The sequence below is a fragment of the Paenibacillus sp. FSL K6-1122 genome, assembly GCF_037977015.1.
Taxonomy (GTDB): domain Bacteria; phylum Bacillota; class Bacilli; order Paenibacillales; family Paenibacillaceae; genus Paenibacillus; species Paenibacillus amylolyticus.
The window spans coordinates 5,585,493-5,643,163 of sequence record NZ_CP150272.1; the positions used below are offsets into that span (position 1 = coordinate 5,585,493).

The window sequence follows — 57,671 nt, forward strand, 5'->3', positions numbered from 1 at the left end:
CCGAAGTAATCGTAATTGTCTTCGGCAGACCTGTTACAAGGTCACGTCCACGAATTTCCATCGTTTCTACTTGTTCCAATGGCATAGCTGATCCGATGTCCATCTTCAATTGCTCCGATGTACGCTCACCGATCATCAGATTGTATTGACGTTTGATGTACTGGATAACGGATTCATCCATCTCGTCACCTGCTACACGAACCGAACGGCTCGTTACAATACCACCAAGAGAGATAACAGCCACTTCCGTTGTACCACCACCGATATCGACAACCATACTACCCGTTGGTTCCCATACAGGCAGATCTGCACCGATTGCAGCAGCAAAAGGCTCTTCAATTGTATAGGCTTCACGTGCTCCAGCCTGTTTGGTTGCATCTTCAACCGCACGTTGTTCTACTGCCGTGATCCCGGATGGTACACATACCATCACGTTTGGATGACGCTGGAACATAGAGCGTTGTTTTTGCGCCTCACGGATGAAATATTTGATCATCGTTGCTGTTGTATCAAAATCGGCAATAACGCCATCTTTCATTGGACGAATGGCACGAATGTTACCTGGTGTACGTCCAATCATTTTTTTGGCGGCTTCACCTACTGCCTCGATGCTATTTGTATCTGTCCGTATAGCGACAACCGAAGGTTCTCGCACCACAATTCCTTTTCCTCGTACATAAACCAACGTATTTGCTGTCCCCAAGTCAATACCCAAATCTTTCGTAAAACCACCAAACATAACATAATCTCCTTTTCTGCCTCATATAGCCGCTCCATTCTGATCCAGAGCGTAATAATTTTATTCCCACGCAATACGTGGAGCTAATATTCGCATTTGTTTTTTTGCATTTGTAAAGTGAACCTATCTTTTACGGACAACGCCGTTAACATTCATAGGAAAACATCAACGCCAACCATTATATTATACTAAGCCCTTCTCCTTCAAACTTACGTACGTTCCATCTCCGATAATAATATGATCAAGCACGTCAATGCCAACAATAGCGCCTGCTTCAATCAGTCTCTTGGTTATTTGGATATCCTCCGGACTGGGCGTAGGATCACCACTCGGATGGTTGTGTGCGCACACAATCGATGCGCTGCTGCATTTGATGGCAGCCCGGAACACTTCACGTGGATGTACAATCGAAGCGTTAAGGCTGCCCATGGAGAGTGTTTCCTGGGCAATAATATGATTTTTGCTATTCAGAAAGAGACACACAAAATGTTCTTTTTGCAAATAACGCAATTGTTCCATCAGGATATCAGCTGCATCACGCGGTGTACGAATTGAAGTCGACTGTGTAAGTCTGCTTTTGGCAATCCGATGACCCAGCTCAATGCCAGCTTTTAATTGCACAGCCTTGGCATTGCCGATCCCTTTCATCGCGGTCAGTTCTTCCAGACTCAAATCCATCAACGAGCGAATGCCACCCGCTTCGGCCAGAATCCGCTGTGCCATATGCACCGCGGATTCCTGTCTTGTGCCTGTTCGAAGTAAAATTGCCAGCAATTCAGCATGGCTTAAGGCGCCCGCCCCGTATTCCATCATGCGTTCTCTCGGGCGTTCTTCCTGGGGGATGTCGCGCATCATGTATTGAGGCGACTCCATATGTTCCCTCTTTTCATTTCACAACATTTGGCTTCATTCATGTTCGTGGCAACACATGTACGCCGAACCCGTCCAACATATCACTTAGCAAAGATAGCGGCAAGCCAACCACATTAAAGTAACATCCTTCAATGCGGTCGATCAGTGAAGCACCAATGCCCTGAATGGCATATGATCCTGCCTTATCTGAAGGCTCACCTGTCTGCACATAAGCACGGATGGTCGCATCCGACAGCTCTTTCATCGTTACATCGGTCTGGCGGTAATGAACTAACGACTGTCCATTGCCCGCATCAATACAAGCGACACCCGTGAACACCCGATGTACGCGGCCCTGCAGCCTTGATAACATACGTTCAGCATCCGTTTCGTCTAAGGGTTTGCCTAGAATCTCACCATCCAGAACAACAACGGTGTCACTACCAACAATGATGGCTTCCTGCTCGCGGCCTTCAAGCCCGCGATACACGGCAAGCGCCTTGCGCAAAGCAAGTTCCTGTACCGTCTGTTCAGGTGTCCACTCTGGTGGTGTATCTTCATTGGCATGACTTGGTATTACATCAAACGCTAGGTGGAGTGATGCGATCAGTTCTTTGCGCCGAGGCGATGTGGAGGCCAGAATAATAGGGCGCTGTTGTGTGTTATCCAAAATGAACGGCTCCTTATGCCACGGCAACATCCTGTCCGGATCACGATAATAGATGTCACTGGTTTAATTTTTTTCGTCATAACTCGTCATTCTCCTACAGTCTGCGATACAGCCACACAGCGGCAATCATACCGATCAGACTCAGAAGGCTCATTTGAAATTGAAGTGAAATATCATAACTGATAATATCCAGATCAGCCTGTGGCGACCAACGTATGGTCGTGGCTTTCGTAAGAAAGGCTACTGCCTTTACAGGCTGCAGTGCCTTGGCGATCCACGCTCCGGCCATCCAGCCGAGCAGCAGAAACAGCAATAACATGCCGAAGTTTTTTTTCATCGGTAATCTTCCCTCGCCATTTTTTGACACCCACATTATTATACGGGGTTTTGTACGTCAATACAAACACAAATCCGGCAAGGGGAACTATTTCCAGTTCCTTGCCGGATGGGTATTTCCAAGCGTTGTTATGGGAAAGAGCATGTTACTGCTTTATCGCTTCGAGCCATTTTTTCTGCTGCAGTACATATTCCATCAGATCGGACTGCACGGACCACATGTGTACATCATCCGGGTTTTTGTTGTACTCCGCGATAGCCGTAATTGCACTGTTCATTGATTTCTCCATTCCACCAATAATAGGTTGTACATCTGCGGTCAGGCCAGGTGTAAGACTATTCAATCCCGTCAGCCAAGACTCGTGCTTATTTTGAATCGCGGTCATCGTTTCTGTAGAAACTGCTGCCGGAGCAGACTGTCCCAGCTGCTGAATGGACAAAGTAGATAATTGTTCCACCAGTGCAGAACTGTTCGTGAAGAATAGCTGCACATCCTCTTGTTTGCCACCGAATATAGCCGGATTGATCTCAGGGTTCACAATCTCCTTGACATACAGTTCAACTCCCTGGGCTTTTAGCCTGGAGCTAAGTAGCTTGGCCTCTTCACGATCAGCCGAAATGCCTGCATATACTCGATTGCCATCTTCAGGATCAGAACCTGCGGCTATCCCTGCCTGAGCGAGCTCAAGCTTGGCCTGCTCAGCACGTTCAGGAGAACTGAATACACCGTATTGAAGTGCATAATACGTGCTGCCAGTCGTAGCTGTCTGAAGTTGCTGTTCTGTACCTGCAGCCCCCTCCTGACCTGTCACAGTAGAAACTGCCTGATTGACGGGCAGAAGATCGCCTGGCTTCGCGGCTCCTTCTTTATTAAAAAATGAAAGAATAACCATACCAAAAAGCGCTCCGGTAACAAGTGCCCCAGTAACAGAACCAATCATTTTCCATCCCCTTGGAGGGCGATTGCGTTTATAGGAATAGTTCTCCGAATCTGCAAGCCAGTCGTGGCCTTGATCATCATGGGTATTGGACAGATCACGACGCTCTTCCTCTGGATTATCGGTATGATTAACATAACCGTAACCGGAACGGTTCCCAAAATAATGGGCCTCATCCAAGTTCAAGTTCGAATCATGACTCACCCGCTCGTCAGGTTCAGGTACAGCAGAGCTTGTCAGCACCGTCTCTCCCCAGTCTCCGGGGATATCCTCAGGCGTCCATGATGGGGTTGTATCCATCTTAGGCGTTAGCGGTTGATTATGCGGTAATTCTTCACTTAACGTCACCAATGGACTGGACGCGGATATCCTCTTGTTTTCAGGCTTGTCCGACTCATGATCCCCGAAGCGAAACGTCATTCTAGCATTGCTCACCCGTACCCTCTCCTTTGTCCCATTTATATAAGCTATATGCAGAGACTGGAGAATACATTCCATATAACGCAAAAAACGCCTGCTTCGTATCGAAGACAGGCGATTTCTGAATTGATCTATTTCAAACCTTTGGCAAGTGTATCGCCGACTTTCCAAATATCACCTGCGCCCATCGTAATCACAAGATCTCCTGGCTGCAGACGATGCTGCAGATCAGCTACCACTTCTTCTTTTGTAGGAAGGTAACGTGCAGAAGCATTACTGTTTTGAACGATCAGTTCAACCAGTCTGGCTGAGGTTACCCCTTCGATCTGTTTTTCGCCCGCAGGAGAATAGATATCCGTAATAAGCACCTCATCCGCTTCCGCAAAAGCACGACTGAACGCATCCAGCAGGAAGAACGTCCGCGTATAACGCTGTGGCTGGAATACCGCAATAATGCGTTTGCCCGTTGCTTTGGCGGCACTAATGGTAGCTTCAATCTCAGTCGGGTGATGAGCATAATCATCGATGATCAGCATATCGCGCGCCTCACCCAATACCTGGAATCTGCGTTTGGCTCCGTGGAATTGGATGATGGCTGCTACAATCTTCTCAAATGGAATGCCCGCTTCCAAACAGGTAATCACAGTAGCCATTGCATTATAAACGTTATGCTTACCCGGCACTGATAATTCCACCGTGCCCATAGCAGCACCCTGATGATTCATCGTAAAGGAAATACGGCGATCGCCCAGTACAATATCCGTTGCCGTATAATCTGCAGCACGATCAATACCATAGGTTGTAATCCGTGACTTGAGTTCTGGCAAAATCGCTTGAACATTCTCGTCGTCAGAACACACAATCGCTGTTCCTTCCGGACGAATCTGGCTCAGGAACTGCACATAAGCCCTTTTGAGCTCCTCAAAATCACTGTTGTAATTCTCCAGATGATCTGCCTCAATATTGGTTACAATACCGAGCCATGGATGGTACTGCAAAAATGAACCATCGCTCTCGTCCGCTTCAGCGACTACCCAGTCGCCTTGACCGGCCTTCGCGTTGGTACCCACATTCATGATTTCTCCGCCAATAATGTATGTCGGATCTGTATCACATTTATCCATAACAAGTGCAATCATGGATGAAGTGGTTGTTTTACCATGAGCCCCAGCTACAGCCACACCTTTACGTTCGTTCAACAAACGTGCAAGCATCTGGGAACGATGCAGAATCGGAATGTTCAGCTCTGCAGCTGCTACCCGTTCCACATTATCAGCAGGCGCTGCTGTAGAGTAGACAACAAGATCTGCTCCAGTGACGTGCTCTGCCGTATGTCCGATATATATTTTCGCTCCCTTGGCTGCCAACTTCTCGGTCAACTCCTGTGAAGCGACATCCGATCCGGTAACGGTGTATCCCATTTCCAACATAACTCTTGCGATGGCACTCATGCCATATCCGCCAATCCCTATAAAATGAACGTGTTCCGATGTATTTAACAAAACTTTCACCAACCTTTTTCAGAATCGGTTTGATGCAAAAGGGCTGCCCGCACATCTGCAATCAGGTACAGTGTGCCGGAGACCACCCCCAGATCTTCCGCTTCCGTCCGTGACTTCAATAGATCAAGTGCCTTTGCCCATTCGGGCTCGACGATGATTTCCAGTTCCTGCTTCGCAATGGCGGGACGTACCCGTTCGACAATCTGCAGCAATTCGGCTGCATCCATTTTGCGTCGGAAATCTGGCTCGGTCAGGATCAGCGTATCCACTAGTGGCAGTATATGCTGCAAATACGCTTCGTGATGCTTATTTGCCAACATACCCATCATCAAAATTAACTTGTTGTGCGGATAGACATCCATAATGCTCTTGGCCAGTGACTCTGCCCCTTCCGGATTATGTGCTCCATCGAGCACAATTCGGGGTTCATCGACGACTTTTTCGAATCTTCCTGCCCAGAAAGCATTCTCCAGTCCAAGTGCAATATCGTTGTCATCCAGCATAAATGCCATGTATTGTCTAAGCAATTCAAGCACCATAAGTGCGGCCGCTGCATTGTCACATTGATGTGAGCCCTGCATGCGTATGCGAACGTCCAGATCACGGAACGGGCCTGTAAAATGAAAAGATTGTCCGTTCTCATTGCTGTCCAGTCTATGATAAGAGAATTGATCTCCAGCCAAATACACGCTTGATTGAAGCTGCTGTGCTTTCTCCTGAATCACCTTCACAGCTTCGGGTTGAGTCGCGCAAGTCACAACGGGTACTCCCGGCTTGATAATACCTGCCTTTTCTCCAGCAATCTGCTCAATCGTATCTCCAAGTACATCCGTATGATCCATACCAATGTTCGTGATGACGGACACAACAGGTGCGACAATATTCGTTACGTCCATCCTTCCCCCTAGCCCCGTCTCCCATACCACAACGTCAGGGTAACACTCCTCTGCATAGTACAGAAGCGCCAGAGCCGTGGACACCTCAAACATCGTGGGTGATCCAAGCGGAGTGGAGGCCATTTCCATGACCAGTGGATGTAATCGGTTCGAGAGCTTAAGCAGGATTTCTTCAGGAATATCCTCACCGTTGTATTGAAAACGGTTTGTAAACTTGGTGATATAAGGCGACGTAAAGGTACCCACATCATATCCAGCCTGAAGAAGCACTGACGTCAAAAAAGCGCAAGTCGAACCTTTGCCGTTCGTTCCCGCGACATGAATAAATTTGAGACGTTGGTGTGGATTGCCTAACATGGACATCAGACTCTCGATTCGTTCCAATCCAGGTCGGATGCCAAAAGGAATAAGGCCATTGATCCAGTCCACGGCCTCGTTGTACGTAAGTAAAGGAGCTGCTGCATCTGTCCCGTCTAATTCCGTCATCTGATTCACCTTCGGTCCCGAGTTTGAGTGAAAAAAGCGGCCGGATGGCATAATGGCTCTCCATCCGACCCACATATATTAACCTTTAAGTTCCTTGATTCGTGCAATCACTTTATCCCGTTTATTGGAATAATCGGCTTGTTTGGCGCGCTCTTCCTCAATAACTTTGGCAGGAGCTTTGGCTACAAAGCCTTCGTTCGCCAGCTTTTTCTCTACACGGAGAACTTCGCCCTCAAGGTTCTCCAACTCTTTCTCCAAACGAGCCACTTCCTGCTCGATATCAATAAGACCTGCGAGCGGCAAGTATAGTTCTGCCCCCGTAATGATCGCAGTCATTGCCTTATCCGGTGAGTTTAAATCCAGCCCACTATCGAACTCGGACGTATTACAGAAACGTTTGATGTAGTGACTGTTACGTGCAATGATGCTGGACGTCTCCGCACTATTTGCTTTGACCATCAGCTCGATCTTTTTGCTCATCGGCACGTTCACTTCTGCACGAATGTTTCGCACTGCACGAATGGTATCCATGAGCAGGTTCATCTCGGCAACAGCCTCTGGGTTCTCAAGAGCAGGATCATATTCCGGCCATGATGCCAACGTAATGGTCTCACCTTCATGCGGCAGATGCTGCCAGATCTCTTCGGAGATGTATGGCATAAACGGATGAATCAGGCGCATGGTTTGATCCAGCACATAAGCAAGCACGGATTGTGTTTTCTTCTTGGCAACCGGATCTTCCCCATAGAAGGACAGCTTAGCAAACTCAATGTACCAGTCACACAGGTCATCCCAGATAAAGTTATACAACACACGACCCGTTTCCCCAAATTCATACGCTTCGATTAGACGCGTAATATCGCGGGAAGTTTCGTTCAGACGGTGCAAAATCCAATAATCCGCTGTACCAAGCTCTCCGCTGATGTCACGTTCCTCATAGGTGAATCCTTCCAGATTCATCAATGCAAAGCGCGAAGCATTCCAGATCTTGTTGGCAAAGTTACGAGCCTGCTCCACCCGTTCCCAACGGAAACGCAGATCCTGACCTGGCGTGCTGCTGGTTGAGATCATGTAACGCATCGCATCTGCGCCGTATTTCTCAATCACATCTAACGGATCTACACCGTTGCCTAATGATTTGGACATTTTGCGTCCATCTGCGTCACGAACAAGACCATGCATCAGCACATCCTTGAACGGAATCTCATCGGTGAATTCCAATGCAGTGAAGATCATACGTGCAACCCAGAAATATATGATGTCATACCCTGTCACAAGTACACTTGTCGGATAATAACGTTGCAGATCTTCCGTATCTTCCGGCCAGCCCAATGTGGAGAACGGCCATAAGCCGGAGCTAAACCAAGTATCGAGTACGTCTTCGTCCTGTCTGAGCTTGCGTCCAGCATTCTCTGGCAGTGTCGTCGGATCTTCAGCAGATACGATGATTTCACCCGTTTCTTCATCATACCAGGCAGGAATACGATGTCCCCACCACAGTTGACGGGAAATACACCAGTCACGAACGTTCTCGATCCAGTTCAGATAGGTTTTCTCAAAACGATCTGGAACGAAATTAACCCCTTCGCCGCTCTGTTGTTTCTTGATCGCTCTCTCTGCAAGTGGCTTCATCTCAACGAACCACTGTGTAGACAGATACGGCTCAACAACAGCTCCGGTACGCTCACTGTGTCCAACCTGATGCGTGTGATCCTCAATGTTGATCAATACGCCCTGCTCTTTCAAGTCAGCAACAATCTGCTTGCGGCAGTCACTGCGGTCCAGTCCCTGATACTTGCCTGCCTCAGCATTCATTGTGCCGCTCTCATCCATTACCGTAATCTGAGGCAGATCATGACGAAGACCTACTTCAAAGTCATTTGGATCATGCGCAGGCGTGATTTTAACTGCACCACTTCCAAACTCTTTATCCACATAATCATCAGCGATAATTGGAATTTCGCGTCCAATGATAGGCAGTACAAGTACTTTACCAATCATATCTGCATAACGCTCATCTTTCGGATGAACAGCAACCGCTGTATCACCCAGCATCGTTTCAGGACGCGTTGTTGCCACTGTAACGTAGCCACTTCCGTCTTTGAGCGGGTACCGCAGATGGTACAGGTGACCCTGAACCTCTTTATATTCAACCTCAATGTCGGACAGAGCTGTCCGGTTCACCGGGTCCCAGTTAATGATGCGTTTGCCTCGGTAAATAAGGCCTTTTTCATACAGTTGAACAAATACTTTGCGAACCGCTTGGGACAGACCTTCATCCAGCGTAAAACGTTCACGTGAGTAATCAAGCGACAATCCCATTTTGCCCCATTGTTGACGAATGGTAGTGGCATATTGATCTTTCCAGTCCCATACTTTCTCCAGAAACTTGTCACGTCCCAGATCATAACGAGTCAGACCTTCTTCACGCAGCTTCTGCTCCACTTTGGTTTGAGTAGCAATACCTGCATGGTCGGAACCCGGAAGCCACAGTGCGTCATAACCTTGCATCCGTTTGGTGCGGATCAGAATATCCTGCAGTGTAAAATCGAGCGCATGCCCAATGTGCAGCATCCCGGTCACATTTGGGGGTGGAATTACAATTGTATACGGCTCTGCATCTTTACGTTGACCGGCTTTGAAATATCCACGCTCCATCCAGGTGGAGTACCATTTATCCTCTGCCGCCTTAGGATCGTAAGTGGTTGGCATTTCTGTTGCAGCTGATTTTTTTTCCTCAGACATGTGTCATTCCTCCGTTACTTCATCATCTTCGCCAAAAAAACAAAAAAAACCTTTCATCCATCAAAGGACGAAAGGTTAGCTTTCGCGGTACCACCTTTGTTTCACGCCTACAGCAAGATAGACTTCACCCTCTGTACATGACGTGACACTTCAAGCAGATAACGGCTGCTACCGGCCCATCCTACCTCAGAAATAAATGACGATGAATCTCACTCATCCCTTGTATTCAAACAGGCAACTCCCGGGCGACTTCGATCAGTTGGTTCCTGCGGAATCTCACAGCGTTGCAATTCCACTCTCTGAAAGGTCATACTGTCTACTACTCCCGTTCCACGTTGTTCTTCAAAAAACCTACACACATCATACCTTGCTCGTGCGCGATAGTCAACCTGACAACAGCGGATAAAGAGCGCTGGAATGCAGGTTTAGGACGAATCATACAAAAACCCGCAATCCTCAAGGGGATCACGGGTCGTAACGAAGGCTTTAACTACGGATTAAGGGATGTACAATATCTGACCTTCTTCCACAACCTGCTCAGATAATCGGTTATACAACTGAAGTTCCCTCGTGCTCAATTGATATCGATCTGCAATGGCATCCAGTGTATCTTCTCGCTGAACGATGCACAGTTTCACCTTGCGGAATGGGGTCTGGTCCACGATCGTTCCCAGGAACAGGTTCTTCCATTCCACATCATCAGCTGGATACGTTTCTTCCTGTACTACACCCGCAGGAACCTCATCGCCTCGCTCCACTTCAGCATCGCGTGCCGCTCTACCGGAGGATAACAAGGAAGAGATACCTACGCCCTCTTCTTGCCGTGGTGCGGATTCTTTTTTGCTGCCAAAAGCAACCTTCAGCTCCGGCTTGTCTTCCGTCTCAGCCACAGGTTCAGGAACAAATGCTTCGTTCTGTACAAACTCGTCTACCCCAGTCGCTTCAAAAGACGGCCGATCTTCCTCAGCGTTGCCTGGTTCGGACGAAGCAAATACACCTTGCCAGTTCTCCGCCTGTGATTCAACCGGGACATCGGCAACTGCCTGATTCTCCTGCTGAGGTACAGATCTCGCTGATTCGAAGTGCCATACCTCTGGTGCGTCCGGTACATCCTGTGCTGCCAACTCATTAGATGATTGAGCAGTAGGCTCTGAGACTGCTTGATCTGCACTTCTCGAGTTCGGAGGCAATGCATCCACAGAAGGCTCGGACCAACCCGAAGACTCATCTTCCAGAGGCAGCAATGGTTCCGACTCAGGGTAAGAAGCTAATCGATCTGCGGTCTCAGCCATAAATGACGAGATCGGAGAAGGTTCGCTGTATTGCTCATGAGATGCCAATTCATCTCCATTCGCTGTCAGAGATGCGGGATCTTCGTTTGCATCAGGTTGTCTGTTTTCGTTAGCGTACTCCGCACTTTGCTCCTCAGGTTGAAGTGGCTCGGCCGATGACGAATTCGCATATTCCTGCTGCCATTCTTCGCTATTCCTTAATGTCTCTTCCCTTATGGACAGGTCAGCGAATTCCGGAGCACCGTATGCAAGTTCTGCTGCATTCGCAAGTCTCTCTTCCTCACTCCGCTGGAGCAGGTACTCTTGTGCAAATGTGTTGGGGTCGCTGCCTGTCTGTGCTGCTTCATCGGAACGGTTGGATTGCTGAGCATCAGGTGAATGAACAACTGTAAACTCATCAGCTGACCACACTTGTGGCTCTTCAACAGGAAAACCTTCGATACCTCGCAGCGACAACACGCCTGTAATGTTCAGACTGCGATTGGATAACAGATCCACGTCAAAATTTTCGATCTCGATGGAAATATCTTCAATCGATCTGACCCGGTTCAGCGGCACTGTGATCTCCACGGGAATGAAATGTTTGAGCTCCTCTGAAGCCTCATTTTCTCCTCTGTACGCACCTGTAAGTAAAAGATGCCCTCTTAATGTGGCATGATCATCCTGCCCTATGACTTGAATGCGTGGGTATAGTTCAATCTCCTCCAATTCCTCAATCGCAGGAACTCCCTCAGACAAATGAACGCGCTCATAAATATCGAACCGCAAACCATAAGGTTGATTCAACAAAGGTGGCGTCCTCCTTTCGGCATATGTTCACCATGATCCTTCTCATGGGACTGATCCATGGTCCAAATCCTTCGTTACCCCATCTATATGCCTTGAATGAGAGGAGCATGCCACCTTTTGAAAAACCTTGCTATATATGTTCAACTCATGGTTATTTACACTGTCACTCCAATGACAGAACAACCTTCTGATCGCTGTTATCCCCAGATTTTTTTCATTCCTTTTTATAAAGGGAAAATCCGGGGATAGCTTAGGCTTCCGAAGTAGCTTTCTTTCCAGAAAGCTTTTAGGCGAACGCTTTACTTCTTCTGGTTGTTTCTGTCCTTTCCGTTTTCGTGTAAATAGTTAGTCGAACTTATATAGTGTATTAATAATTTTGACGCTCACGCTCTGCCAATTGTGTGAAGTCGGATGGCCAAGGGTCGTTCACTTCAATCATCGCTCCGGTTAACGGATGACTAAACTTAAGCATCTCTCCGTGAAGTGCTTGTCGCCCAATGGCATCCGCTCTACCACCATACAACGAATCACCAATGAGCGGGTGTCCCGCGTAACTCAGGTGTACACGAATTTGGTGTGTGCGTCCTGTATCCAGCTTTAATCGTACAAGGGTTGCTCTTTCCCACACTTCGACGGTCTCCACATGAGTAACAGCTTCCTGTCCACCTTCCGAGACACGTCTGCGCTGCTTGTGATGTCTATCCTTGCCAATCGGAGCATCAATTTTGTGGAGTTCAAGGGGAATTTGTCCACCTGCAATAGCTACATAATGGCGACCAATCTCTTTGCGACGCATCGCTTCATCCAATTTGGCGAGGGCAAAAGCATTTTTGGCATACAGGACAGGTCCGGTTGTATCCTCATCCAGTCGATGAACATGGCGTACGCTTGCCTGAATTCCGTTCATTTCATAATAAGAGGCAACCACATGATCCAGCGTGATGGCCTGATTGGCACGGTTTCCATCTGGATGCAGTTTCATGCCTGCCGGTTTGTGCATAACCAGACAGAAATCATCCTCATACAATACATCCACATCAGCCCAGCGTGGCTCAACATCGATTGGCTGGGACGCAAAAAGGGCCAGCCGAAGCCGGTCCCCTGCAAGTTGTATTCCTTGGTTTGCTTTTAACTGACGGAGCAGTTTCTCCGAAAACTGAAGTTCAGACAATAACCATTGCTCTGCGGCCATCGGTTTGTCCGAACTGCCTGTGACGGCTTTCCCTGGCATCAGCTCAAGCCATTCCCCGCGGCGTTTCCAACTTTTGATGGTCATAGCGATTGAAGAGCTTTACGATTCGCCTCAATCGTATCGTCAATATCCTGCTCCGTGTGCACACCAGAGACAAACATACCTTCGTATTGCGAAGGCGCAACACTCACACCTTGATCAATCATGGCCGCAAAATAACGACGGAATTGATCCAGATTGCTTTCTTTGGCAATATCATAATTGGTTACTGGAACGGCACTGAAGAATGGACAAACCATGGAACCCACACGGTTAATGGTTATCGCAACACCCGTCTCAGCTGCATTTTTCTCGAATCCGGCTTGCAGACGTGCAGACAATGTCTCCAGACGGTCATAGACCTCTGGTGTTAACAATTTGAGCGTGGTATACCCTGCTGCCATAGCCAGCGGATTTCCGCTCAGTGTACCTGCCTGATAGATCGGTCCTGTTGGAGCAATCTGTTCCATCAGATCCCGACGGCCACCATAAGCACCAACCGGGAGGCCGCCACCGATAACTTTACCCAGACAAGTCAGGTCAGGTGTAACCCCATATCGACCCTGAGCACAGTTCAACCCGACACGGAAACCGGTCATGACTTCGTCAAAAATAAGCAGGCTGCCATATTGGGTCGTCAAACTGCGCAGGCCTTCAAGGAAACCGGAAGCCGGAGGAACAACCCCCATGTTACCTGCCACAGGTTCCACAATAACAGCGGCCAGTTCTTCACCATAACGTTCAAAAGCAAGCTTCACGGACTCCAGATCGTTATAAGGTACCGTAATTGTATTCACAGCTACACCTTCAGGTACACCTGGACTATCCGGTAGACCCAGCGTTGCAACACCTGAACCCGCCTTAATCAGCAAGCTGTCCGCATGTCCATGATATGATCCTTCGAACTTCAGAATTTTACTGCGTCCGGTTACCCCGCGTGCCAGTCGAATGGCACTCATGGTTGCTTCCGTACCGGAATTAACCATCCGCACGATATCGATAGAAGGTACACGCTCACAGACCAGTTTTGCCATCTCGGTCTCCAGCAAGGTAGGCGCACCAAAGCTTGTTCCTTTGAGGGCTGTCTCACGCAAAGCTTCTACAACGTCAGGGTGTGCATGTCCCATAATGAGTGGGCCCCACGATCCCACATAGTCAATAAAAACATTGCCATCAATATCGTAGATTTTGGACCCTTCACCGCGTTCTGCATAGATCGGAGTAAGTCCCACCGATTTGAATGCGCGTACAGGGCTGTTCACACCCCCGGGTATGTACTGCTTCGCTTCCTCAAACGCGCTGCGTGAGCGCTCATCATTGCGACGATTACCTTGTTGTGCAGTCATGAATATCCTCCTCAATGTAATTTATTTTATTTCTCAGCCAACCAGCGTGAAGCGTCTTTTCCGTAGTAGGTAATGATCATATCTGCACCTGCGCGTTTCATGCTGAGCAGGATTTCCATGGCAACTTTTTTCTCATCGATCCAGCCTTGAATCGCCGCCGCCTTCACCATGGCATACTCGCCACTTACATTATAGGCAACAAGCGGAAGATCAAATTGATCCTTAATCGTACGCATGACATCAAGATAGGAAAGGGATGGTTTTACCATCAACATGTCCGCTCCTTCGAGCACATCTGTCTCTGCTTCACGCAAGGCTTCACGCGCGTTCGCCGGGTCCATCTGATATGACTTGCGGTCTCCGAATTGTGGTGTGGAATCCGCAGCTTCACGGAATGGACCATAGAATGCGGATGCATATTTAACAGAGTAAGACATGATCGGAATGTGACTGAATCCATTCTCATCCAGTCCCGTGCGGATCGCTTGTACAAATCCATCCATCATGTTGGATGGTGCAATAATGTCCGCTCCTGCTTTGGCTTGAGACACTGCCGTTTGCACAAGCAGATCCAGTGATTCGTCATTTAACACATCTCCGCAGATGTGACCGTCAATCTCCACGGTGTGTACCATACCGCAGTGACCGTGATCCGTGAATTCACACAGACAAGTATCCGCAACAACCAGCAGTTCTGGATACCAGGATTTGATCAATCTCGTTGCTTCCTGCACAATGCCATCTTCAGCGAAGCCAGATGAACCCACACTGTCCTTCGTCTCGGGAATACCAAACAATAACACGGCTGGAATTCCCAGCTCGGCAATTTCCGTTACTTCCTCCTGAAGACGATCCAGCGAGAAGCGGAATACGCCAGGCATGGATTTGATTTCAGATTTCACATTTTCTCCATACGTCACATAGATCGGTTGAATAAAGTCGTCCACGGTTAGATGGGTCTCTCTGACCATATTGCGAATACCTGTGGATTGGCGTAAACGGCGATGCCGTACAATTGGAAAACTCATACGAGTAAAACCTCCCTGAAAGTTAAATAGAGCAAAAAGGGAAGCGCGCTGGTATCCTATCGAATTCAGCACGCTTCATATGTTGACATGATTACATGTGTATTAATTTCGAAGAGCGCCTTCTTTGGTGCCTGTCCGTTTCCAGTCGCATAGCACTGTGATCAAGCTATCCATCGTTGCTTCCTCTGCCATCAGTGTAACCTTTAGTCCAGCGGCTTCTGCCGTTTTCGCTGTAACAGGCCCGATACACGCAACCTCCACATCTTTCAATAAAGGCAGTGGATCTTGCAACCCCATACGTTTCAACATACTCATGAAGTTGGTAACCGTCGATGAACTTGTAAAGGTTACCGCATGAATTCCACCTTCTTCAAGCAGCTTGAGCAGTTCATCATCATCCTCACCAGCAAGGATCGTATCGTAGGTGATGGCTTCGGTGACCTGAAGTCCTCGTTCTCTCAACTGATCACGTAACCACGTACGTGCCAGATCACCGTGCGGAAGCAATACTCTCTGACCTTCCTTCAATTCGCTTTCAAAAGCCTCAAGCATGCCTTCGGCCTGGAAAGGACCTTTGACAACTTCAGCTACGATGCCATGTTTGCGCAAAGCGTCCGCTGTGGAAGGTCCTACGGCAGTAATTCTCGCTTGATGAATCGAGCGAATATCCTTGCCTTCCTGTTCCAGATGGCGGAAGAAAAACTCCACGCCGTTCACACTTGTGAAAAACACCCAGTCATAGGTATTTAAAGCACTGAAGGCGTCTTTGACACTTTGCTTGGCAGATTCACTGGATGGCATGACCGTCTCAATAACCGGAAACTCATACGGTTCGCCGCCGAGTTCCTCAATGCGATTCACCAGTTCACTCGCCTGACTGCGAGCACGGGTTACCAGAATTCGTTTGCCAAACAGCGGCAGCGCTTCTGCCCATTTCAATTGTTCCCGCTGATTGACGACATCTCCCACCACAATAACAGCTGGTGGTTGGAAATTGGCTTCGATCACTTTCGCTTCTATATCCTCAAGGGTACCTGTAAGGGTATCCTGTTCCGCTCGTGTTCCCCAACGAATTAGAGCTACCGGTGTTTGCGCTGGACGACCATGACGAATCAATTGTTCGCTGATATATCCAATTTTGGCAACCCCCATCATAAATACAAGTGTGCCCGTTGCATTCGTCACTTTATCCCAATGGATACTGCGATCAAGCTTGTCCGGACTCTCGTGCCCCGTAATAATAGAGATGGAAGATGCATAGTCACGGTGAGTCACAGGAATTCCGGCATACGCAGGTACACTTATTGCAGCGGTAACCCCAGGTACAATCTCAAACGGAATTCCGTTTTTGTGCAGCAAACCCGCCTCTTCGCCCACGCGTCCAAAGATAGTTGGATCGCCGCCCTTAAGCCGAACCACAACCTTGCCTTCAAGAGCCAGATCAACCAACAGTTGATTGATCTCTTCCTGTTTCATCGTATGCCGATCCGGGCGCTTGCCCACGTAAATCTTGACTGCGCCGGGTTTCATTTGTTTCAACAATCTCGGACTTGCCAAACGATCATAGACTACAGCATCGGCTTTCCCGATGGATTCCCACCCTTTAACCGTAATCAGCTTTGCATCCCCAGGACCTGCCCCTACCAAAAAGACCTTTCCCACCATGTCTTCATCCCCTAACTTCTGCCAGTATCTGCTCTGCTCCCCGTTCGATCAATCTCCACGCCACTTCTTCACCCAGACGAACCGGGTCCTTGCCGATCATAGCTTCCTTAAGAATCAGTCCACCATCCGGCGTGCCGACCATACCTGTTAATTGTAACGTGTTTTCACCATTCAGGGAATCTGCATCTTGCTGAGGCACCCACACCGCATGAGCACCGATCGGAACCTGACAGCCCCCATTCAATACACTGAGAAAACGGCGTTCCGCCTGTACAGGAAATGCTGTCTCGGGATCGTTATACAGCTGTAGCAAGTGCAATAGTTCCTCATCGTCTTCACGACATTCGATACCAAGCGCGCCTTGACCCACTGCCGGAAGGCAAGCTGTTTCCGTCAAGTACTCTGTGATCCGGTCTTCCCAGCCCATACGGTACAATCCTGCAGCTGCCAGAATAATCGCATCGAATCCTTCGGTCTCCAGCTTCCGCAGACGGGAATCAATATTGCCGCGAATCGATTCCAATTGCAAATCTGGACGATAGGCCTTTAATTGACTCGATCGGCGCAGACTGCTTGTTCCGACTCTAGCTCCTTCTGGCAGTTGATCCAGAGTTAGTCCACCATTAGATATCAGCGCATCCCGTGGATCTGCACGACGGGGAATAGCACCATTGATTAATCCTTCGGGTAACTCGGAGGGCATATCCTTCATACTATGCACAGCCATATCAATGGTACGATCAAGCATCGCTTGTTCAATCTCTTTGACAAACAAACCTTTGCCGCCCACTTTTGACAACGTTACATCCAGAATGAGATCTCCCTTGGTAACAATCTTATGTACTTCAAAGTCAAAAGCTAATCCTTCCCGCTCACAAATATCGCGTAAATCCTGAATGACATGACCTGTCTGGGTTAGCGCAAGCGCGCTCTGTCTACTTCCAACTTTAATTGTACGCATATCTACACTTCCTCCTGATTACGGGATATCCAGTCCCCGATTTCTTCTTCGGTCCACCACCGAAAATGGCCTGTACGAATATCTTCTAATATGTTCATTTCAGTTAATTGCCGAAGCAACGTACTCCTGAGACTTGAAGAAGATACGCGTGACTTCACCTCAGTCCTCATCTGGTGCAAAAACTCAAGGTACGTCTCATACTCATCACCGAACTGTCGTTCGAGTGTGGCACGTATCTCCGCTGCTGCTGCCGGTCCCGCTCCTGCTGTGGATATCGCTATGCTTAATCTCCCACGCCTTACCACGCTTGGCGTAATAAAGCTGCTGTGCTCCGAAGACATTGCGTTATTCACCAATATGCCCGCAGCCCCCGCATCCCGAACCACAGTTGAATTGACCTCTGAATGGTCAGTCGCTGCATATACGAGAAAGGCCCCCCGCAAATCTCCATTGCGGTAGGACCGGTCTATCCATTGAATTCGGGATTCATGATGCAGTTGTTTTAATATGGGAGTAAGCTCCGGACTAATGACCGTAATCTGTGCCTCAGCATGCAGTAATCCCTTAATTTTACGTTCGGCAACACGTCCACCACCAACCACGCAGCATTTCTTGCCTGAAGTATTCACAAATATCGGCGTGTAACGGTCCATCCCCTTCACTCTCCCGTCCAACGATGAAACGCTGAATACGCATTGGATAAAAAACTTATAATGACAAATCCGTACCCAATCAGTGTCCATCTTGCCATGATAATTGTAGAGAACTGTTTCCTTCTCTTGGATACGAAGTACCCCACATAGATGGCTATAGCAAGACCTGTCGCAATAACTTTGAGATCCAAGAGTAGAATCCAGCGTCTTTCAGCCACAATGGATAATACGGCAAGCATCACAGAAACGCCAAGGAGCGGTGTACCTATGAAATTAGCACCATCCATGTATTTGCCGATCACTTCCAGGCTTGGCATCCGTCGCATCGTATCATTCCACTTTTTTTTCTTCAACTTACGGTGCAGGAACAGATATAACATGGCAAATACCGTAGCAACGGTTAACGCCGCAAAACCAAGATTCGCCAAGGTAATATGCATAATGAGTAATCCATGTACCGTTTGCCAGTTATGCAGTGATATCTCTCCGGCCGTAAACCACAGTCGGTTTAATACCGTAACGGAAAAACCTACAACATTCAGCAACAAAATCACAAATTCGGAACGCTGGATGCGAGTCATGACAAGAGACATCAGCACAATACTGAATGAAAATATAAACAAAAAATCAAAGGTGGTATAGATGGGGAAATGACCTTCAGTCCACATGCGCAATATGACATGCGTTACCTGCAATCCCCAAACAACGACAAGAAACCCTGTGCCTGTCCGCTTCGCCCCCGCATTGCGTCGAATGCAGTCCGAGAAATAGAACAGTAGGCTCAGGGCATACATATAGATTAGAGCTTCATAAACTTGTTCAGCAAGGGTCAAGCTGCCCACCCGCCTTATACGCCTGCCGGAGCATAAGCCGGCACGGGGTCTTGCCGGTTTTCGTTAAGGTGAGCGGCTGGTTTCGCCAGAGCTGTAGCATCACTCTGACTCACTTTTTCAGCGGCCATCTCTACTGCATCTTCGAGAGCGAAAATCTGAGTAAACATGCGCAGAGCTTCATCACCTTGCTTCGTGCCTGCCATTTCCTTAATCCGATTAATCGGATCTGTCGTCATTTGGTTCACAATACTCTTGGTCAAACGACGAATGACTTTACGTTGATGTTCATCCAGCTCAGGCAGCTTATTAAACAGGCTATCCATCGTTTCTTCATGAATGGAGACACCTTTTTCCTGCAAAGCCCGAATAACGGGACGAACACCCAACGTTTTGAGCCAATGGTAATAATCCTCCATCTCAAGCTCAATCATTCTCTCAATTTTGGCAGCTTCCACCTTACGCATCTCCAGGTTGCTCTCCACGATTCCTTCCAGATCATCAATGTCATAGAGAAATACGTTGGATAATTCACCAATCGCCGGATCAATATCGCGTGGAACCGCAATATCAATCAGGAACAATGGACGAGATTGACGACGCTTCATGCTCTCTCGTACCACTGCTGCATCCATGACATAACGTTCAGCTCCAGTGGAACTAATCACAATATCAACTTCATTAAGTCGATCTAGTGCCTGTTCCATGGTACAAGGTGTCCCCCGGAACTTGGCTGCCAATTCTTCAGCTCTTGCGAGCGTGCGATTCGCCACGATGACCTCGGATGCCCCGTTGGCATAGAGATGTTTCACGGTTAGTTCACTCATCTTGCCGGCACCCAAAATGAGCACCTTCTTGTCTGTGAACATGCCAAAAATCCTCTTACCGAGTTCAACAGCAGCATAACTGACAGATACGGCGCTCTCCCCGATGGAAGTCTCCGAATGTGCCCGTTTGCCCAGCGTAACAGCCTGTTTGAACAGCATATTAAACCAGGTACCTGTTGATTTCTCTTCCTGCGCTTTAAGAAAAGCCTGTTTCACCTGTCCAAGAATCTGAGTCTCACCGATGACCATGGAATCTAGTCCGCAGATGACGCGGAACAAATGGCGCATGGCTTGATCATCTTCATATATATATAAGTGTTGCGTAAATTCTTCCCGTGGTACGTTAAACCATTGTTCCATGAATGTTCGAATAAAATAACCACACATGTGAAGACGGTCCACCACAACATACAACTCGGTACGGTTACATGTGGCTACGATTACACCTTCCAATACACTCTTGGTCAGCTTGAGCTGCTGCAGCGCTTCAGACAAATCCTTTTCTGCAAATGTGAATCGTTCCCTAACCTCTACAGGCGCCGTGCGATAATTCAAACCAACGACAACGATGTGCATTGCAAGTTCACCTGCCTAATAAATTTCCAATCAAAGTGCTTACTGCATATGTCTATCCATTTATGATTGACAAGGTTAATTATATCACACATCATAGCCATGACCGGGTCATTTTTATGAAATGTTTATGAAATCACCATGTTCATCATCATATGCACTGTCATTTATTGTAGTGTCTCACCAAAGTTCACCGTTATGCGTTAAAAAGTGCCGATTATGAATATTCATAACGATACGCATATTAAAACAAATAGCCATGGAATTATTCCATGACTATTAGAGTTTGGGAGGTTATGTGTCCATCCCGATATGTGAACATTGTGTATGCAATATACTTTTTATTTAAACCCGTTCAGTCTGGTTGTTCATGTCTGGTGTTTCAACTTGCAATTCGCCCAAACCACGTACCAACTTCTTTGCATACGTTGTTTCAGGCTTTAATACGGATACCAGGTAGTCAATAGCAAGCTGTGGATCTACAGTCTCCCCACATGTGTAACAATCAATCGCTGCAAAACCTCTCTCAGGATACGTATGAATGGAGAGATGGCTCTCAGACAATAGTACAAGTACGGTCGCTCCCTGTGGATCAAACTGCTTGGACTGTACGGACATCACTGTCGCGCCACATGCCTCCGCTGCTTCAACCATTTGGGCTTCCAGATACTCTGCATTGTTCAGTAGATTAAAGTCGACACCCCAAGTATCAACAGCAACGTGTCTTCCGAAAGTTGAATATTCCATCCTTCGGTTCCCCCTTCCTAGGAATAAAATGTTTGAAAAATTTCATCCGCTAGGACCTACGTCATTCACTTCCCGAGGGAAAAATCTCTCGCAACATATAATGTCCTGAGTGAATCCTGGTTCCTATATTGTTTTCAACGAGATTAAAAATAACATTGAATCAGAGTGAAATCAACCCTTTTCCAGAATATTGTAAAATAAATATTTCCAATTCGGAATATTCGATCTCACATCAAAAAATTCCCCTGAAACCTCCACATTGGCGAGTGCCACTGCACGGAAGATACAAGGGAATTCATTATATACATATACGTTTATAAACATACAATTTTAAGCTAATAAGCTTCAAGCTCAAACAACCGTTTTTGATGACGAGCAAGGGTCTCATCAATCTGATGGAGCTGATCAGCAGTCGCATCTTTTCTAGTGTCCAGTAGTGAATCGATCTCGGCATACACACGGTTGATTTCGCGTTCTACATCTCTGGCCTGGAACAGATGTTGCAATTCAAGCAACGTATTTTTGTATTCATAGATCACTCGGGTGTTCTCCCCGGTCTTCTCCACAATTTTGCGGACAGTGCCTTGAGCATAAACATACGTCATGGTGAACCCTTTATAGATCCGATGAACGACCCCGTCACCCTTAAAAGTCACAAAGAGCTTCCGGACAACGTTGGTCAGATGCAGATTCACCAGGCGGCAAGATAATTCACAGATATAAAACCCTTCTATGCGGTCAAAAGGGAAATGCACTTCTTCTCCACTTACATCCCCCAGCACAACCTCCTGACAACCATTGTCCAACACCTTAACCCGGTGATGAAGCCTGCCGTCTTCTGTCATGCGCAAAAACTGATGCATCTGGGGTTCTGACAATTTCATAGTGGCCTTAACGTACTCTGTGGCTAACCGCTGAGCCATACAAATCCCTCAATTCTTTCCCGATTGTTTTGCCTTCCTGCACATGTAGCAGTCATCTCAAAATTCTTCAGGCCGGCATGGCCGGTAATTTTGGTACTGTTGGCAATATGCACCTATGCTCATTATACACTACCCTAACGTTATTTTTCTCCAGACCCAGATGATGAATTCTCACGAAATTCCTTAAAAAACCGGATTAATCTGGATCTCATCAAAGATTCATTTAGCATGCTCACTTTCCTGCACTAAAACGGTATACTATCTCGGTTATCCGTTAATTCCGTTGGTTTCTTCCTCATCAGAAGCACCCTCTGCATCCAGCACTGGTGCATACTTATCTATGCGGGCATGGCGGGTAATGATGTCCCATAACTCTTCTTTCCCCAATCCCTCTTCGGATGAAAACGGCACAAACAAATCCCCTGAACGAAGACCCAGTGATTCCTTAATGACTTTGATATATTTGGCTCTGCGTGTTTTTGGAATCTTGTCCATCTTGGTTGCTACGACAACCAAAGGCAGTCCATTATGACGAAGCCATTCATTCATCATCTTGTCCTCCTTGGACGGTTCATGTCTCATATCCACCATCTGCATAACCAGTTTCAATTCTTCGCGTCCCAACAAATATTTCTCCATCATTTTGCCCCAGGCAAAGCGTTGCTCTTTGGAAACTTTAGCGTACCCATATCCCGGGAAATCGACGAAGTAGAGATCCTGATTAATTTTATAATAGTTGAGTTGCTGTGTCTTACCCGGTGTTGAGCTCGTCCGAGCCAAATTTTTACGATTAATCAAACGGTTGATCAGGGAAGATTTTCCCACATTGGAGCGTCCCGCCAAAGCAATCTCTGGCAGACCGTCCTCGGGGTATTGTTCAGGCCGAACGGCACTGATAATAAATTCAGATTGATTTACTTTCATATTGTATCTTTCCTCTCTTGAACGCCTGTGCTATGCATCACCTGTTGAAGGTATTATGCCATGGATTGTTCTATCATACCAAAAAAACCGTTCCAGCGGACGCCGAAGCCTCCGCAGAACGGTCTACTCTTCATACGAACCTTTCGGATACATGGATTACAGGTGAATTCCTGTCTGCTCAACAAGTGCATGCTGCAATACCTGATCCATATGGGCTACAGGGACAAACTCCACATCTTCCTTGATGCTGTCTGGAATGTCACGCAGGTCCCGTTCGTTATCCTTAGGCAATAATATTTTTTTATAGCCGGCACGATGGGCTGCCAGTGATTTCTCTTTCAGACCACCAATCGGCAACACACGTCCACGCAGTGTTATTTCACCAGTCATCGCGATATCCTTGGACACATGTTTGTTCGTCAAGGCTGAGATTAACGCTGTTGCCATCGTAATCCCGGCAGATGGACCATCCTTCGGAATCGCTCCTTCCGGAACGTGGATATGGATATCGTTCTTCTCATGGAAGTCAGGCGAAATTCCAAGCTGTGTAGCTTTGGAACGGGTGTAACTGAATGCGGCTTGTGCCGATTCCTTCATGACATCCCCCAGTTTACCTGTGAGAGTCAATTTACCTGTTCCAGGCACAACAGTCACTTCAATGATAAGGGTATCTCCACCCACTTCAGTCCACGCCAGACCCGTTACGGTACCAATCTGATCTTCCAGTTCGGCCATACCATAACGGAACTTGCCAGGTCCAAGGTAGTCTTTGATCTCATCGGATGAGATGTTAATCTGACCTTCCACACCAGATACGATGTTCTTGGCAGCTTTCCGGCACAACGAAGCCATCTGCTGTTCCAGATTACGCACACCTGACTCCCGTGTATATTCACGAATTACACGCAACAACGCGTCATCCGGGATTTCCAATTGCTCTTCTTCCAAACCATGGTCCTGCTTCTGTTTGGGCAACAAATAGTTTTTCGCAATTTGTTGCTTCTCCAGTTCCGTATAACCAGGGATGTTGAGCATTTCCATCCGATCCAGCAATGGACGCGGAATATTGTGTACCGTGTTGGCAGTTGTTATAAACATAACGTTGGATAAGTCAAACGGCAATTCTACAAAATGATCACTAAACGTATTATTTTGTTCCGGATCAAGTACCTCAAGTAACGCTGCAGAAGGATCTCCGCGGAAATCTGAAGCCATCTTATCAATCTCGTCCAGCAGGAATACCGGATTAAGTGACCCTGCCGTTTTCATCCCCTGGATGATACGTCCAGGCATAGCGCCGACATAGGTGCGTCGGTGACCACGAATCTCAGCTTCATCCCGCACGCCGCCAAGAGATATTCTTACAAACTCCCGACCTAGCGATCTCGCGATCGAACGAGCAAGTGATGTTTTACCGACCCCTGGAGGTCCAACCAGACAGAGAATTGGTCCTTTGAGCTTCTTGACGAGCTTCTGGACAGCCAGATATTCAAGTACACGTTCTTTGGGCTTTTCCAGTCCGTAATGATCTGCATTGAGCACATCTTCGGCTTTTTGGATATCCAGATCATCCGCTGTCATCTGACTCCAAGGAAGGCCAAGCAGCCAATCCACGTAGTTGCGAATAACTCCGCCCTCGGCTGAACTTGCAGGCATTTTCTCCAGTCGATCAATTTCTTTCTCGACCTTTTCTTTCACCTTGTCCGGCAAGCCGAGTTCTTCCATCTGAGTGCGAAGTTCCTCGACCTCACCCGCACGGCCTTCTTTTTCACCCAGTTCTTTCTGGATCGCTTTCATCTGCTCGCGCAAATAATATTCCTTCTGCGTTTTCTCCATCTGTTTCTTCACACGTTGGCTGATCTTGCGTTCAAGCTCCAGCACTTCGCGCTCATTGTTCAGGATATCCAGTAATTTCTCCAGACGTTCCCGAACGTCGATGGTCTCCAGAATTTCCTGTTTATCCTTGATCTTCAAGGACAGGTGACTCGTGATAACATCGGCCAGACGCCCTGGTTCTTCGATGTCAGACACCGCTGCGAGTGTCTCTGGTGTGACTTTTTTGGACAGATTAATATAATTCTCGAACTGGTTCAGAACAGTACGCATCAAGGCATCCGTCTCCGGATGGGTATTCTCCTCTTCAGGCAGCTCTTTAGCCAGTACTTCATAATATTCCTCGTTGTCCGTATATTCAATAATTTCAGCCCGTTCCAAGCCTTCAACGAGTACACGAATCGTACCGTTCGGAAGCTTCAGCATCTGTCTGACCTTGGCCACGGTTCCGATTCTGAAAATGTCCTCTTGTGTTGGTTCTTCAATATTTACTTCGGCTTGGGAACATAGGAGAATCAGATGTTCTTCTACCATCGCTTTTTCTAAAGCCTTGACCGATTTCTCCCGGCCCACATCGAGATGCAGTACCATACTCGGGTAGACGAGAAGTCCTCTTAAAGGCAGTAAAGGAAAACGACGACCTTTCGCTTTGCTCGGTCCCATCGCTTTCGCACCTCCAATGGCTCTCAGGTTGTAGTCATTCATTATTCTATCAAATGTTCACATAAAAAACCAATGAAGGGAAGCGCTTAGCAGCTTCCCGAATCTGTAACCTGTCCTGGACGAGGCACGTCCGCACGCAAATAGGAAGCGGATGCCGGTGGAAAAATCTCCGGTGCAGGTGCAACTGTCTCCTCTGCAAGCTTCGTTTGTTCCATTTGTTGTGATTCCGGAACCCAGGCGAACACTTCACGGAATACGTCCTGTACCGTATCTACCGGGATAACGCGCAAGCCATCCAGATTCTCAAAAATGGACTGCCAGTTCTCCGCGGGAATAATAACGGTCTTCGCTCCAGCCTGAAAGGCAGCCTCCACCTTGGCTAGCACGCCACCGATAGGCTTAACCCGACCATGAATACTGATCTCGCCAGTCATCGCTGTCTCATGATCCACAGGACGCCTCTGAATGGCTGATGTAATGGCAGTCGCCATGGCAATCCCGGCGGATGGACCATCAATAGGTGTCCCACCTGGGAAATTCACGTGTAAATCGTAATCATTCGGACGAATACCCATGGCTTTTAATACGGTTAACACATTTTCAACCGAGCCTTTGGCCATACTTTTTCGCCGGAGTGTACGCGAACCGCCTCCAATCTCTTCTTCATCCACAACGCCTGTAATGTTTATTCGGCCTTGATCTTTAAGAGCCGGAACAGCAGATACTTCGATCTCCAAAATGGTTCCCATATTCGGTCCATATACCGCCAAGCCGTTAACAAAACCCACCTGTGGCTCTGAAGGGACCTTCCGGTCAGGCCGTGGCTGAATCTGACTGCTACCCGCCACCCACTCCACATCAGATGCCTGAAGCGTCTCACGCTTCTCTGTCAGCGCAAGTCCAGCAGCCAGCTGGATGATATTGACCGCTTCACGTCCATTGGTTGCATATCGCTTGACCACATCAACGGCATCCGGACATGGACTGAACCCTATTTTCTGAACAGCATCCTCTGCAATTCGCCCAATCTCCTCAGGCAACAAAGGACGGAAATAAACTTCCATGCAGCGGGAACGCAGAGCTGGTGGCAGTTCATGAGGCGAACGTGTCGTTGCTCCAACAAGGCGGAAATCGGCCGGCAGGCCATTTTGAAAAATATCGTGGATATAAGCAGGAGTATGCGTGTCTTCCGAGTTATAGTACGCACTCTCCAAAAACACCTTGCGATCCTCCAACACTTTCAACAGCTTATTCATCTGAATCGAATGCAATTCACCAATCTCATCAATAAAAAGCATTCCCCCATGCGCTTTCGTGACAGCGCCCGGTTTCGGTTGGGGAATACCTGCAACGCCCATGGCTCCTGCTCCCTGATATATCGGATCGTGGACCGAACCAATTAAGGGGTCCGCAATACCACGCTCATCAAAACGAGCTGTTGTTGCATCCAACTCCGTGAATTTCGCGTCTGGCTTGAAAGGCGATGTTGGATTCTTCTTAGCCTCTTCCAAAACGACCCTTGCCGCGGCTGTCTTCCCGACTCCGGGAGGGCCATAAATGATAACATGTTGCGGATTAGCACTGCACAAAGCAGCTTTAAGGGCACGCAGCCCGTCTTTTTGCCCAACAATATCGTTAATGGTAGCTGGACGCGTCTTCTCCGACAACGGCTTGGTGAGTGAGATCGAACGCAGCTTGCGCAGCTTCTCCAGTTCCTTGCGAGATTCACGCTCAACGGCACTGCGGTTTGTTTTCTGACCACGCAGCAGGTTCCAGAAATACAAACCAATCACCACTCCAAAAAATAACTGAATCAACATGATGACCATACCAAATTCCATGTCTTCACATCCTCCTATTTTGTCGCTATTCTCATATGAGATCATGCTAATACTTGGTAGTATAGCCTTTTCAACGCGACGTAAACGGGCGATGCGGAATTTGTATGCGAGAAAATAAAAAGCCCGCCATCGCTGGCGAGCTTTTGCTGTAACAAGATATGAATCAATCAGTGCGAACGACCAGGAATAACACCTGTCTCTTCGTAGGCTTCGACGATTTTGTCGATCTCTTTTTTTAATTCCTCAACCATGATTTCTTCAGGCACTTTACGAATCATCTTACCATGACGGAACAAGAGACCTTCTCCACGAGCACCGGCAATTCCGATATCCGCTTCTTTGGCCTCACCTGGACCATTAACCGCACAACCCAACACCGATACTTTAATCGGCACCTTCAGTTTGGAGATATACTCTTCCACTTCGTTGGCAATGGAGAACAGGTCGATGTCCAAACGTCCACACGTTGGGCAGGAGATCAATGTGGCTGCATTTGTAATAAGTCCAAATGTTTTGAGCAGATCACGAGCGACCTTAATTTCTTCTACCGGGTCCGCACTCAGTGAGATCCGCATCGTTGAACCAATACCCATGGACAATAGAGCTCCCATACCTGCGGAGCTTTTGATTGTACCGGAGAACAGTGTACCTGCTTCGGTAATCCCGAGATGCAACGGATACGGAATGATTTGAGCTGCTTTGGTATACGCCTCAATTGCCATCGGCACATCTGATGCTTTGAGAGACACGATGATATCATGGAAATCAAGCTCTTCCAAAATACCAATGTGATACAATGCACTTTCTACCATAGCATCTGCCGTAGGATACCCATACTTCTCAAGGAGATGGTTTTCCAAAGAACCCGCATTTACTCCAATCCGAATCGGAATGCCGCGGTCTTTACAAGCCTTAACCACTTCTTCCACTTTGGCACGTTTACCGATGTTACCTGGATTAATCCGAACTTTATCGATGCCGTTCTCAATCGCAAGTAAAGCCAGCTTATAGTTGAAATGAATGTCCGCTACGAGCGGTATATTAATGCGTTTTTTGATTTCCTTGATGGCTGCGGCAGCTTCCTCATTATTCACCGTTACACGTACCACTTGACAGCCCGCTTCTTCCAGTCGCAGAATCTCTGCAACCGTTGCTTCAACGTCTGCCGTTTTGGTTGTACACATACTTTGGATAATGACTTCGTTACTGCCACCGATCGTTACGTTTCCCACTTTCACGGGACGTGTATCCTGTCTTAAATACATGAGTGATTTCTCTCCCCACAACGTCAAAGCTCCACCCTGACAGAGACAAGAATTCGCCTTCTGCCAAAGTGGAGAACTGACAAGTCTATATTTCAGAGTTCAACGGGATTGAGGCCTATATCAGGCGCTCTCTTCCTGCTTATCGTCCTTCGATTGGCTTAGTTCAGGCACGACTCTTTTCTCAACAACTTCTTCGGTAATGACACAGTTCGTAACATCTTCACGTGAAGGCACTTCATACATGATTTCCAGCATGATACCTTCAATGATGGCACGCAATCCACGTGCACCTGTGTTACGTTTAATTGCTTCTTTTGCAATCGCAAGCAATGCAGCTGGTTCAAAGACCAGATTCACATTATCCAGCTCAAGCAGTTTTTGGTACTGTTTGGTAAGCGCGTTTTTTGGTTCGGAAAGAATCCGTACCAGCGTATCTTCATCCAGCGGCTCCAAAGTGGAGATGACTGGCAGACGGCCTACAAATTCCGGAATCAGACCAAATTTCAGCAAATCTTCCGGCAATACCATACCCAGGTATTCACCTGGTTTCAGATCTTTTTGCTCAGAAACGGTATTAAAGCCAATGACTTTTTTACCGATCCGGCGTTTGATCATTTGCTCCAGACCATCAAAGGCACCGCCGCAAATGAACAGGATGTTTGTTGTATCGATCTGAATGAATTCTTGATGAGGGTGTTTACGACCACCTTGTGGTGGTACAGAAGCCACAGTTCCTTCAAGAATTTTCAAGAGAGCCTGTTGCACACCTTCGCCCGATACATCACGAGTAATGGATGGGTTTTCGGATTTACGCGCTACTTTATCAATCTCATCGATATAAATAATGCCACGCTCTGCTTTTTCCACATCATAATCAGCAGCTTGAATCAGTTTGAGCAGGATGTTCTCTACATCCTCACCCACATAACCCGCTTCTGTTAATGACGTAGCATCCGCAATAGCAAAAGGAACATTCAAAATTTTTGCCATCGTTTGCGCAAGCAACGTTTTACCAGAACCTGTTGGCCCTAACAGCAAAATGTTACTCTTTGACAATTCAACGTCTTCAATTTTGCTTTGTGTGTTGATCCGTTTGTAGTGATTATACACCGCAACAGACAATGATTTTTTCGCTTGTTCCTGCCCAATAACATATTGATCCAGAATATTACGAATTTCTTTTGGTTTCGGAATATCTTTCAGGTCTACTTCTTCATCATGACCAAGTTCTTCCTCAACGATTTCGGTGCAAAGTTCGATACATTCATCACAGATGTACACGCCTGGTCCAGCGACCAACTTGCGTACCTGCTCCTGAGATTTACCGCAAAAAGAGCATTTCAACTGCCCTTTCTCATCGTTAAATTTAAACATGAAACCACCCCTTTAGGAATTGATCGGTCTACTGAGCACCTGGTCAATAATGCCGTACGTCTTAGCTTCTTCAGCGCTCATGAAGAAGTCACGGTCGGTATCCCGCTCAATTTTCTCAAGAGGCTGACCCGTACGATCGACGTATATTTGATTCAGTTTCTGACGTGTTTTAATAATCCATTCTGCGTGTATCTTAATATCCGCAGCCTGTCCTTGAATGCCGCCAAGCGGCTGATGAATCATTACTTCGCTATTTGTCAGCGCATATCTCTTGCCAGGTGCACCGGCTGTCAGCAATAACGAGCCCATGCTTGCTGCCATCCCTACGCAAATGGTAGATACATCCGGCTTGATAAATTGCATCGTATCGTATATACCCATCCCTGCGGTGACAGAACCACCAGGTGAGTTAATGTACAAGCTGATATCCTTCTCAGGATCGTCGGCTGCCAAAAACAAAAGCTGTGCTATGACAAGATTGGCTACATCGTCATCAATCGCACTGGTTAGAAAGATAATGCGATCTTTCAGCAAACGTGAATATATATCGTAAGACCGCTCGCCTCGATTGGTTTGTTCTATAACCATTGGCACCAGACTCATGAGACCAACCTCTTTTCTACATGTAATTAGACATAGGCCACCTGTAAAGCAAACCCAAATTCATTCTAACACTTTCCTGTGACAATGTCATTTTTCACAAGAGGGGTGAGACATCAATTTGTTTACTTTTTTAGCCTGATCATATTTAACCATGTTTTCTATGTATGTGCAAATTGAAGCCATCCTATGCCGTCTTGCCGTTTTTTATTTGCATGAAGTACATAGGTATGTAAAAAGTGTACGCGGATCAATAAAATTAGTGTTCATCCATATAATTACTTCATTTTCTATAAAATGGATGTCATAATTTAAAAATAAGGCACGCAATAATTCACGTGCCTTATCGTTTATTCAACTGACAAGTTGATAACAGCTTGTCTTATTTTTCGTCAGCTTCTGCAACAACTTCTTCAGCTGGAGCTTCAACCGGTTCAACAACTGTGCTGTTCTCAAGGAGAACGTCAATCGTTTTACGCAGTTTAACTTCATCGCGAAGGCTGTCCAAGGAACCATTACCTTCGAGGATGCCACGGATCTCATCAGCAGGACGCTTGTAAGATTCAGCCATTTTCTCGAGTTCTTGATTCACTTCTTCGTCAGATACTTCAATGTTTTCCGCTTTACCTACAGCTTCAAGCACCAGGTTGTTGCGAACACGTTTGGAAGCATCTTCTTGCATTTGCCCTCTCAGGTCAGCTTGAGTCTGGCCAGAGAAGCTCAGGAACATTTCAAGGTTCATACCTTGGTTACGCAGACGGTTGTCGAAATCACGCATCATGTTTTGTACTTCGCTCTCAACCATTGCAGCAGGAATGTCCACTTCAGCGTTTTCAGCCACTTTTTCTACAACTGCATTTTCTTGTGCAGCTTTGGTTTCGTCAGCTTTGCGGGATTCCAATTGTGTTTTCAGGTCAGCTTTGTACTCTTCAAGTGTGTCGAATTCGCTAACATCTTTAGCAAACTCATCATCCAATGCAGGAAGTTGTTTGCGTTTGATTTCGTGAATTTTCACTTTGAATACCGCTTGTTTGCCAGCAAGTTCTGCTGCATGGTAGCTCTCTGGGAAAGTCACTTCTACGTCTTTGAAGTCACCTGTGGACAGACCCACAACTTGCTCTTCAAATCCAGGAATGAATGTGTTGGAACCCAGTTCCAGGGAATAACGCTCAGCTTGTCCACCTTCGAAAGGTACACCATCAACGGAACCGTCGAAGTCGATTACTGCAACGTCGCCGTTAGCAGCGGAACCTTCGTCGATTACAACGAGTTCAGCGTGACGTTGTTGAAGACGCTCAAGTTCTTCAGTCACTTCTGCTTCAGTTACTTCACCTTTTGCTACAGCAACTTCGATTCCTTTGTACTCACCAAGAGTAACTTCAGGTTTCACAGTTACTTTTGCTTTGAACTTGAATGTTTGTCCTTTAGCAAATTGTTCAACATCTACGTCAGGACGATCAACCGGGAAGATATCCGTTTGGTCGATTGCTTCTGTATAAGCTTCAGGAAGCAAAATGTCGATTGCTTCTTGATAAAGGCTCTCTACACCAAAACGTGCTTCGAAAATGGAACGTGGTACTTTACCTTTACGGAATCCAGGTACGTTTGCTTGTTTAACCACTTTATTAAAAGCTTTGTCGAGTGCTGCAGTTACACGATCTGCATCCACTTCAACCTCAAGAACCCCAAGGTTCTTCTCTATCTTTTCCCAAGTTGCTTTCATTGTATACTTTCCCCTCCAAAATTCACATGTTCACGTAGGCAATCACGTACAAAATAACCATTTTAGTATAAACAAGATTAGATTCTTTTTCAAGGGGAATCCCTTGATACAGTTTAAGGAAAACGTTTCCGGCCTCGATTAACCATCCAAACCGGCAGATACAAACTGTTTCATAGAACGATAAGCCTGCTCCAGTCGAAAGCGCATCGCGCCTGTCACAGCATACATTGAGCGGGTATTTTCCTCATCATGCGAACCACCTAGACTGTCTGCAACGGTCATATGTAGAGCTGCTGCCCATATATCTGTCATGGAATCATTTTCTTCCAGCATCGATACATAATCACGGGTTCCATACACTGCCATGACATATTGTATCCACAGTTCCTGGGCAAAATAAAAGAGCGTAGGTTCATGAACCTCCGTCTGATCTGCCACTCGTTCCAGAATCTGAACGATTTGGAGCGGGAATTCCTCTGGTCTAAGAGGCACGGTGTCGATCTCGACTTCAACCTGCTCTTCGCCTCTCGTAAACAGGATCATACCTCGAACACCTCGTCGACGCAAGGTTTGCAACACCCGAAATTGAAGCAGAGGGTGAAGCGACTTATCTTTTAACCAACTGGTAAGTGCCTCGTCAATCTTCGGTAGATCAAGATAGGCCAGCTGCTCCAAAGCCAGCATCGTCTGTTCAGACAGCGGCTCTTCCATTACTGTGCGAAGCATCTTATCAGCATAACCATCATCCTGTTCAAGCTTCATTCGGGCATGCTGCCGTGCCATGTCTTCCTCACTAATCTCTTCTTCCTCTTCTCGTTCTTCAAGAACGGCAGGCGAGGTTTCTTCATATTGAGGAAACGCAGCCTGAAGCCATTCGAGCAGAGCCCGCCATTCATCATAGTGGCGCTCTTCCTGTCCCTGACATTGCAGCAAAAAGTGAAGCAATTTCATCGCTTCACCATACCGTTCATTTTCAAGCATAACTGTCAATTGAATCTGGTAATAGTCCAGCGTCTTAGGAAACAGCACAATATTGTTGTTATGCTCGGTTTCCGGGGTCGTGGATTCCTTAATGGGAGCACCTCCTCTATATCCTGAATCTCCAGTCGGAATCAACATAAATAGATGTATATATTAAAACGATTGTTGATCTATTTTCTGAGTTCTCCTGATATTCTAACATAACCTTAAATATAATGAAAAAAACGTTACTGCCGCCAAATATCATATACGAAAAATAGTTTGAAATAAAATGCTTGATATTCCTGTATGCATATGATAAAATCAATTTTGCTTGAAAAAATTCATGTCTCAGTAGCTCAGCTGGATAGAGCAACGCCCTTCTAAGGCGTCGGTCGGGGGTTCGAATCCCTCCTGGGACGTATAAAAAGAAGCTTCCTTCGGGAAGCTTTTTTTGCGTTCAGGGGATGAGAAACCCAAAGGTTCGTCGGAGCATTGGGTTCGTTAGCACCACTTCGCAGTCTCGACTGCAAGGAGAGTATCCCTCCTGGGACGTATTAGAAAGAGGCTTCCTTCGGGAAGCTTTTTTTGCGTTCTAGGGATGAGAACCCCAACGGTTCGTCGGAGCATTCGCTTCGTTAGCACCACTTCGCAGTCTCGACTGCAAGGAGAGTATCCCTCCTGGGACGTATTAGAAAGAGGCTTCCTTCGGGAAGCTTTTTTTGCGTTCAGGGGATGAGAACCCCAATGGTTCGTCGGAGCATTCGCTTCGTTAGCACCACTTCGCAGTCTCGACTGCAAGGAGAGTATCCCTCCTGGGACGTATTAAAAGAAGCTTCCTTCGGGAAGCTTTTTTTGTGTTCTGGGGATGAGAACCCCAACGGTTTGTCGGAGCATTCGCTTCGTTACATGCTCTATGTCGCTGTATTGGAGCGCCCGCATTTGATCACTCTATAAGCAACACGTTGAAGTATCGATGTTCTAACGAACATAGGACACTTTATTTGCTCCAAATTCAGCATTGTGGAATTCTAACGAATCTTAGAGAACTTATTTCACCATTCTGGGGTATTAACTCACTTATTCGCACTTCGTAGCCTGATTAACGTCGCTGAGGTTCGTTAGAATCTGAAAATAGCGGTTTTACCCATTATAAGACCTCGTGGATTCGTTAGAGTTCACAGGGGAGTCAAGGCACCCATTGTCGATTGGGTGTTTTTTCATTTCATTGCTCAATATTGACATAGAATGTTATGCTTACCCAGTGGGTAATGTAACAATCCATACATATTAACTTCTTAGGAAACAGGAGATTTTATCAATGTCATCTTCAATACAGCAACACTCATCTATCCATACCGAGGAAGAACATTCTTCGACATCCAAAAGATTCGGCCTGTTATTAGCAGGCATTATCGTCATCGCCGCTACCATGAGGTCACCGATCACTGCAACGGGTCCCGTTGTGGAGATGATCCGCTCAGATACAGGTATCGGCCATACAATGGTCGGGCTTCTGACCTCACTTCCTTTGCTCGCCTTTGCAGCAGTCTCTCCTTTTGCACCACGACTTGCCAAGCGGTTAGGACTCGAATCTGCTCTGCTATTGGCTGTTATGATCGTAACCATTGGGGTGGCATTACGCTTGTTGCCTTCCGTTCTCTCCTTATATGCAGGAACCGCAATTTTGGGGTGCGGCATTGCATTAAGCAACGTGCTTTTGCCAAGTTTGATCAAACGTGATTTCCCATTGCGGGTAGGTATCGTCACCGGATTATACTCTGTATCCATGAATATATTTGGCGCCATCGCCTCAGGTGTGAGTGTGCCCGTAGCAGGAGCCACATCTATGGGTTGGCGTGCTTCGTTAGGCATGTGGGCCTTGTTGTCCATATTGGCGCTTCTCTTGTGGCTCCCCCAGATCGCCGCAGGACGTCAGCGAATGTTATTCATAGCCACACAGAGTGAAGGGACACCTGTACGTCTACGGACCTCTTCCCTGGCCTGGTTCATTACTTTATTTATGGGTCTTCAATCTCTAATATTCTATACAACGATTACCTGGCTTCCCGAGATTCTCGCTGAGCAAGGATTCAGCCCCACCTCAGCAGGGTGGATGCTCTCCCTGATGCAGATGGTTAGTGTACCAGCTACCTTTATCGTTCCAATCCTCGCCGGCCGAACGCGAGATCAGCGTGTTCTAACCGCGATAACGTGCTCTTCTTTAATTGTCGGGTATGCTTTATTGTTAAGTGGCATCGCTTCGCTCGTTACCATTGGTGTCACGTTGGCAGGAATAGGCGCTGGAGCTTCATTTGGCATGGTAACGATGTTCTTCGTCCTTCGCACAAAAGATGCCAGACAAGCTGCGAGCCTGTCCGGGATGGCCCAATCCTTCGGATATATGCTGGCCGCAGTTGGACCTCTACTGTTCGGTATGCTTCATGACTGGACAAAAGGATGGTCCCTGCCGTTGCTAATACAGGTCATTCTGGCCATCGCTTTGTTAATCGCAGGGATTCAAGCCAGCAAAAATAGGATGATCGGTTAATCATATAATTCATTTATAAAAAAACAAAACGGCCCCCATCCTGCAAATCAGGATGGAGGCCGTTTATGCATAGAACAATTCCTTCATTAATTGAATCCATTTTAATTAATTTCTATGAGGAATGAACTTACTTCACTTTTACCTTAATCGTGTCTGTGCTGGTAACTCCGGCTGCGTTAATTAACTCTGCCCGATACGTATACGTGCCCGATGCTTTCCCGGACAGTGTAGTCACAGCACTTTGCGCATAAGGTGTAGCCGAACGGAGTTCTTGCGTATCGATCAACTTATCATTTTCATAGAGACGATACTCTGTAGCGTTGGTCCCCCACCACAGGTTCATGGTCACCTTATAATGGCCATCGCCATCCCAGTTATCTTGAGAGAGAACCGCTTTGCCTGGCGTTGCATTGGTAACCTGAACAGTCAACGTCTGACTCCGCGTTGTTCCCTTGTCGTTGGTCAACTCGGCCACATACGTATATGTGCCGTTGGCTTTGCCCGTGATCTTCGTCTGAGCAAACTGCGCCCAAGGCGCGTTGTAAGTCAACTTTTGTGTATCAACCAAAACCCCGTCCTCATATAACTTGTAGCTAGTTGCGTTCTCGCCCCACCACAGGTTCATTGTAACGATATACGCGCCCTCTGGCAGGCCGTTGCCTACCCAGTTATTGTGAGACAATACAGGCGTACCTGGGGCCTTGGTTGCCGGAGTTTCAGGTTCGGTCTCCACGGCTTCCAATTTCAGTGCCGTAGTGGTTGTGCCCGAAAGCCCCTGTTGGTCTTTTACGGTAAGTTCAACAGCATACTCACCCGCTACAATTCCCTCCAAAGGAAGGCTGAAGGTACCATCAGCTTGTACTTCAAAGACTCCTTCTTTATAAACCGAACCATCCTCTTTTTTCACAACATACGTTGCTTCCAGGGAAGCTGCCGGATCAAACGTGATGTCCCATCCGCTGGCAAGCGCAGGAGCTACACGGAAGTACAAGTCTTCCACGCTACCATTGAGGACAACAGACTCATCCTCTTTGAACTCCAACGCTTCTGGTGCAGTTACAGCCGGAGCTGTCTTTTTCACCAAAAATGGCGAAGTGTCTTCCTTATAGGTTTTGCCGTCCGTACCAATCGTAGTGATGTCTACCGTATATAAACCATCCGGAATCTCAGTCACATCATCGGTTGTGTAATCTGCATATGAGCCGTCCCAAGCAAGATTGTATCTTGCATTGGCATTGAAGTTAAAATAGTTACCAAAGATGGAGCCGATATAACCATCTTGATAATATCCACCTTCCGGATTAAGACCATCATAGATCTCAATCAGGGCAAATGTCATCGGATTATAGAATTCCATCGCAACATTCAACGTATCCAATGTACCATCAGCCTTCAATGGATAGTGGAATGGATTTTTTTCAGTGCCTTTTACGGTTTCAATATACTTAACTCCACTCAACGTAACGTTGAAATGAGCAACATATGGCACAGTAAAAGTATTGGTTCCATTCGAGAACTCGATGTATCCTTGTGCTTCTGTAGTCGCAGTAACCCCACGCGGAACGGTGATTGTCACTGCAAGTTCTTCCTCACCATTCAATGTAAAGAAATTCTTGTCTACGGCAACGGATACACCAGCGACATTACGAGTTGGATTCACATTTACGGTGTAATCCCCGCCACTACCATTCAGCGCTTCAACTTTAATTGTTTTGGTAATCGTCTTTTCATCTGTGCTCAGGAAATTACCGTAGTTGATACTTCCGGTGATATTCTCCTTTTCAACAACAGAGCCACTTTCTGTGTATTGAGTTACATCAAGCACTTTGACAAAAGCAGCAGGATCAATGGTATTTACAGCCTGAATACGGCCAGCACCTTGATCAAATACATCAAACTTGGTTGTATCCAGCACCTTACTATTGTTCATCAGTGCAACTTTGATATCAAATGGTGTCCATTCCGGATGTTTCTCGATCAGCAACGCAATCAAACCTGCTACATGAGGTGTAGCCATACTTGTACCTGATTTACGATCATAAGCTTGTGCGTAATCTGCGTCTGGCTCATCCTTGCCGTAGGCAGGAATTGTAGACAAAATGCTTGTACCTGGTGCAACAATATCCGGTTTGATGTCCAGTGTTACCTTTGCAGGTCCACGTGAACTGGATGAACTCATTTCATCGCCCGGAGTTTGGGAACGTTCAAAATCACTAAAGCTCACTTCAACGGCTTGGCCTGCGTCCAGCTCAACCTTGATCACATCTCCATCTTCCTTGGACATGCTCAGTGTTGGAATGAGTTCAAAGTTATCGCCCAGACTTACACCAATTGGGCCAGGAATGTTGTTATATACAATAACAGCCACGGCTCCGGCCGCTTTAGCATTGGCGATTTTCTCTACAAATGCGATTTCACCACGCTGTATTAATGCCACTTTACCTGTAAAATCCTTACCTTCAAAATCAGTTGGCTTACCCAGTGCTGCAAATTCCAGCTCATATTTCCCTGTCAAAACAGTTTCAGGGTCTGCCGACAGGCTCCATCCCATCAGATCCAGACGGTAAACCGACTCTGTAATAGCCAGTGGAGCTTCAGTCGGAGCAATTACAGACTCTTTTTCCACAGGAGCAGCTTCAGGAGAAGCTTCAACGGGTGCAGAAGGTGATGCAGATGGAGTATTTTCTTCTGTTGTAGCTTCTTCTACATTCAGATCTTCAGCTTCGTTAGAAACTGTGTCCTCCACAGCCGCTGCACTTTCCTCATCAGCAGTTGCAGGTACACCTTGCTCTGAAACTTCTGGTGCTTCTGTTCCAGGTGCCGTACCCAGTTCAGGAGATTGTTCAACCTCTGGCACCGGTTGTTGTTCAGGTTGTGCCTCTTCGCCTTCCTCACCAATCCAGAAGTGAGTATCGGCTGTAATCAGCTGGCTAGGTCCTGTAGAGTTACCTACCGTAATGGCCATTGCAGACGCACCCGGAGAACCGAGTGTATAACGGTTAGGTCCACTGTTACCACTTGCTACAACCGCTGTCACACCAGACAACATCGCATTGTTCAGGGCAACCGAAGTGATATAACTCGGGTCGTTGGCGGCGTTACCTAACGAGAGATTGATTACGTCCATGCCATCTTGAACAGAACGATCAATTCCGCCGAGTACCCATGAGGTTTGACCACTACCATACGGTCCAAGTACACGGTAAGCATAGATATCTGCTTCAGGAGCCACACCAACAATACCGTAGTCCCCTGCTTCGCGAGCAGCAACGGTACCCGCTACGTGTGTACCGTGAGATGTGTAATAGGGGCTTCCAAGCTCGTTAAGCTCAGGCTCGCCCGATCCTTTCCATTCTTGATATGTTGTTTCATACGGATCATTGTCGTTTCCAACAAAGTCCCATCCGCCTTTGTAAGCTTCCTGCAAATTAGGATGTTCATAGTCAATCCCAGTATCAATGACGCCGACTTTAATGCCATTTCCTTTGTAACCCAGATCCCATACTTCAGGTGCACCAATAAAAGGAGCTGTGTCTTTCATGTACGGGTTCACTTCATCTGTCTCGGGCGCTATTGTAACTTCAAGGTCTGGATATACGCTGACCACGCCAGGTATTTGAAGCAATTGTCCCACTTGGTTTCCTTTAAGCTCAATCGCTACACCATTCAGGGCATATGCATATTCTTCCAATACTTCATGTTTGATTTTCTTCTGAGTGAGGCTATGTACAAATGACTGTTGTTGTTGCTCAACTTGAGTCACAGCCTTTGTTTCCATAGAGGAGGTAAAAGATTTTCCGGAGAGGGTTGATTCACCTTGCGCTACTGCAACAGGTTTATTGGAAAGCTCAACGATCACTCGGGTGTTCTCTCCACCCAGACCTTCCAAGCTTTTATCCAAAAATGGATCTGCGGCAATTTTTGCTTCCCGTCCTGCAAGAATCTCTCTCCATTGTTTGGCTTCGGCTGTACTGGGTAAGTTGTCAAGCTGAATAACTGAATCTGCGGGAGCGGCTCCAGCCGCGGGGAGAATAATGGAAAAGACCATCAGAACACTTAATAACGTGGATATCAATCGTTTACTCAAGGCTTTGCCCCTCCTTTTAAATGTGAATACGTCACCAAATGATGGGTTCCTGCTGTGTTTGTGCGTACTGCAATACGCCTCCAATTTCACCGCCTATCTGCAAGAAGATTGACCCTTGGTAAATTATTCTATCAAAATACCACATTTTCCTTCTAAATACTTACAAATATGATATAGAAATTACTTATATGGGTCTTGAGTATGATAAAAATATCCATTTGTAATTATTTGTCGTTTGAATATTTCATTTTTAAAATAATACATCAAAAAAAAGACCAAGAGCCTCTTTATCCGAAAGAGGCTCTTGGTGTATAGGGGAAGCGTGGTTAGTATACAAAGAATACCGGAATTCGTTTAACATCGATAAAATTGCTACATATCGCGAAATTTTACTTTATTCTGGCTTCACGGCTTCAATACGCAGGCGCTTGTAATCGGCATACATCGCATCATCTTTCCAAAGGTGAGACATCACGATCTGACTGGTTTCATGGCATATTTGTTGTATCTCTTCATGACTGAGACTCTCAAAATAGTCCCCTCCAAAATGAGCCAACCAGCCTACTATACCCTGCTCACCATCTGCTAGTCTCGTAGGACGGTCGTAGTGATAGGCCTGTCGCACCACAAATCCACGTTGCTCTAAAATATGGCTATATTCTCCGATCGAAGGAAAGTACCAAGGGTTGCGTTCCGATGCACGAATGCCCGTGTTTCGCTCCATAACCTGCTCTAATGCATTCACAATGGTCTGCACGTTCCCTTTACCACCGAACTCTGCGACAAAACGCCCTCCGGGCTTCAAAGATTTCCATATACTATCCACCACTAATCGCGGGCTTCGCATCCAGTGCAGGGCTGCATTGGAGAAGACGGCATCATACAGTCTATTCGTCTCAAACTGATGACCGTCTCCTTCCACGAACTCAAGTTCAGGGAATTTCTTCCTCGCACGGCGAATCATGTCCGTCGATGCATCCATGCCAATAACTTCAGCTCCAGTCAGAGAAATTTCATGCGTCAAATCCCCCGTCCCGCAACCCAGATCAAGAATGTATTCCCCTTTTTGGGGTTGAAGCCAAGAGATCAGATTTTTGCCGTATCCGGACACAAAAACCAGTTTGTTGTCATACTCATCTGCTTGCCATTGATTTAATGATTTCATGGATACCACCGTCGCTTTCGTTATTGATATCCTCATTGTGGCACAGAATTGTTTATTATTTAAATATATAAATTCTATATTGTTTATAGGTATAACCAATAAAAGCGCTAACGAAGCGGATGCTCCGACGAACCATTGGGGGTTCTCTTCCCTTGAACGAAAAAGAAGAAGCTTCCCGAAGGAAGCTTCTTCTTTTTTTACGTCCCAGGAGGGATTCGAACCCCCGACCGACGCCTTAGAAGGGCGTTGCTCTATCCAGCTGAGCTACTGAGACAAATATGTATAATAAATTTTCGGCGCGGTTCTTATTATACTCTGATTTCTATATTTTTCAATAGTTTTATAAAAAAATTAATAATTATACTTAAATGCGGGTTCAAAAAGTCCGGTTTTCAGTACCGAGAAGATGGAATGAAGCTAGAAATGGAGTAGCGGAGCGTAGGCAAACTACGTGAGCAACTACATTGTTTCCAAAGGAAACAACCTTCGTAAGCATCCGCTTATTTCGGCTGAATTCCATATTCGATGTTGATGATGCCACTAGGCATCATTCGTAATCAAAGGCGATAAATGTACTTTTCGGTATTATTCTCATACTCCAGTCCCTTTGAGAATATGATAGCTTGAACCAGGTTATATTGAGGAGATTGGGACATTTAGAGTAAGATTAACATCAGACATTTTCAATGTCAGAATTGCTGGGTAATCTTTTGCATACATACATTTCAATGATCCATTGAAGGAGAGAATCGTCATGAGACAGCTTTTATCAGCCCTATCCTATTTCAGTATTTTCTTTGCCCCGTTCCTGTTTCCGATCATTATATGGATTGTTGCCAAGGATGATTACATTGAGGGACATGCAAAACGCGCCTTATTCTCACATGTATTCCCCTTTCTCGCTGCCATTCCGTTATTTTATTTCTTCGTGACTGCGCATAGTCTGGGTTCCGCCGTTGGGTTTGTCATTCTATTCTTTGTGATTTACGGATTAAGCTTTGTGTACAATGTGGTTAAAGGGATTCAAGTGTTGCGCGAGTATGCTTGATCACATCTCCACCTGATCTGACCATCGCATAACAAAACCCGCCGTTCAACAACGGCGGGTTTTTCCAGTTACAGATACAGTCAGAGCAACCAGCAACAGCAACAGGTCACATCTACATATAGCTCAACATCGAACTCTATCCCACTATCGCCACATGTGTTGCTGGAGCGTTACCTGTTAAGCCTGCCCGATCAGATAACGCTGAAGTGTTGGACCAAGCAAACCAAAGGAAAACAACTCACTTTGAAACCGAGCTTTATCTTCTTCTACTGTCATACCTTCGCTGTTCTCAAATGCGGTATCTGTCGCCTCTTCAAACGCAGTATGCATATTATTGTTATACCAGTCGATCGCCGAATCGGAGTGATTGCGTACAATCCGAACAACTTCCAGCGAATTTCCGGGCTGTGTTGAAGCCACGTATACAAGTAACGACGGATCTCCGGCATTTCCAGGCTGCACTTCAACCTCTGCACAAGACAATCCATCCACCTCGGTTAATCTGCGTATTTTGGCATCTTGAATGGCATACATTCGTCATCGCGCTCCTTTTCCTTTGTGCTTATCATGTACTTTGTTCAATCTGGTATCGTGTCTCTGGTGTGCCCAATCGGTAAATCTCTCGATACACCTGTTGTAATACCGTTTCATAAGCTCGGTTTACGGACTCCTCCGGTGTATCTGGCCATGGGAATACCATGCCAGGAAAGGCCTCTTCCTCCTTTTCCTGCATGAGGCTCAGCAGTCCCAGTAATTGCTCCGCTTCCTGCGGCGTTGCCTGAATGATCCATTCATATGATGTTACCGACGGATCCGGAATAACGGAGCGGCCCATGACAGACACATAATACTTCATACTGTCCATTGCATGTTCTCTCCTTCACAGGCATGTTGAGGCCGTTGTCCCTAGAACTAGTTTCCGAAGAGGACAGACATTTTATGCCTGCTTTCGGCATATATTTGTTACGACCTCTGACGAAAAGACAACATTTGCTGGTTGCCAGTAACTAAGCAGCCATACGGATGAATGACTCGACCAAGAAAGGATGAACAAACCATGTGCGGTATTACCGGCTTCATACAGTGGAATCGGGATTTGACCCAGGAATCAGAGCTGCTGGTCCGTATGACGGATAGCTTGTCGAACCGGGGGCCCGACGCTTCAGGTACATGGATCTCCAATCCTTGTGCCTTTGGACATCGGCGTCTTAGTGTAATGGACCCCGAGAACGGCGCACAGCCCATGCATGCGTTACAGGGAGATACCTCCTATACCGTCGTGTATAACGGAGAACTATACAATGCACCCGAGTTGAAAAAGGAATTGCTCCAGCGGGGGCATCAGTTCCGGACGCAATGTGATACGGAAGTGTTGCTCGCCTCTTATATTGAGTGGGGACCGGCATGTGTTGACCGGTTTAACGGTATTTTTGCTTTTGCCATATGGGATGGGGGACGCGAACAGGTTTTTATCGCACGAGATCGCCTTGGCGTGAAACCTCTGTTCTACAGTAATAACAAAGACACTCTCGTATTTGGTTCAGAGCCCAAAGCTCTGCTTATTCACCCTGATGTGGAAGCCGCTGTTGGCCCGGAAGGATTGGCCGAAGTATTTATCGTAGGGCCTGCACGGACACCAGGACACGGCGTATACTCTTCACTAAGCGAACTCAAGCCTGCGCACGCGCTGATCTATAACCGAAACGGTATCCGAACCTATGCCTACTGGAAACTGGAAAGCCAGAACCACGAACATAACCTGGAAGAGACGGCAGCAGAGGTACGCTCTCTCTTGCAAGATACACTGGAGCGCCAGTTGGCTTCGGATGTTCCAGTATGCTCTCTTTTATCAGGAGGACTGGACTCCAGCGCCTTGTCTGCATTAGCCGTTGATTATTACAAGCGAACCGGGCAAGGCCAAATCAGTACGTATTCTGTCGATTATGTGGATAACGCCAAGCATTTCCAGGCGCATTCCTTTCAGCCGGGTGCAGATGGACCCTGGATTAAGCGAATGGTGGATGAACTCAAGACCGACCATCACTGGATTGAGATTGAGAACGGAGAACTGATTCATGCACTGACACAGGCCATGTTAGTCAGGGATCTGCCAGGTATGGCAGATGTAGACTCCTCGCTCTATTTGTTCTGTAAAGAAATCAAAAAAGGGGCCACCGTTGCCATTTCAGGCGAAGCAGCGGATGAAGTGTTTGGCGGTTACCCCTGGTTCCATCGAGAAGATATGCTGAACTCCGGTACGTTTCCGTGGTCTGTAGCACCTGATATGCGAGCAGCGTTGTTATCCCCGGATATTCGGGAATGGATTCGGCCACTCGATTATTTGGCAGACCGCTATTCGGATGCAGTGGCTGAAGTGCCTCTGTTGGATGGGGAAACAGGTAAAGCTGCACAAATGCGGGTGATGTCCTACCTGAATATTACACGTTTCATGCCTACACTTCTGGATCGCAAAGACCGGATGAGCATGGGGGCAGGACTGGAAGTGCGGGTACCTTACTGTGACCATCGTCTGATCCAGTATGTGTTTAACATCCCTTGGGAAATGAAAATAACGGGCGGACGGGAAAAAGGTATTCTGCGTAAAGCACTCGAAGGTGTCCTGCCTGACGATGTGTTATATCGCAAAAAGAGTCCGTATCCGAAAACACATAATCCGCAATATCTGGCCGCGGTCAAACAGCAGGTACTTGATATCCTGGATGATCCCACTTCGCCGATTTTGCCTTTGATCGACAAAACTCAGATCCGGAATCTTGCGTCTTCACCAGATGCAGCTTCCAATCTTCCCTGGTTCGGACAGTTAATGTCGGGTCCCCAGTTATTTGCATATCTGACTCAGATCAATACCTGGTTGCGGACATATAAAGTCGCTATTCGTTAAGATCAAGTTATGCATTGATTCAGCATGATGAATTATTTAAGGGTGCCCAAACAGTAACTACTGTGTTTGGACACCCTTTTATTACTTTTTTATAAGAATCTCTGTACGTATGCGCTCGTTCTTCATCCACATTCCACTCAGTTCGATTTATTGCACTTTGAAACGACTGACGGTCTGTTGCAACTGTTCTGCCATCAAGGAGAGATCATTGGCTGCGGAAGCAATCTCCTGCATCGCAGACAACTGCTCCTCTGAAGATGCACTCACTTCTTCTGTTCCAGCGGCCCCCGTTTCGGTCACTTCCATGATTGTTTTCATAGACCTATTAATCTGTTCTACCCCTGTTGACATTTGCTCAATTGAAGCAGAGACTTCCTGTGTTTGCCCCGCTACGCCCCCAACCGCCTCACGAATTTCATCAAATGTGGCTCCCGCCTGGTGAACAAGTGTAATCCCCTCTTGAACCTCTGCGGATACAACCACCATAGATTCAGCAGCATTTCGCATTCCCTTCTCAATCGATGCCACCAATGGAACAATTTGATTAGCAGAAAGCGCAGACTGCTCAGACAGCTTCCGAACCTCTGTAGCAACAACCTGAAACCCTCTTCCCTGTTCGCCAGCTCGTGCAGCCTCAATAGCAGCATTAAGGGATAGGAGATTCGTCTGTGCTGATATTTCCGAGATGCTGTCCACCATTTTCACAATATCCTGAGAGTGTCTGCTCAGTTCCTGGATCACGACCGACAGATTCGACACCGTCCCTTGTATAGAATTCATTTGACCTATCGCAGACTGAACTGACTCGCTACCCGTTATTGTTTTTACGGAGACTTTGGTAGCTTCTTCAGACATATGGAGTGTGTTCTCCGTAACTTGTTGAAAGCCTGTCGTTAACTCATTCATCGTCTGGAATCCATCACTCGCCATTCGAACCTGTGTATCCATACCTGTTGCAATCTCACCCATTGTGATGGCCACTTGCTCTGTGGCGGTTGCTGTCTGTTCGGTGCTTGCCGTCAACTCCTCTGAAGAGGCAGCTACCCGTTCTGCACTGTCTCCTACCTGATGAATGAGTGTACGCAAATTTGCAGACATGATGTTAAAGGCTTGGGCGAGATCACCAATCTCATCCTTGTTACGGACCACAATAGGCTCACCAGTCAGATCTCCGTCTGCAATCCGGCTCGCGGATTGGGCAATAGCAGCAACAGGCAAGGATATCATTCTGCCAATGACATACGCCACAAGTGCCCCGATTAGAAGAGAAGCCACTCCAATAATTGCAATCCACCTAAGGACCTGCACAATCTGAAGATTAGCCTCCACAACGCCTGAGTTCATGGCATCTTGTTGATGCGTTTCCATACCTTCCACAATGCCTTCAAATTCAGAGATCAGACTTGGGGCTGTATCCTTCAGTAATCTTGAGATTTCACTGTTATTCCCCTGTCTTGTCAATGTCATAATCTGCTGCGCAAGTTCATAATATTGGCTCATCGCTTCATCCGATCGTGAAAGGTAATCTTTCATCTTTGAACTTGAAACTGATGATTTTAATTCTTCATTTAATGCTATGTAATCTTCATAAGCTTTATTAAATGCCTGTTCGTTCTCCGCACTGTCTTCCAGAATATAATTTCTCAAAGCAATCTGCTGTGATTTAAGATCAATCGACATATTTTTAATGAGTAATAGTTTGCTTGTTCTATCATTAATTAATTCTGTATACGTTTTCTCAACGGCTATAAACTGCGTATATGTTATAACCGTTATAGCCACCAATAATAACAGCACAGATGAGAAACCCATAAGTAATTTACGGCTAATTGAGATTTTTTTCATGTGTACTCCCCCGAAAGTTCAGATAACGTGCATGATACTTCTTACATCCACCCTCCTTTCAATTAAATTGAGACTTTAGACCCAATTAAAAATATAATTCGCGATTATATGTACAAATACTATTCATAACAGGGTCTTTTTTCCTGTTCATACTAACCCATAAAATATAAAATTTGAATCATAAACTTAAAAATATTATTTTTCAAAATTGTCAAGGCCCTTTTAATAAAGAACACAAACACTAACTCTAGTCCGGTAAAACAAAAAAACACCTTCCAGAAGGCAAGTCCAAACCAAAGGTCTGATCCTGCCTATACTAAAAGATGCGTTTGAAGTTACGCTGATATGTGGTTTAGAAACGGATAAACCTATTCCAGCTCCCCAGTGGAATAGCTAAATATGAAATGCCGGTCAACGAATCAATACCGGATTACGTTCAAGCAGCCCGCTGCCAAACGTTTCCCTGAACGGGGAATCCTCCATATGGATATAACCGATGTAACAGCCACATTTTTTCATGCGACAGGGCCGATCCTCAGACAAAGCCTGCAAACCATCGCGATATAGATGTCCAATGATTCGTCGATCCTTGTAACATCTCTTCACATGCCCGGACCCCTGTATATAAAATACTTCCGAACCGGCAGCACATCGTTTGCCCAAGCTCTCATAATCCTGCAGATTACCTTCAAAAAGCGGATCAAGCCCACGTAAAAACTGAATCTCTTCCGGCGTGTAATACTTGGGCCGATCTTTGAAGGCATTAACCCACATATACACATCATCCGGCAAAGCCTGTCTCATGGACTCAATTGCGGGGAAAGCACTACGGAGTCCGACAGTACCGACACTAAAAGCAAGTCCCATCTGACGCAAGGTCAGACATTGTTTAACAAAAGAAGCCTCTTTTGTCTCACGAGGATGATACGTCGCCCAAAAGGCCGCTTTATTCGCATCCAACTCCCTCGCCCAATCCAGTTTGACGGACAGGTTGGTTTGAATTGCAACCTTATCCACATGTGGCATATGTGACAGCTCAACCATCGCTTCCCGGTACCACCGACGCACCAAAGCTTCACCATAGGGATTGAAGAAAATCGAAAATTGATGCCCAGCACTCTCTTGCTCCCTGACCCAATTCACAAATTGACGCAATTGTTGTTCATCCACTTCCAACGTCTCTTTGGAATCCACGGTTTTGCTAAAAGGGCAGTATGGACAGTCGTAATTACAGGAAGACAACTTCCCCCGATAATACAAAGTCGCTCTCATGAGAAAACAAACCCTTCCATCTGTTCACGAATTTCGGCAGATATAAGCCAATCTCCAATCGCATCGGAGTAACCCAGTCCTTCTTCTGTCAGACGCAGCACCTGCTTGTCCTCATCACTCTCCAACTCCGCCATGCCCTCTGTCAACAGTTCAGCCAACCAGACATAGTCGGACATCACATCGGTACCAAAGCGTTGTTGGTAGTCAGACAACGTCAATCCCTCCCGATGCAGCAAGGCTTTCAGAATAAAGCGACGTCTCTGTTCCTCACCGCTTAACACGATGCCATAATCCGCCACATCGTAGCGCTCGGTTGCCACATAATCGGCAATGATGCTCTGTGTGGCCTTGTAACTCACGCCATACTTGGAAGCATAATGTACTTCACTCGTATAAGAGCGTGCGCCACACCCCAGACCAACCATGCCTTCCTCCTGACAGCTGTATGGCAGAAGTGCTTTCGAGGACGACTGTTCTTTGGCAAATCTGCGCATGGAATATTGCACATAACCTTTACTTTTTAAAGTCTCACGTGCAGCTTTATACAGTTCCATCCGAATATCAGGTCCCTGACGTCGAATATCATCAGGTTTCACGATTGTATTTTCCCGTGTATACAAGGGATAGATGAAGATTTCGCCCGGTTCGTAGGCCAGAACTCTTTCCAGTGAATATATCCACGATTCCACCGTTTGACCCGGCAAACCATAGATCAGATCCAGATTTAACAATGGGAAATCATACCGAGTAAGCTTCTCAAGCGCTCGTTCAACTTCCTGCGGTTTTTGTGGACGATAGATGGCAGATGCTTCAGCTTCAATAAAACTCTGGATGCCCATACTGACACGATCCACACTTCGTTCCTTCATGATGGCCAGCTTGGCTTCCGTAACGGTATCCGGCGACGTTTCCACCGAAATCGATGCTTGTGCAGGGTCCAGCCCCATCACATGTTCAGCAATATCAAACAGACGATTCAACTGAACCTCATTTAATAATGTAGGCGTTCCCCCACCAATCGCGAACCGCGAATACGGTCTTCGAGATGTAATAGGTGCCCACTGCTTCGCCTGACGTTCCAGCGCATCTACATAGCGTTCATGCGTATCTTCCCGTCGATCCGGCAGTGTGAACAGATTACAGAATCCGCAACGAGCAGCACAAAAGGGAATATGCATATATAAAAAATACGTATCGGTATTCTCTCGTTCCCACAGTGGCCCTAACGGCAGTGGTGGGTCAAGCTCCCGATAGGCGGTCTTGTGTGGGTACGAGTATAAGTAAGAACGATAAGGGAATGCCAGTACTTCACTGAGACTTGTAGCTTTATCGGATCCGGACTGTGTGGAATGGCCTGTTGTTGTATGTTGTATATGTTTCTCCATCGGTTTCCTCCTGTCTCCGGTTGTTGTCCTCATAAGATCAATACATTCTATACTAAAAATTCACGGTAAGGCACCGTCCACACCACATCATGTGCGAGCCGGTGTCCTTGATACCCGTCTTCACCGTAAGCTGTACCATGATCGGAAAAAGCTAAACAAAAGGCAGGCCGGGCGCGTTTTCTCATCGCCTCAAACAATGGTCCAAGAGCCTCATCTACATATCGAAGTGCAGCTCGCTGAGTCTCCACCGAGTCCTCCTTGGCTCCTTCTACAAAGTAACGATTGGGTCCATGAATGGCAGACACGTTCAAAAACATAAATATCTTTTCATCCGGCGCTGTCTGTTCAAGCAACTTTAATGCATGCTGTACCTGATGCTCTGTCGATTTGGGGTTGGTTACCCCAAAGTTCATTCGCCAGTAGCTCTGTTGGAAATAGCCGGGCAATACTTTCGCAAGCGGGTTTTTTTTCGTAAAAAAGATGACGCCGCCAATACAGATGGTACGGTAACCTTCAGTTGCGAACCCGGATACGATATCCGGTGTATCAAACAGCCAGGTGTGCGGATGTGTTTTGAGCCCAGTATTTCGGGAATGAAATAGCCTTACATGAGATGCCTTATCTGTATTGGCAGGAGTCGGCATAAAACCACCAAAAAAAGCATGGTGCGCCGCATATGTAAAACTGCCTGGGGTATGACGCTTCTCCCACGGACCCGAACCACACAGATTAGGACAATTCTCCTCTTCCAGCTTGGCTACGTCATAGCGTAACGTATCCAGCGTAATCATTAACAGATCATGGGAGCCCACAATGGTGTTCATATCAGGCATGTTGAATAGGCTCCTTTCGTAAAAGTTCCATTTCCCACTCATAGGTTCCGAGGCCATGATGCTCAACCCTGTATAACAGATCTCCAAACGGATTCACATCCAGCACATAAGCACGCGGATTCGAACCACTAGTAAGCATCACATCAATCCCGGCTGACCACGAGTTGGGAAATGCAGACATGGCTGCTTGCGCTGCCGACCGAACCAGCGACATCCGCTGTTCACCCAGCCCTGCTTCAGCAGGCAGCATACGTTCATTGCGCAGATGCAGATTGGTAATTGGCGTATGGCTCAACCGCATAATCGCATGACCTGCCTGTCCACCCGCAACCAGTTGGCGGATATCATAGGCCCGTTGATCAAGCGTGGCTTTGGGCATCCATCGTTCAATCTGCGCACCTTCTGCACATAACCAGTTCATCAGCGTAGTAATCTCTTCACTGCGGGTATACTTGCGTAGACGTCCTTCATTGAAGAAAATCCTCTTGCCCTGTCTCTGTTCCACCCCCATCGTTGTTACAGCGATTTCATCACCCGTTCGAGGATTGACTTGATAGGCAACAACTCCTGAAGCCCCGGAGCCGCACGCAAGCTTCACAAACACACGATGCATCTCGGCAGACTTCATTGAGCTACGCAGGTCCATATAATTACGGATTGGCCGCGAAAATTGCAGCGCCGGAGGTACATCAACTCCATGTGAAGATAGATGTTGCTGACAAGTTCTCTTGTCAAACATCAATTGGATATCGGCGGGATCATTCATGAATCGGACTTCAGACCATATCTCCCGAGACTCACGGCCGATTCGATCCAAGCATGCTTTCCAGCCACGAAACCACTGGGCGGGAGCGTAGATTCTTCCCCACTCCTGTTCCAGCGCAAGTGCCTGTTCTGCGGAAAATGCTTCTGTACCCATCCCAGCCGTTAATGTTGACGAATCATTCATAGCTCCAAGGAACAGTAGTTCACGCTCCACGTCCCAATCCTCACCAGGAGCATCAATCCGAATCAGGGGTACAGGCAGATTGAAATCTACTGTATCAGCGATGGTTCGTCCGTGTCTCCAATTCTGCAGCAATTGAGCATATGGCAGTACAACCGCAGGTTTCAGACCCAATCTATGCCTAGCCTCTTGCAGCCCTTGTGTTCGTCGGTTATCAGGGTTTCCGATCAATAAAAAGGGCTGATCTTGTGTTAGACCATGCACATCTATTGGCTGGTGCAGGCTTTCATTCATTTCCTTTACACCTGACATCGACTATTCCGTTAACGATGGATAGCGCCAGTCATCCTCATCACTCTGTTGCTGGTCGCTAACATCTACAGATATACCCGATCGGTTCCAGCGACTGATCATTTCATTGGTCATGTAATGGTAACTTAGATCAAGATGTTTCAGTTTCTTGATCTTGTCACTGGCAAGCAACGCCTCAGCCCCTTCATCGGACAACGTTCCTTGCGATAGATCCAGTACTTCAAGTTGATCCAGAATAGGTGCTTCAGCTGCTGCTTTGGCAATCTCATCCTGAATTTCACTGTCTTTCAGACCCAAGTAAACCAGCTTTGGAAACAATCCTTTTTCTAGCAAAGGAAGCACATCTTCAAGTGATCCATTGAAACCATAATTATCCACACCCAGGTACAGTTCCAGTTTACGCAATTCAGGCAACTTGGCATGGGTGATTGAAGATAACACTTCTTTCGGGAGACCACCACATATAATAATCAATTCTTCAAGCTTGGCATGCTGGAGTGGTTCCAGACTGAGGCCGCTACTGCCCATTACAGAGAATGATTTTAATTCTGGAAAGGCACCTAACAGTGGTGTGAGATTTGTCTGGATAATCCACGATACTTCACATTCTTCGAATCCCATATCTCCAATAAACAGTTTCTTCAATGACGGAAAGCTTGGAGCAGACTCGACAAGCGTACCTATGAACTCGTCAGGCGAATTTTCATAAGCCTGTCCCCAATCTCCGATGACCAGACTTTCCAATGAGCTAGCCTCCGGTTTAGCTGCCAGTTCCTTAATTAATTTTTCCATACGAATGCCGTCCTCATAATCATCGTAAGATACAACAAGCTTCACTTCTTGCATGAGTAGATCCCTCCATTTAAGGTTCATATGTGATTCGTTAGTTTGAATGTTAACCCATACCACACAAGGCTTGCAACTTCTTCCAACTCCAGTCCCAATGAGATTCCCAATCGTGCAATGTAAACCATTTCTAATGTAGGTACAAGAACATACGTTCTGATATGTAGTCGCAGAAATAGCTATCTTCAATTAGGTATATGGATGGACCCTCACCAAACCCGATCAAACACTTCATTTCATAGAAAAAGCGTTAATGGCGGATGAAGCATCCCATCGGAATGCTTCTGTCCTTCCATTAACGCTTTGATGTTCACATATCATGAAGTTAAATCAAGTTGTTTCATTTAGTCTTAGCCTTCAAGTCTGGATACAAGCGCTCTCAGCGCATGACCACGGTGACTAATCGCCTGTTTTTGCTCAAGCGTCAGCTCTGCCATCGTCATCTCGTATTCAGGTACATAGAAGAGTGGGTCATATCCAAAACCGCCAGCACCTGCAGCTTGAGCCGTAATCCAGCCTTCCGCAGTGCCTTCTGATTCATACTTATCACCTGTTGTCGGATCGTACAGGACCAGCGCACAAACGAAACGAGCCGGACTTAGTAGCGGCTGCTCGGTGTCCTCACCGGATTTCAACGTCTCCAGCAACTTCGCATTATTCTGTGCATCCGTTGCTCCTTCGCCTGCATACCTCGCTGAATATACTCCCGGCTCACCATCCAACAGGTCTACACATAAACCTGAATCATCTGCCAGAACCGGCAAACCAAGCGCATCACCAACCGCTTTGGCTTTCTTCCAGGCATTCTCCGCAAACGTTACGCCATCTTCTACGACATCCGGCAGCTCCGGATAGTCAAACATACTCTTAACCTCTTTGCCAAGTGGTGCGAAAGCATGAGCGAATTCACGGACTTTCCCCGCATTGCGGGTTGCAACAATGAGGATTGGGCTGTCCAAACTCATCTTAGGCTTCCCCTAATCCACGCGCGCCGATCTTGAGCGCAATCGGTCCAAGCACTTCTTTTTGACGCTCAATCATCTCCAAAATCCCCTGCTCGCCCAGTTCCAACATGGCGTTCAGCTCACGGCGATCAAATGGTGCTTCCTCACCTGTTCCCTGAAGCTCGACGTATTTACCGCCACCTGTCATCACCAAGTTCATGTCTACCTTGGCTTTGGAATCTTCATCATAGTTCAGATCCAGTACAGGCTGTTCACCCACAACACCCACACTTACTGCGGCAATGAAATCCGTAATCGGGAATACTTGCAGTTTGTGCTGTTGGGAGATCTTGTTCACGGCAAGTGCCAGCGCTACAAATGCACCGGTAATGGACGTTGTGCGTGTGCCTCCGTCAGCTTGAATAACATCACAGTCCAAGGTAATGGTACGCTCACCAAGAGCCTGCAGATTAACTACCGAGCGCAGTGCCCGACCAATCAGACGCTGGATTTCCATGGTTCGTCCAGTTAATTTGCCACGATTGGCTTCACGTTGGTTCCGGGTATGTGTTGCACGTGGCAACATGGAATATTCAGCTGTTACCCAGCCTTTACCCTGCCCTTTCATAAAGGGTGGTACACGTTCCTCTACTGTAGCTGTACAGATCACCTTTGTATCTCCAACTTCAATCAGTACAGAGCCCTCGGCGTATTTATTCGTGTTCACTGTTAAATTCAGCGGGCGCAGCTGTTCGCTGGTTCGTCCGTTTGATCTCATATTTTCTGCCTCCTACGACTTAAGCATCCTGTAATGTTGAACTTATTCACACTTTTAGAGATTGTTCAAAAAGCTCGCTTTTGATTACGAAAAATGCCTTAAGGCATCATCAGCATCGAATATGGAATTCAGCCGAATAAGCATAAGCTTACGAAGTATGTTTCCTTCGGAAACATTGTAGTTGCTCACGTAGTTTGCCTACGCTCCGCTACTCCATTTCTAGCTTCATCCCATCTTCTCGGTACTGAAAACCGATCTTTTTGAACACGTATTTTTACTAATCCCTTATATTTTACCAAAGAGTTCGGTTAAAAGCATCCTTAAGCATTCCTTGGTCTTTAAATCGGAATTTCGTTGATATATTCAGGCTTGGAAACCGGCGCACTGTAATCCCTGTTGTCGTCACCCATGACCGTTTTTTGGCCGTTCCACTCGATCTGTACTTTGGCATCCTTGCTGGCTGTGTTCTCCGCAGTGGTTAATACGACAGATTGTAACAGCTCGCTTGGCACGATATCCCCTTCGGCAAACATATCATCTTTCAAGGCAACCGTGACCGTGCCATCCTCTGCCGTTTTGACCGATTGCAGCTCCGTTCCGCCTGTCATGACCTCTTCCAGTTCTCCATCTTTGTCAGGTCCTTTGATCAGTTCGTTCAATGCTGCCTGCACCCGATCTTCACCAGGTGTAACCAGACGTGTCACTGGAACATAATATTGGATGCCCGCTGGCGAAGCAGCGGAGAAATAGACCGTTACCGGGCTGCTGTTGGTCACAAACGTATCACCCAGATCCAGATTGATTCCCACAGCCCGATTCAGCGGTTCAGGCAACGGCGTGCTGTTCACAGGCATTTGTGTTAACTTTTTGCCATCCACCCAAATCTGCACATTCTCCACATCAGGCGTTCCCGTCAATGTCCACGTGACAGCTTCTAGCATTTTCCGTTCTTCCTTCGCATCATACTTGGCAAAATTACCCGAGAACTCAACAACCGCCAGCTTGTCATCCGCGTGAATCGTTACATTCTGCACAACCGTTCCCTGCGGGAGAACGCCCTGGAATCCTTCAGGCAGCATACCCGCATAGGCCCCGCCTGTGACAAGTGTATCCAGAGCTGTCTTTGGACTGCTTGCGTCTGTTCCAGAAGGAAGTGTCAGGGATACCGGAGCGAGCAGCCCCTGCTGGTCTTGCAGATATACCGTCGTTAACGGGAGCATTGCGAGTGCTCCATTCCCTTCGGCCGCTTGAATCATAGCCGCTTCCTGGATGGGCGGTGGTGGATCAACAGCTTCGGAAGACTGTGCTCCAAACATGCCGCAGCCTGACAACACCATAGGAATACTCAGCAGCGCTGCTGCCGATACCGTACGCAAAGAATGGATCTTTCTCATGATCACGTTCCCCCTCATCATTTTTACAGTTTGTACTACCATGTATACGAGCCTTTGTCCAAAAAATAACTAAAAGATAATAAGAAAAATGTCTATCAACGCACTTTCACGGAAGGCAGACCGTTTTTAGCTGAAATTTTTCATGTGTTAATCGAATTGTTCAACTTCACTGAAACTTATAATTTTATTATCTTAAAGAAACGTAAACCAGGTTAATAACGTATTAGGAAGCAAGAGTAGGGACATTGCTAACTTCAGAGGAGGAATCGCCCATGGAACATCCTGAGCAAGAAAAAATCCCTTACAGCCTGAATAGCCGCAAGGTGGCGGAGGCAACAAGGGAATGGCTGCATAAGCGGGGCGTCACGATCCCTGAGATCGCAGAGCTGGTCATGTTATTGCAACAAAAATATTATCCAGGTCTTACGATGGAAGAATGTATCGAAAATGTGGAGATGGTTCTCCGTAAACGTGAGGTACAGAATGCTGTTTTGACCGGAATTCAGCTTGATATTCTGGCAGAACAGGGGCAGCTCATATCTCCTTTGCAGGAGATGATTGAGAACGATGAAGGACTGTATGGCGTGGATGAGATTTTGGCATTCTCCATCGTCAATGTATATGGCAGCATTGGATTTACGAATTATGGTTATGTGGACAAGCTGAAACCAGGGGTGCTTGAACGACTGAATGACAAGAGCCTGGGCCCTGTCCACACGTTCTTCGATGATATTGTCGGTGCGATTGCATCAGCAGCGAGCAGTCGGATCGCCCATCGCAAACAATCCGAGCTTGAAGAAGCACTGGGAGAAAAACCTGTTAGTGATGACGCCGTATAATGCGTAAATCGTTTCATAAATGAAGCCATGTGGAACATTGGACATGTGTATGGATGCTTCGTGAAATGACTGTTCAATAAAATAACTGTTCATGCAAAAAAGCGGCCTGATGGCCGCTTTTTTGCATGTGTAACGATACATATTGGATAATCCACATTTTATTATTTCAGATGTTTAGGTCGTACCGTTCCCACCAAACCAAAACCTTCAACCCAATTCTGCTCGGAAGGTGAACCAGATGTTGCCCGTTTCGGTCCAATCGTGATTTCCGGGCCTTTGCGTTCTCTCAACATGCCACGCAACACCGTGATACCGAGAATGCTGAGTCCGGTAAATACATATATCATCCGCATGATGATGTTGCCAGAATCCGTTCCGGTAACCATGCCGTGAACCAGCAGACCAATGAACACCGGATAGGACAACATGTGGAACATGAACCACCATTTACGGCCCAGCTTGTTCCGCAGATCACTGGATAACAGGACAATCACTAATCCGTAGAAGGCTAACGTTCCCAGACCACTGCCGATCGGATGTACGGAGGCGGTAAAAGGAATCAGAAGTTCTCCCCAGGTAAATGGGCTGTAATGATCAATATATAACGTTAATGCGTGCACGAGTCCAAGTCCGAAGGCGAGCCAGGTCGTTCGGGTATGCCATTTGAACATGGCTGCTTTTGGTTTGCCTTTGGCCATAGGCATCCCTTGCGCAATACCCAGAAACACACCGGCAAAGAGCAACACATAAGCAGCAATTCCACTAATTCGAATGATATTCCACGTTGGCAGGTAATCTACAATCCATTGTGCCATAACCGGCTCCCCCATATCTGTTAGACTTGTCCTCGTTTATAATAGACTGAAGCGATGATCCGGATCAAAACCGGGCC

46 protein-coding genes, 2 tRNA genes and 1 other annotated feature (2 of these 49 cut by a window edge) are annotated in these 57,671 nt (G+C 46.9%); of the genes, 5 read left to right on the forward strand and 43 right to left on the reverse strand.

Annotated features, from left to right (window positions below; genetic code table 11):
* The 27 genes from NSQ20_RS25055 to NSQ20_RS25185 form a co-directional block, all read right to left on the reverse strand.
* Nucleotides 1–739, reverse strand: the 5' portion of a protein-coding gene (locus tag NSQ20_RS25055) for a rod shape-determining protein (protein ID WP_017692612.1). The gene continues 296 nt to the left of window position 1, outside the view; 739 of the gene's 1,035 nt are visible here — the first part of the coding sequence; its start codon is at nucleotides 737–739; the stop codon falls past the left edge of the window.
* Nucleotides 740–922: 183 nt separating this feature from the next.
* Nucleotides 923–1,612 carry a DNA repair protein RadC gene (gene radC / locus NSQ20_RS25060; RefSeq protein ID WP_036673540.1) on the reverse strand — a complete coding sequence of 230 codons (690 nt, stop codon included), beginning with the start codon at nucleotides 1,610–1,612 and terminating at the stop codon, nucleotides 923–925.
* 37 nt (nucleotides 1,613–1,649) lie between these two features.
* Entirely contained in the window at nucleotides 1,650–2,261 is a 612-nt protein-coding gene (locus NSQ20_RS25065) for a Maf family protein (RefSeq protein WP_340031084.1), read from the reverse strand.
* Nucleotides 2,262–2,355: 94 nt separating this feature from the next.
* Entirely contained in the window at nucleotides 2,356–2,598 is a 243-nt protein-coding gene (locus tag NSQ20_RS25070; protein ID WP_047841183.1) for a DUF4321 domain-containing protein, read from the reverse strand.
* A 145-nt stretch (nucleotides 2,599–2,743) separates the two neighbouring features.
* Nucleotides 2,744–3,970, reverse strand: a complete 1,227-nt coding sequence (locus NSQ20_RS25075) for an SPOR domain-containing protein (protein ID WP_051449932.1) — start codon at nucleotides 3,968–3,970, stop codon at nucleotides 2,744–2,746.
* Nucleotides 3,971–4,086: 116 nt separating this feature from the next.
* Entirely contained in the window at nucleotides 4,087–5,406 is a 1,320-nt protein-coding gene (gene murC / locus NSQ20_RS25080) for a UDP-N-acetylmuramate--L-alanine ligase (protein WP_047841184.1), read from the reverse strand.
* 56 nt (nucleotides 5,407–5,462) lie between these two features.
* Entirely contained in the window at nucleotides 5,463–6,839 is a 1,377-nt protein-coding gene (locus NSQ20_RS25085) for a folylpolyglutamate synthase/dihydrofolate synthase family protein (protein ID WP_036673600.1), read from the reverse strand.
* A 78-nt stretch (nucleotides 6,840–6,917) separates the two neighbouring features.
* Nucleotides 6,918–9,584, reverse strand: coding sequence for a valine--tRNA ligase (locus NSQ20_RS25090; RefSeq protein ID WP_340031085.1), 2,667 nt, complete (start codon nucleotides 9,582–9,584; stop codon nucleotides 6,918–6,920).
* Nucleotides 9,585–9,644: 60 nt separating this feature from the next.
* Nucleotides 9,645–9,926, reverse strand: a binding site (T-box leader).
* 155 nt (nucleotides 9,927–10,081) lie between these two features.
* On the reverse strand, nucleotides 10,082–11,665 hold the full coding sequence (locus NSQ20_RS25095; RefSeq protein ID WP_340031086.1) for a LysM peptidoglycan-binding domain-containing protein: 1,584 nt from the start codon (nucleotides 11,663–11,665) through the stop codon (nucleotides 10,082–10,084).
* Nucleotides 11,666–12,032: 367 nt separating this feature from the next.
* Nucleotides 12,033–12,941 carry an RluA family pseudouridine synthase gene (locus tag NSQ20_RS25100; RefSeq protein WP_340031087.1) on the reverse strand — a complete coding sequence of 303 codons (909 nt, stop codon included), beginning with the start codon at nucleotides 12,939–12,941 and terminating at the stop codon, nucleotides 12,033–12,035.
* Nucleotides 12,938–14,242 (reverse strand): glutamate-1-semialdehyde 2,1-aminomutase, encoded by a 1,305-nt coding sequence (gene hemL, locus NSQ20_RS25105; RefSeq protein ID WP_076216944.1) that lies wholly within the window; start codon nucleotides 14,240–14,242, stop codon nucleotides 12,938–12,940. Before hemL ends, NSQ20_RS25100 begins: the two co-directional genes overlap by 4 nt.
* Before the next feature lie 26 nt (nucleotides 14,243–14,268).
* Complete coding sequence (gene hemB / locus NSQ20_RS25110) at nucleotides 14,269–15,270, reverse strand: porphobilinogen synthase (protein WP_340031088.1); 1,002 nt, start codon at nucleotides 15,268–15,270, stop codon at nucleotides 14,269–14,271.
* A 102-nt stretch (nucleotides 15,271–15,372) separates the two neighbouring features.
* On the reverse strand, nucleotides 15,373–16,935 hold the full coding sequence (gene cobA, locus NSQ20_RS25115) for a uroporphyrinogen-III C-methyltransferase (RefSeq protein ID WP_036605897.1): 1,563 nt from the start codon (nucleotides 16,933–16,935) through the stop codon (nucleotides 15,373–15,375).
* A 4-nt stretch (nucleotides 16,936–16,939) separates the two neighbouring features.
* Entirely contained in the window at nucleotides 16,940–17,896 is a 957-nt protein-coding gene (gene hemC / locus NSQ20_RS25120) for a hydroxymethylbilane synthase (protein WP_036605896.1), read from the reverse strand.
* A gap of 2 nt (nucleotides 17,897–17,898) precedes the next feature.
* Nucleotides 17,899–18,549 (reverse strand): bifunctional precorrin-2 dehydrogenase/sirohydrochlorin ferrochelatase, encoded by a 651-nt coding sequence (locus tag NSQ20_RS25125; protein ID WP_340031089.1) that lies wholly within the window; start codon nucleotides 18,547–18,549, stop codon nucleotides 17,899–17,901.
* Between the two features lie 5 nt (nucleotides 18,550–18,554).
* Nucleotides 18,555–19,343, reverse strand: coding sequence for a cytochrome c biogenesis protein CcsA (gene ccsA, locus NSQ20_RS25130; RefSeq protein ID WP_047841339.1), 789 nt, complete (start codon nucleotides 19,341–19,343; stop codon nucleotides 18,555–18,557).
* Between the two features lie 53 nt (nucleotides 19,344–19,396).
* On the reverse strand, nucleotides 19,397–20,782 hold the full coding sequence (hemA, locus tag NSQ20_RS25135; RefSeq protein ID WP_036605893.1) for a glutamyl-tRNA reductase: 1,386 nt from the start codon (nucleotides 20,780–20,782) through the stop codon (nucleotides 19,397–19,399).
* 342 nt (nucleotides 20,783–21,124) lie between these two features.
* Entirely contained in the window at nucleotides 21,125–21,526 is a 402-nt protein-coding gene (gene speD, locus NSQ20_RS25140) for an adenosylmethionine decarboxylase (RefSeq protein ID WP_340031090.1), read from the reverse strand.
* A gap of 335 nt (nucleotides 21,527–21,861) precedes the next feature.
* Nucleotides 21,862–22,449, reverse strand: coding sequence for a hypothetical protein (locus tag NSQ20_RS25145; protein WP_036605891.1), 588 nt, complete (start codon nucleotides 22,447–22,449; stop codon nucleotides 21,862–21,864).
* A 267-nt stretch (nucleotides 22,450–22,716) separates the two neighbouring features.
* On the reverse strand, nucleotides 22,717–23,373 hold the full coding sequence (gene yihA / locus NSQ20_RS25150; RefSeq protein WP_036605890.1) for a ribosome biogenesis GTP-binding protein YihA/YsxC: 657 nt from the start codon (nucleotides 23,371–23,373) through the stop codon (nucleotides 22,717–22,719).
* Between the two features lie 156 nt (nucleotides 23,374–23,529).
* Nucleotides 23,530–25,869, reverse strand: a complete 2,340-nt coding sequence (gene lon / locus NSQ20_RS25155; protein ID WP_036605889.1) for an endopeptidase La — start codon at nucleotides 25,867–25,869, stop codon at nucleotides 23,530–23,532.
* A gap of 86 nt (nucleotides 25,870–25,955) precedes the next feature.
* Nucleotides 25,956–27,710, reverse strand: a complete 1,755-nt coding sequence (lonB, locus tag NSQ20_RS25160) for an ATP-dependent protease LonB (protein WP_340031091.1) — start codon at nucleotides 27,708–27,710, stop codon at nucleotides 25,956–25,958.
* 167 nt (nucleotides 27,711–27,877) lie between these two features.
* Nucleotides 27,878–28,975, reverse strand: coding sequence for a flavodoxin-dependent (E)-4-hydroxy-3-methylbut-2-enyl-diphosphate synthase (ispG, locus tag NSQ20_RS25165; protein ID WP_017692591.1), 1,098 nt, complete (start codon nucleotides 28,973–28,975; stop codon nucleotides 27,878–27,880).
* Nucleotides 28,976–29,095: 120 nt separating this feature from the next.
* Entirely contained in the window at nucleotides 29,096–30,349 is a 1,254-nt protein-coding gene (gene clpX, locus NSQ20_RS25170) for an ATP-dependent protease ATP-binding subunit ClpX (protein WP_036605887.1), read from the reverse strand.
* 12 nt (nucleotides 30,350–30,361) lie between these two features.
* Entirely contained in the window at nucleotides 30,362–30,952 is a 591-nt protein-coding gene (gene clpP / locus NSQ20_RS25175) for an ATP-dependent Clp endopeptidase proteolytic subunit ClpP (RefSeq protein WP_036605886.1), read from the reverse strand.
* A gap of 379 nt (nucleotides 30,953–31,331) precedes the next feature.
* The gene (gene tig, locus NSQ20_RS25180) at nucleotides 31,332–32,672 is read right to left on the reverse strand and encodes a trigger factor (protein ID WP_340031092.1); all 1,341 of its coding nucleotides are present in this window, start codon (nucleotides 32,670–32,672) and stop codon (nucleotides 31,332–31,334) included.
* A 138-nt stretch (nucleotides 32,673–32,810) separates the two neighbouring features.
* Nucleotides 32,811–33,653, reverse strand: a complete 843-nt coding sequence (locus tag NSQ20_RS25185) for a hypothetical protein (protein ID WP_340033060.1) — start codon at nucleotides 33,651–33,653, stop codon at nucleotides 32,811–32,813.
* A 327-nt stretch (nucleotides 33,654–33,980) separates the two neighbouring features.
* Between NSQ20_RS25185 and NSQ20_RS25190 the strand changes: the two genes are divergently transcribed.
* Together NSQ20_RS25190 and NSQ20_RS25195 are read left to right on the forward strand one after the other, a co-directional pair.
* Nucleotides 33,981–34,054 (forward strand) — tRNA-Arg (locus NSQ20_RS25190).
* 899 nt (nucleotides 34,055–34,953) lie between these two features.
* Nucleotides 34,954–36,183: an MFS transporter gene (locus NSQ20_RS25195; RefSeq protein WP_340031093.1), complete on the forward strand. Its 1,230-nt coding sequence runs from the start codon at nucleotides 34,954–34,956 to the stop codon at nucleotides 36,181–36,183.
* Nucleotides 36,184–36,310: 127 nt separating this feature from the next.
* On the opposite strand, the gene NSQ20_RS25200 is transcribed toward NSQ20_RS25195, so the two are convergent.
* From NSQ20_RS25200 to NSQ20_RS25210, 3 genes are all read right to left on the reverse strand, one after another.
* The gene (locus NSQ20_RS25200) at nucleotides 36,311–40,270 is read right to left on the reverse strand and encodes a S8 family serine peptidase (RefSeq protein WP_340031094.1); all 3,960 of its coding nucleotides are present in this window, start codon (nucleotides 40,268–40,270) and stop codon (nucleotides 36,311–36,313) included.
* 394 nt (nucleotides 40,271–40,664) lie between these two features.
* Nucleotides 40,665–41,435, reverse strand: a complete 771-nt coding sequence (locus NSQ20_RS25205) for a methyltransferase domain-containing protein (protein WP_340031095.1) — start codon at nucleotides 41,433–41,435, stop codon at nucleotides 40,665–40,667.
* 200 nt (nucleotides 41,436–41,635) lie between these two features.
* Nucleotides 41,636–41,709: transfer RNA gene (locus NSQ20_RS25210), tRNA-Arg, on the reverse strand.
* A 480-nt stretch (nucleotides 41,710–42,189) separates the two neighbouring features.
* Here NSQ20_RS25210 and NSQ20_RS25215 point away from each other — a divergent pair.
* Nucleotides 42,190–42,483, forward strand: a complete 294-nt coding sequence (locus NSQ20_RS25215) for a DUF4870 domain-containing protein (RefSeq protein ID WP_017692583.1) — start codon at nucleotides 42,190–42,192, stop codon at nucleotides 42,481–42,483.
* A 177-nt stretch (nucleotides 42,484–42,660) separates the two neighbouring features.
* Here NSQ20_RS25215 and NSQ20_RS25220 read toward each other — a convergent pair whose 3' ends face one another.
* Entirely contained in the window at nucleotides 42,661–43,017 is a 357-nt protein-coding gene (locus NSQ20_RS25220) for a hypothetical protein (RefSeq protein ID WP_036605881.1), read from the reverse strand.
* 31 nt (nucleotides 43,018–43,048) lie between these two features.
* Entirely contained in the window at nucleotides 43,049–43,348 is a 300-nt protein-coding gene (locus NSQ20_RS25225; RefSeq protein ID WP_017692581.1) for a hypothetical protein, read from the reverse strand.
* Nucleotides 43,349–43,540: 192 nt separating this feature from the next.
* Between NSQ20_RS25225 and asnB the strand changes: the two genes are divergently transcribed.
* Nucleotides 43,541–45,385 (forward strand): asparagine synthase (glutamine-hydrolyzing), encoded by a 1,845-nt coding sequence (asnB, locus tag NSQ20_RS25230; protein ID WP_036673522.1) that lies wholly within the window; start codon nucleotides 43,541–43,543, stop codon nucleotides 45,383–45,385.
* Nucleotides 45,386–45,532: 147 nt separating this feature from the next.
* Here the strand turns inward: asnB and NSQ20_RS25235 are convergent, their stop codons facing one another.
* The 9 genes from NSQ20_RS25235 to NSQ20_RS25275 all read right to left on the reverse strand — a co-directional run bounded on the left by NSQ20_RS25235 (nucleotide 45,533) and on the right by NSQ20_RS25275 (nucleotide 55,940).
* The gene (locus NSQ20_RS25235) at nucleotides 45,533–47,230 is read right to left on the reverse strand and encodes a methyl-accepting chemotaxis protein (RefSeq protein ID WP_340031096.1); all 1,698 of its coding nucleotides are present in this window, start codon (nucleotides 47,228–47,230) and stop codon (nucleotides 45,533–45,535) included.
* A gap of 411 nt (nucleotides 47,231–47,641) precedes the next feature.
* Nucleotides 47,642–48,502 (reverse strand): STM4011 family radical SAM protein, encoded by an 861-nt coding sequence (locus NSQ20_RS25240; RefSeq protein ID WP_076319732.1) that lies wholly within the window; start codon nucleotides 48,500–48,502, stop codon nucleotides 47,642–47,644.
* Nucleotides 48,499–49,887, reverse strand: a complete 1,389-nt coding sequence (locus NSQ20_RS25245; RefSeq protein ID WP_340031097.1) for an STM4012 family radical SAM protein — start codon at nucleotides 49,885–49,887, stop codon at nucleotides 48,499–48,501. Before NSQ20_RS25245 ends, NSQ20_RS25240 begins: the two co-directional genes overlap by 4 nt.
* A gap of 47 nt (nucleotides 49,888–49,934) precedes the next feature.
* Nucleotides 49,935–50,720 (reverse strand): STM4013/SEN3800 family hydrolase, encoded by a 786-nt coding sequence (locus tag NSQ20_RS25250; protein ID WP_340031098.1) that lies wholly within the window; start codon nucleotides 50,718–50,720, stop codon nucleotides 49,935–49,937.
* Nucleotides 50,713–51,960 (reverse strand): STM4014 family protein, encoded by a 1,248-nt coding sequence (locus NSQ20_RS25255; RefSeq protein ID WP_340031099.1) that lies wholly within the window; start codon nucleotides 51,958–51,960, stop codon nucleotides 50,713–50,715. The genes NSQ20_RS25250 and NSQ20_RS25255 overlap by 8 nt, the downstream gene beginning before the upstream one ends.
* A gap of 21 nt (nucleotides 51,961–51,981) precedes the next feature.
* Nucleotides 51,982–52,824, reverse strand: a complete 843-nt coding sequence (locus tag NSQ20_RS25260) for an STM4015 family protein (protein ID WP_211084587.1) — start codon at nucleotides 52,822–52,824, stop codon at nucleotides 51,982–51,984.
* A 350-nt stretch (nucleotides 52,825–53,174) separates the two neighbouring features.
* Entirely contained in the window at nucleotides 53,175–53,789 is a 615-nt protein-coding gene (locus NSQ20_RS25265) for an XTP/dITP diphosphatase (RefSeq protein WP_340031100.1), read from the reverse strand.
* Between the two features lies 1 nt (nucleotide 53,790).
* A complete protein-coding gene (gene rph / locus NSQ20_RS25270; RefSeq protein WP_017692572.1) occupies nucleotides 53,791–54,546 on the reverse strand; it encodes a ribonuclease PH in 756 nt (251 codons plus the stop codon).
* Between the two features lie 338 nt (nucleotides 54,547–54,884).
* Nucleotides 54,885–55,940 carry a GerMN domain-containing protein gene (locus NSQ20_RS25275; protein WP_036605874.1) on the reverse strand — a complete coding sequence of 352 codons (1,056 nt, stop codon included), beginning with the start codon at nucleotides 55,938–55,940 and terminating at the stop codon, nucleotides 54,885–54,887.
* A 272-nt stretch (nucleotides 55,941–56,212) separates the two neighbouring features.
* Here NSQ20_RS25275 and NSQ20_RS25280 point away from each other — a divergent pair, with 272 nt between their 5' ends.
* Nucleotides 56,213–56,779, forward strand: coding sequence for a phosphatidylglycerophosphatase A (locus NSQ20_RS25280; protein ID WP_017692570.1), 567 nt, complete (start codon nucleotides 56,213–56,215; stop codon nucleotides 56,777–56,779).
* A 161-nt stretch (nucleotides 56,780–56,940) separates the two neighbouring features.
* Here NSQ20_RS25280 and NSQ20_RS25285 read toward each other — a convergent pair whose 3' ends face one another.
* Both NSQ20_RS25285 and NSQ20_RS25290 read right to left on the reverse strand, forming a co-directional pair.
* Complete coding sequence (locus NSQ20_RS25285; protein ID WP_053061408.1) at nucleotides 56,941–57,594, reverse strand: ferric reductase-like transmembrane domain-containing protein; 654 nt, start codon at nucleotides 57,592–57,594, stop codon at nucleotides 56,941–56,943.
* Between the two features lie 36 nt (nucleotides 57,595–57,630).
* Nucleotides 57,631–57,671 carry the 3' portion of an FAD:protein FMN transferase gene (locus tag NSQ20_RS25290; RefSeq protein WP_051446925.1) on the reverse strand. Its footprint extends 1,003 nt past the window's final position, so 41 of the gene's 1,044 nt are visible here — the last part of the coding sequence; its start codon lies off the right edge, out of view — the gene reads right to left on this strand; the stop codon is at nucleotides 57,631–57,633.

Coding starts and splice junctions, on each gene's coding strand:
- lonB (WP_340031091.1), bottom strand. CDS start 27,710: ATGGAATTTGGTATGGTCATCATGTTGATTCAGTTATTTTTTGGAGTG.
- NSQ20_RS25240 (WP_076319732.1), bottom strand. CDS start 48,502: ATGAGAGCGACTTTGTATTATCGGGGGAAGTTGTCTTCCTGTAATTAC.
- NSQ20_RS25070 (WP_047841183.1), bottom strand. CDS start 2,598: ATGAAAAAAAACTTCGGCATGTTATTGCTGTTTCTGCTGCTCGGCTGG.
- hemL (WP_076216944.1), bottom strand. CDS start 14,242: ATGACTGCACAACAAGGTAATCGTCGCAATGATGAGCGCTCACGCAGC.
- NSQ20_RS25275 (WP_036605874.1), bottom strand. CDS start 55,940: ATGAGAAAGATCCATTCTTTGCGTACGGTATCGGCAGCAGCGCTGCTG.
- NSQ20_RS25265 (WP_340031100.1), bottom strand. CDS start 53,789: ATGAGTTTGGACAGCCCAATCCTCATTGTTGCAACCCGCAATGCGGGG.
- clpP (WP_036605886.1), bottom strand. CDS start 30,952: ATGAGTCTGGTGCCAATGGTTATAGAACAAACCAATCGAGGCGAGCGG.
- NSQ20_RS25125 (WP_340031089.1), bottom strand. CDS start 18,549: ATGGACCGTTACACGCCGATATTTGTGAATACTTCAGGCAAGAAATGC.
- hemA (WP_036605893.1), bottom strand. CDS start 20,782: ATGCACATCGTTGTCGTTGGTTTGAATTATCGCACGGCGCCTGTAGAG.
- NSQ20_RS25225 (WP_017692581.1), bottom strand. CDS start 43,348: ATGGACAGTATGAAGTATTATGTGTCTGTCATGGGCCGCTCCGTTATT.
- hemC (WP_036605896.1), bottom strand. CDS start 17,896: ATGCGTACAATTAAAGTTGGAAGTAGACAGAGCGCGCTTGCGCTAACC.
- hemB (WP_340031088.1), bottom strand. CDS start 15,270: ATGAGTTTTCCAATTGTACGGCATCGCCGTTTACGCCAATCCACAGGT.
- NSQ20_RS25090 (WP_340031085.1), bottom strand. CDS start 9,584: ATGTCTGAGGAAAAAAAATCAGCTGCAACAGAAATGCCAACCACTTAC.
- ccsA (WP_047841339.1), bottom strand. CDS start 19,343: ATGTATGCCCTGAGCCTACTGTTCTATTTCTCGGACTGCATTCGACGC.
- NSQ20_RS25235 (WP_340031096.1), bottom strand. CDS start 47,230: ATGAAAAAAATCTCAATTAGCCGTAAATTACTTATGGGTTTCTCATCT.
- murC (WP_047841184.1), bottom strand. CDS start 5,406: ATGAGTGCCATCGCAAGAGTTATGTTGGAAATGGGATACACCGTTACC.
- speD (WP_340031090.1), bottom strand. CDS start 21,526: ATGGAATATTCAACTTTCGGAAGACACGTTGCTGTTGATACTTGGGGT.
- yihA (WP_036605890.1), bottom strand. CDS start 23,373: ATGAAAGTAAATCAATCTGAATTTATTATCAGTGCCGTTCGGCCTGAA.
- cobA (WP_036605897.1), bottom strand. CDS start 16,935: ATGGTGGGAAAGGTCTTTTTGGTAGGGGCAGGTCCTGGGGATGCAAAG.
- NSQ20_RS25220 (WP_036605881.1), bottom strand. CDS start 43,017: ATGTATGCCATTCAAGATGCCAAAATACGCAGATTAACCGAGGTGGAT.
- NSQ20_RS25195 (WP_340031093.1), top strand. CDS start 34,954: ATGTCATCTTCAATACAGCAACACTCATCTATCCATACCGAGGAAGAA.
- NSQ20_RS25255 (WP_340031099.1), bottom strand. CDS start 51,960: ATGAATGAAAGCCTGCACCAGCCAATAGATGTGCATGGTCTAACACAA.
- asnB (WP_036673522.1), top strand. CDS start 43,541: ATGTGCGGTATTACCGGCTTCATACAGTGGAATCGGGATTTGACCCAG.
- clpX (WP_036605887.1), bottom strand. CDS start 30,349: ATGTTTAAATTTAACGATGAGAAAGGGCAGTTGAAATGCTCTTTTTGC.
- NSQ20_RS25100 (WP_340031087.1), bottom strand. CDS start 12,941: ATGACCATCAAAAGTTGGAAACGCCGCGGGGAATGGCTTGAGCTGATG.
- ispG (WP_017692591.1), bottom strand. CDS start 28,975: ATGTATTTAAGACAGGATACACGTCCCGTGAAAGTGGGAAACGTAACG.
- NSQ20_RS25260 (WP_211084587.1), bottom strand. CDS start 52,824: ATGCAAGAAGTGAAGCTTGTTGTATCTTACGATGATTATGAGGACGGC.
- tig (WP_340031092.1), bottom strand. CDS start 32,672: ATGAAAGCAACTTGGGAAAAGATAGAGAAGAACCTTGGGGTTCTTGAG.
- NSQ20_RS25215 (WP_017692583.1), top strand. CDS start 42,190: ATGAGACAGCTTTTATCAGCCCTATCCTATTTCAGTATTTTCTTTGCC.
- NSQ20_RS25280 (WP_017692570.1), top strand. CDS start 56,213: ATGGAACATCCTGAGCAAGAAAAAATCCCTTACAGCCTGAATAGCCGC.
- NSQ20_RS25205 (WP_340031095.1), bottom strand. CDS start 41,435: ATGAAATCATTAAATCAATGGCAAGCAGATGAGTATGACAACAAACTG.
- radC (WP_036673540.1), bottom strand. CDS start 1,612: ATGGAGTCGCCTCAATACATGATGCGCGACATCCCCCAGGAAGAACGC.
- NSQ20_RS25085 (WP_036673600.1), bottom strand. CDS start 6,839: ATGACGGAATTAGACGGGACAGATGCAGCAGCTCCTTTACTTACGTAC.
- NSQ20_RS25285 (WP_053061408.1), bottom strand. CDS start 57,594: ATGGCACAATGGATTGTAGATTACCTGCCAACGTGGAATATCATTCGA.
- rph (WP_017692572.1), bottom strand. CDS start 54,546: ATGAGATCAAACGGACGAACCAGCGAACAGCTGCGCCCGCTGAATTTA.
- NSQ20_RS25250 (WP_340031098.1), bottom strand. CDS start 50,720: ATGCCTGATATGAACACCATTGTGGGCTCCCATGATCTGTTAATGATT.
- NSQ20_RS25245 (WP_340031097.1), bottom strand. CDS start 49,887: ATGGAGAAACATATACAACATACAACAACAGGCCATTCCACACAGTCC.
- lon (WP_036605889.1), bottom strand. CDS start 25,869: ATGGGACCGAGCAAAGCGAAAGGTCGTCGTTTTCCTTTACTGCCTTTA.
- NSQ20_RS25185 (WP_340033060.1), bottom strand. CDS start 33,653: ATGCTTGAAAATGAACGGTATGGTGAAGCGATGAAATTGCTTCACTTT.
- NSQ20_RS25145 (WP_036605891.1), bottom strand. CDS start 22,449: ATGGCTCAGCGGTTAGCCACAGAGTACGTTAAGGCCACTATGAAATTG.